The 56,140-nt window shown below is 60.8% G+C and carries 52 protein-coding genes and 1 pseudogene (2 of these 53 only partly in view); 16 read left to right on the forward strand and 37 right to left on the reverse strand.

The window, feature by feature from the left end:
• Window positions 1–1,463: the 3' portion of a peptidase U32 family protein gene (locus tag CFE47_RS03665; protein WP_286835539.1), read on the forward strand. It extends 517 nt beyond the left edge of the window; the window shows 1,463 of its 1,980 coding nt (coding positions 518–1,980); the start codon falls outside the window, past its left edge; the stop codon is at window positions 1,461–1,463.
• Window positions 1,464–1,538: 75 nt separating this feature from the next.
• Here the strand turns inward: CFE47_RS03665 and CFE47_RS03675 are convergent, their stop codons facing one another.
• Window positions 1,539–2,441, reverse strand: a complete 903-nt coding sequence (locus tag CFE47_RS03675) for a DMT family transporter (RefSeq protein ID WP_286835540.1) — start codon at window positions 2,439–2,441, stop codon at window positions 1,539–1,541.
• A gap of 109 nt (window positions 2,442–2,550) precedes the next feature.
• Between CFE47_RS03675 and CFE47_RS03680 the strand changes: the two genes are divergently transcribed.
• Window positions 2,551–2,994: an Lrp/AsnC family transcriptional regulator gene (locus CFE47_RS03680; RefSeq protein ID WP_185706198.1), complete on the forward strand. Its 444-nt coding sequence runs from the start codon at window positions 2,551–2,553 to the stop codon at window positions 2,992–2,994.
• 2 nt (window positions 2,995–2,996) lie between these two features.
• Here CFE47_RS03680 and CFE47_RS03685 read toward each other — a convergent pair whose 3' ends face one another.
• Both CFE47_RS03685 and CFE47_RS03690 read right to left on the reverse strand, forming a co-directional pair.
• Window positions 2,997–4,070, reverse strand: a complete 1,074-nt coding sequence (locus CFE47_RS03685) for an NAD(P)-dependent alcohol dehydrogenase (RefSeq protein ID WP_286835541.1) — start codon at window positions 4,068–4,070, stop codon at window positions 2,997–2,999.
• 115 nt (window positions 4,071–4,185) lie between these two features.
• The gene (locus CFE47_RS03690; RefSeq protein ID WP_286835542.1) at window positions 4,186–5,034 is read right to left on the reverse strand and encodes a LysR family transcriptional regulator; all 849 of its coding nucleotides are present in this window, start codon (window positions 5,032–5,034) and stop codon (window positions 4,186–4,188) included.
• Window positions 5,035–5,149: 115 nt separating this feature from the next.
• Between CFE47_RS03690 and CFE47_RS03695 the strand changes: the two genes are divergently transcribed.
• Both CFE47_RS03695 and CFE47_RS03700 read left to right on the forward strand, forming a co-directional pair.
• Window positions 5,150–5,854, forward strand: a complete 705-nt coding sequence (locus CFE47_RS03695; protein WP_286835543.1) for a haloacid dehalogenase type II — start codon at window positions 5,150–5,152, stop codon at window positions 5,852–5,854.
• Between the two features lie 3 nt (window positions 5,855–5,857).
• Window positions 5,858–6,022 carry a hypothetical protein gene (locus CFE47_RS03700; RefSeq protein WP_286835544.1) on the forward strand — a complete coding sequence of 55 codons (165 nt, stop codon included), beginning with the start codon at window positions 5,858–5,860 and terminating at the stop codon, window positions 6,020–6,022.
• Window positions 6,023–6,126: 104 nt separating this feature from the next.
• Here the strand turns inward: CFE47_RS03700 and CFE47_RS03705 are convergent, their stop codons facing one another.
• Window positions 6,127–7,125: a M14 family metallopeptidase gene (locus CFE47_RS03705; protein ID WP_286835545.1), complete on the reverse strand. Its 999-nt coding sequence runs from the start codon at window positions 7,123–7,125 to the stop codon at window positions 6,127–6,129.
• Between the two features lie 201 nt (window positions 7,126–7,326).
• On the opposite strand from CFE47_RS03705, the pseudogene CFE47_RS03710 reads away from it, so the two are divergent.
• A pseudogene (locus CFE47_RS03710) lies at window positions 7,327–7,755 on the forward strand (TetR family transcriptional regulator C-terminal domain-containing protein); the annotation flags it as partial.
• Here CFE47_RS03710 and CFE47_RS03715 read toward each other — a convergent pair.
• From CFE47_RS03715 to CFE47_RS03745, 7 genes are all read right to left on the reverse strand, one after another.
• Window positions 7,711–8,709 (reverse strand): DMT family transporter, encoded by a 999-nt coding sequence (locus CFE47_RS03715; protein ID WP_286835546.1) that lies wholly within the window; start codon window positions 8,707–8,709, stop codon window positions 7,711–7,713. The pseudogene CFE47_RS03710 and the gene CFE47_RS03715 sit on opposite strands and share 45 nt — an antisense overlap.
• Entirely contained in the window at window positions 8,706–9,404 is a 699-nt protein-coding gene (locus CFE47_RS03720; protein WP_185706212.1) for an ABC transporter permease, read from the reverse strand. The genes CFE47_RS03715 and CFE47_RS03720 overlap by 4 nt, the downstream gene beginning before the upstream one ends.
• A 22-nt stretch (window positions 9,405–9,426) precedes the next feature.
• A complete protein-coding gene (locus CFE47_RS03725; protein ID WP_185706214.1) occupies window positions 9,427–10,131 on the reverse strand; it encodes an ABC transporter permease in 705 nt (234 codons plus the stop codon).
• Complete coding sequence (locus CFE47_RS03730; protein WP_286835547.1) at window positions 10,131–10,985, reverse strand: transporter substrate-binding domain-containing protein; 855 nt, start codon at window positions 10,983–10,985, stop codon at window positions 10,131–10,133. The genes CFE47_RS03725 and CFE47_RS03730 overlap by 1 nt, the downstream gene beginning before the upstream one ends.
• A 25-nt stretch (window positions 10,986–11,010) precedes the next feature.
• Window positions 11,011–13,005: an aminotransferase class I/II-fold pyridoxal phosphate-dependent enzyme gene (locus tag CFE47_RS03735; RefSeq protein ID WP_286835548.1), complete on the reverse strand. Its 1,995-nt coding sequence runs from the start codon at window positions 13,003–13,005 to the stop codon at window positions 11,011–11,013.
• A gap of 138 nt (window positions 13,006–13,143) precedes the next feature.
• Window positions 13,144–13,953 carry a CDP-diacylglycerol diphosphatase gene (locus tag CFE47_RS03740; RefSeq protein WP_353744887.1) on the reverse strand — a complete coding sequence of 270 codons (810 nt, stop codon included), beginning with the start codon at window positions 13,951–13,953 and terminating at the stop codon, window positions 13,144–13,146.
• A gap of 13 nt (window positions 13,954–13,966) precedes the next feature.
• Window positions 13,967–14,950, reverse strand: a complete 984-nt coding sequence (locus CFE47_RS03745) for an aldo/keto reductase (RefSeq protein ID WP_185706222.1) — start codon at window positions 14,948–14,950, stop codon at window positions 13,967–13,969.
• Between the two features lie 113 nt (window positions 14,951–15,063).
• Here CFE47_RS03745 and CFE47_RS03750 point away from each other — a divergent pair, with 113 nt between their 5' ends.
• The gene (locus CFE47_RS03750; RefSeq protein ID WP_286835550.1) at window positions 15,064–15,990 is read left to right on the forward strand and encodes a LysR family transcriptional regulator; all 927 of its coding nucleotides are present in this window, start codon (window positions 15,064–15,066) and stop codon (window positions 15,988–15,990) included.
• A 56-nt stretch (window positions 15,991–16,046) separates the two neighbouring features.
• Entirely contained in the window at window positions 16,047–17,387 is a 1,341-nt protein-coding gene (locus CFE47_RS03755; protein WP_286835551.1) for a cation:proton antiporter, read from the forward strand.
• 9 nt (window positions 17,388–17,396) lie between these two features.
• Here the strand turns inward: CFE47_RS03755 and CFE47_RS03760 are convergent, their stop codons facing one another.
• From CFE47_RS03760 to CFE47_RS03770, 3 genes are all read right to left on the reverse strand, one after another.
• Window positions 17,397–17,609: a hypothetical protein gene (locus CFE47_RS03760; RefSeq protein WP_286835552.1), complete on the reverse strand. Its 213-nt coding sequence runs from the start codon at window positions 17,607–17,609 to the stop codon at window positions 17,397–17,399.
• Between the two features lie 286 nt (window positions 17,610–17,895).
• Entirely contained in the window at window positions 17,896–18,030 is a 135-nt protein-coding gene (locus CFE47_RS03765; RefSeq protein ID WP_286835553.1) for a hypothetical protein, read from the reverse strand.
• Window positions 18,031–18,040: 10 nt separating this feature from the next.
• Complete coding sequence (locus tag CFE47_RS03770) at window positions 18,041–18,586, reverse strand: hypothetical protein (protein ID WP_185706234.1); 546 nt, start codon at window positions 18,584–18,586, stop codon at window positions 18,041–18,043.
• Between the two features lie 385 nt (window positions 18,587–18,971).
• Here CFE47_RS03770 and CFE47_RS03775 point away from each other — a divergent pair, with 385 nt between their 5' ends.
• Together CFE47_RS03775 and CFE47_RS03780 are read left to right on the forward strand one after the other, a co-directional pair.
• Window positions 18,972–20,381: a circularly permuted type 2 ATP-grasp protein gene (locus CFE47_RS03775; protein ID WP_286835554.1), complete on the forward strand. Its 1,410-nt coding sequence runs from the start codon at window positions 18,972–18,974 to the stop codon at window positions 20,379–20,381.
• A gap of 2 nt (window positions 20,382–20,383) precedes the next feature.
• On the forward strand, window positions 20,384–21,334 hold the full coding sequence (locus CFE47_RS03780) for an alpha-E domain-containing protein (protein WP_185706238.1): 951 nt from the start codon (window positions 20,384–20,386) through the stop codon (window positions 21,332–21,334).
• A 51-nt stretch (window positions 21,335–21,385) separates the two neighbouring features.
• On the opposite strand, the gene msrA is transcribed toward CFE47_RS03780, so the two are convergent.
• The 3 genes from msrA to msrB all read right to left on the reverse strand — a co-directional run bounded on the left by msrA (window position 21,386) and on the right by msrB (window position 24,465).
• Window positions 21,386–22,081, reverse strand: coding sequence for a peptide-methionine (S)-S-oxide reductase MsrA (gene msrA / locus CFE47_RS03785; protein WP_286835555.1), 696 nt, complete (start codon window positions 22,079–22,081; stop codon window positions 21,386–21,388).
• Window positions 22,082–22,225: 144 nt separating this feature from the next.
• Window positions 22,226–23,929 (reverse strand): cytochrome c biogenesis protein DipZ, encoded by a 1,704-nt coding sequence (locus CFE47_RS03790; protein ID WP_286835556.1) that lies wholly within the window; start codon window positions 23,927–23,929, stop codon window positions 22,226–22,228.
• A 35-nt stretch (window positions 23,930–23,964) separates the two neighbouring features.
• Window positions 23,965–24,465 carry a peptide-methionine (R)-S-oxide reductase MsrB gene (gene msrB / locus CFE47_RS03795; RefSeq protein WP_286835557.1) on the reverse strand — a complete coding sequence of 167 codons (501 nt, stop codon included), beginning with the start codon at window positions 24,463–24,465 and terminating at the stop codon, window positions 23,965–23,967.
• A 163-nt stretch (window positions 24,466–24,628) separates the two neighbouring features.
• On the opposite strand from msrB, the gene CFE47_RS03800 reads away from it, so the two are divergent.
• On the forward strand, window positions 24,629–25,339 hold the full coding sequence (locus CFE47_RS03800; RefSeq protein ID WP_286835558.1) for a response regulator transcription factor: 711 nt from the start codon (window positions 24,629–24,631) through the stop codon (window positions 25,337–25,339).
• Window positions 25,336–26,802: a sensor histidine kinase gene (locus CFE47_RS03805; protein ID WP_286835559.1), complete on the forward strand. Its 1,467-nt coding sequence runs from the start codon at window positions 25,336–25,338 to the stop codon at window positions 26,800–26,802. Before CFE47_RS03800 ends, CFE47_RS03805 begins: the two co-directional genes overlap by 4 nt.
• Here CFE47_RS03805 and CFE47_RS03810 read toward each other — a convergent pair.
• The 3 genes from CFE47_RS03810 to CFE47_RS03820 all read right to left on the reverse strand — a co-directional run bounded on the left by CFE47_RS03810 (window position 26,759) and on the right by CFE47_RS03820 (window position 31,813).
• Window positions 26,759–27,706 carry an alpha/beta fold hydrolase gene (locus tag CFE47_RS03810; protein ID WP_286835560.1) on the reverse strand — a complete coding sequence of 316 codons (948 nt, stop codon included), beginning with the start codon at window positions 27,704–27,706 and terminating at the stop codon, window positions 26,759–26,761. The genes CFE47_RS03805 and CFE47_RS03810 overlap by 44 nt on opposite strands.
• Before the next feature lie 205 nt (window positions 27,707–27,911).
• A complete protein-coding gene (locus CFE47_RS03815) occupies window positions 27,912–30,167 on the reverse strand; it encodes an ATP-dependent DNA helicase (protein WP_286835561.1) in 2,256 nt (751 codons plus the stop codon).
• Window positions 30,164–31,813 carry a VRR-NUC domain-containing protein gene (locus CFE47_RS03820; protein WP_286835562.1) on the reverse strand — a complete coding sequence of 550 codons (1,650 nt, stop codon included), beginning with the start codon at window positions 31,811–31,813 and terminating at the stop codon, window positions 30,164–30,166. The genes CFE47_RS03815 and CFE47_RS03820 overlap by 4 nt, the downstream gene beginning before the upstream one ends.
• A 187-nt stretch (window positions 31,814–32,000) precedes the next feature.
• On the opposite strand from CFE47_RS03820, the gene CFE47_RS03825 reads away from it, so the two are divergent.
• On the forward strand, window positions 32,001–32,225 hold the full coding sequence (locus tag CFE47_RS03825; protein WP_185706260.1) for a YgdI/YgdR family lipoprotein: 225 nt from the start codon (window positions 32,001–32,003) through the stop codon (window positions 32,223–32,225).
• 140 nt (window positions 32,226–32,365) lie between these two features.
• Here CFE47_RS03825 and CFE47_RS03830 read toward each other — a convergent pair whose 3' ends face one another.
• A complete protein-coding gene (locus tag CFE47_RS03830; protein ID WP_176998315.1) occupies window positions 32,366–32,530 on the reverse strand; it encodes a hypothetical protein in 165 nt (54 codons plus the stop codon).
• Between the two features lie 193 nt (window positions 32,531–32,723).
• On the opposite strand from CFE47_RS03830, the gene CFE47_RS03835 reads away from it, so the two are divergent.
• Window positions 32,724–32,990, forward strand: coding sequence for a hypothetical protein (locus tag CFE47_RS03835; RefSeq protein WP_286835563.1), 267 nt, complete (start codon window positions 32,724–32,726; stop codon window positions 32,988–32,990).
• 4 nt (window positions 32,991–32,994) lie between these two features.
• Here CFE47_RS03835 and CFE47_RS03840 read toward each other — a convergent pair whose 3' ends face one another.
• The 8 genes from CFE47_RS03840 to CFE47_RS03875 all read right to left on the reverse strand — a co-directional run bounded on the left by CFE47_RS03840 (window position 32,995) and on the right by CFE47_RS03875 (window position 43,621).
• The gene (locus tag CFE47_RS03840; protein ID WP_286835564.1) at window positions 32,995–34,425 is read right to left on the reverse strand and encodes a polyurethane esterase; all 1,431 of its coding nucleotides are present in this window, start codon (window positions 34,423–34,425) and stop codon (window positions 32,995–32,997) included.
• A 68-nt stretch (window positions 34,426–34,493) separates the two neighbouring features.
• A complete protein-coding gene (locus CFE47_RS03845) occupies window positions 34,494–35,831 on the reverse strand; it encodes a TolC family outer membrane protein (RefSeq protein ID WP_286835565.1) in 1,338 nt (445 codons plus the stop codon).
• Between the two features lie 2 nt (window positions 35,832–35,833).
• Window positions 35,834–37,126, reverse strand: a complete 1,293-nt coding sequence (locus tag CFE47_RS03850) for an HlyD family type I secretion periplasmic adaptor subunit (RefSeq protein WP_286835566.1) — start codon at window positions 37,124–37,126, stop codon at window positions 35,834–35,836.
• Window positions 37,123–38,823 carry a type I secretion system permease/ATPase gene (locus tag CFE47_RS03855; protein ID WP_286835567.1) on the reverse strand — a complete coding sequence of 567 codons (1,701 nt, stop codon included), beginning with the start codon at window positions 38,821–38,823 and terminating at the stop codon, window positions 37,123–37,125. Before CFE47_RS03855 ends, CFE47_RS03850 begins: the two co-directional genes overlap by 4 nt.
• Window positions 38,824–38,925: 102 nt before the next feature.
• Window positions 38,926–39,294, reverse strand: coding sequence for an AprI/Inh family metalloprotease inhibitor (locus tag CFE47_RS03860; RefSeq protein WP_286835568.1), 369 nt, complete (start codon window positions 39,292–39,294; stop codon window positions 38,926–38,928).
• A 49-nt stretch (window positions 39,295–39,343) separates the two neighbouring features.
• Complete coding sequence (locus tag CFE47_RS03865) at window positions 39,344–40,777, reverse strand: serralysin family metalloprotease (RefSeq protein WP_286835569.1); 1,434 nt, start codon at window positions 40,775–40,777, stop codon at window positions 39,344–39,346.
• Between the two features lie 366 nt (window positions 40,778–41,143).
• Window positions 41,144–42,247 (reverse strand): DmpA family aminopeptidase, encoded by a 1,104-nt coding sequence (locus CFE47_RS03870; RefSeq protein ID WP_286835570.1) that lies wholly within the window; start codon window positions 42,245–42,247, stop codon window positions 41,144–41,146.
• Window positions 42,248–42,256: 9 nt separating this feature from the next.
• The gene (locus CFE47_RS03875) at window positions 42,257–43,621 is read right to left on the reverse strand and encodes an APC family permease (protein WP_286835571.1); all 1,365 of its coding nucleotides are present in this window, start codon (window positions 43,619–43,621) and stop codon (window positions 42,257–42,259) included.
• Window positions 43,622–43,822: 201 nt separating this feature from the next.
• Here CFE47_RS03875 and CFE47_RS03880 point away from each other — a divergent pair, with 201 nt between their 5' ends.
• A complete protein-coding gene (locus CFE47_RS03880) occupies window positions 43,823–44,608 on the forward strand; it encodes a helix-turn-helix transcriptional regulator (protein WP_286835572.1) in 786 nt (261 codons plus the stop codon).
• 44 nt (window positions 44,609–44,652) lie between these two features.
• Here the strand turns inward: CFE47_RS03880 and CFE47_RS03885 are convergent, their stop codons facing one another.
• From CFE47_RS03885 to CFE47_RS03900, 4 genes are read right to left on the reverse strand one after another with little or no spacing between them, the layout of a single operon-like run.
• Complete coding sequence (locus CFE47_RS03885; RefSeq protein ID WP_286835573.1) at window positions 44,653–45,732, reverse strand: polyamine ABC transporter substrate-binding protein; 1,080 nt, start codon at window positions 45,730–45,732, stop codon at window positions 44,653–44,655.
• A 60-nt stretch (window positions 45,733–45,792) separates the two neighbouring features.
• Complete coding sequence (locus tag CFE47_RS03890) at window positions 45,793–46,134, reverse strand: cupin domain-containing protein (RefSeq protein ID WP_286835574.1); 342 nt, start codon at window positions 46,132–46,134, stop codon at window positions 45,793–45,795.
• A 26-nt stretch (window positions 46,135–46,160) separates the two neighbouring features.
• On the reverse strand, window positions 46,161–47,567 hold the full coding sequence (locus CFE47_RS03895) for an NAD(P)/FAD-dependent oxidoreductase (RefSeq protein WP_286835575.1): 1,407 nt from the start codon (window positions 47,565–47,567) through the stop codon (window positions 46,161–46,163).
• A 49-nt stretch (window positions 47,568–47,616) separates the two neighbouring features.
• Window positions 47,617–48,426 carry a helix-turn-helix transcriptional regulator gene (locus tag CFE47_RS03900; protein WP_286835576.1) on the reverse strand — a complete coding sequence of 270 codons (810 nt, stop codon included), beginning with the start codon at window positions 48,424–48,426 and terminating at the stop codon, window positions 47,617–47,619.
• 258 nt (window positions 48,427–48,684) lie between these two features.
• Between CFE47_RS03900 and CFE47_RS03905 the strand changes: the two genes are divergently transcribed.
• Window positions 48,685–48,957, forward strand: a complete 273-nt coding sequence (locus CFE47_RS03905; protein ID WP_185706290.1) for a DUF1652 domain-containing protein — start codon at window positions 48,685–48,687, stop codon at window positions 48,955–48,957.
• A 123-nt stretch (window positions 48,958–49,080) separates the two neighbouring features.
• Here CFE47_RS03905 and CFE47_RS03910 read toward each other — a convergent pair whose 3' ends face one another.
• Window positions 49,081–51,528, reverse strand: coding sequence for a UvrD-helicase domain-containing protein (locus CFE47_RS03910; RefSeq protein WP_286835577.1), 2,448 nt, complete (start codon window positions 51,526–51,528; stop codon window positions 49,081–49,083).
• Between the two features lie 219 nt (window positions 51,529–51,747).
• On the opposite strand from CFE47_RS03910, the gene CFE47_RS03915 reads away from it, so the two are divergent.
• Window positions 51,748–52,443: a pirin family protein gene (locus CFE47_RS03915; RefSeq protein ID WP_286835578.1), complete on the forward strand. Its 696-nt coding sequence runs from the start codon at window positions 51,748–51,750 to the stop codon at window positions 52,441–52,443.
• A 105-nt stretch (window positions 52,444–52,548) separates the two neighbouring features.
• Here the strand turns inward: CFE47_RS03915 and pgm are convergent, their stop codons facing one another.
• From pgm to CFE47_RS03930, 3 genes are all read right to left on the reverse strand, one after another.
• Window positions 52,549–54,192: a phosphoglucomutase (alpha-D-glucose-1,6-bisphosphate-dependent) gene (gene pgm / locus CFE47_RS03920; protein WP_286835579.1), complete on the reverse strand. Its 1,644-nt coding sequence runs from the start codon at window positions 54,190–54,192 to the stop codon at window positions 52,549–52,551.
• Window positions 54,193–54,295: 103 nt separating this feature from the next.
• Window positions 54,296–55,702: an aminotransferase-like domain-containing protein gene (locus CFE47_RS03925; RefSeq protein ID WP_286835695.1), complete on the reverse strand. Its 1,407-nt coding sequence runs from the start codon at window positions 55,700–55,702 to the stop codon at window positions 54,296–54,298.
• A protein-coding gene (locus CFE47_RS03930; protein WP_286835580.1) for a hypothetical protein crosses the window boundary here: on the reverse strand, window positions 55,699–56,140 show its 3' portion. It continues 971 nt past the right edge of the window; 442 of the gene's 1,413 nt are visible here — the last part of the coding sequence; the start codon falls outside the window, past its right edge — the gene reads right to left on this strand; its stop codon occupies window positions 55,699–55,701. The genes CFE47_RS03925 and CFE47_RS03930 overlap by 4 nt, the downstream gene beginning before the upstream one ends.

Raw genomic sequence — 56,140 nt, forward strand, 5'->3', positions numbered from 1 at the left:
CCGGGCAGTGCAATATCTCCCACGCGCAGAACGGCCGCAGCGCCAACCGTGGCGATTGCTCTCAGGCTTGCCGCCTGCCGTACACCTTGAAAGATGACCAGGGCCGCGTCGTGGCCTTTGAAAAGCACCTGCTGTCGATGAAAGACAACAACCAGAGCGCCAACATCCGCGCACTGGTCGAAGCCGGCGTGCGTTCGTTCAAGATCGAAGGCCGCTACAAGGACATGGGCTATGTGAAGAACATCACCGCCTATTACCGCCAGCGCCTCGACGACGTGCTTGAAGACCGTCCGGACCTGGCCCGTGCGTCCAGCGGCCGTACCGCGCACTTCTTCCTGCCGGACCCGGAAAAAACCTTCCACCGTGGCAGCACCGACTACTTCGTTACCGACCGCAAGGTCGACATCGGCGCCTTCGACACGCCGACCTTCACCGGCTTGCCGGTGGGTGTGGTGGAAAAAGCCGGCAAACGCGACTTGCAGGTGGTCACCCATGAGCCGCTGTCCAATGGCGACGGCCTCAATGTGCTGGTCAAGCGTGAGGTGGTGGGTTTCCGCGCCAACATTGCCGAGCCCAAGGGCGAATTCGAAGAAGACGGCGAGAAGCGCTACCGCTACCGCGTCGAGCCGAATGAAATGCCGGCTGGCCTGCATCAACTGCGCCCCAACCATCCGCTGAACCGCAACCTGGACCATAACTGGCAACAGGCGCTGCTCAAGACTTCGTCTGAGCGCCGTATCGGTTTGACCTGGGCCGCTCGTTTGCGTGAGCAGGCGTTGGAAGTCACCGCGACCAGCGAAGAAGGCATCAGCGCCAGCGTTACCCTGCCCGGTCCGTTCGGCGTGGCCAACAAGCCGGAACAGGCGCTGGACACCCTGCGCGACCTGCTCGGCCAGTTGGGCACCACCGAATACCACGCCACCGACATCCAGCTGGATGCACCGCAGGCGTTCTTCATCCCCAACTCGCAGCTCAAGGCGTTGCGCCGCGAAGTGATCGAAGCGCTGACGGCCGCCCGTGTGGCCGCGCATCCGCGTGGTGGCCGTAAAGCCGAAACCACGCCCGCGCCGGTCTACCCGGAAGCGCACCTGTCGTTCCTGGCTAACGTCTACAACCAAAAGGCCCGTGACTTCTATCACCGTCACGGTGTGAAGCTGATTGACGCCGCCTTCGAAGCCCATGAAGAAACCGGCGAAGTGCCGGTGATGATCACCAAGCACTGCCTGCGCTTCTCGTTCAACCTGTGCCCTAAACAGGCCAAGGGTGTCACGGGCGTGAAGACCAAGGTTGCGCCCATGCAGTTGATCCATGGCGACGAGGTGCTGACCTTGAAGTTCGACTGCAAACCCTGCGAAATGCACGTGGTGGGCAAGATCAAGGGGCACATCCTCGGCCTGCCTCAGCCCGGCAGCGGCGTAGCTCACTTCAACCCGGAAAACATCATTTTCCAGGGCACCCACTGACCCCAAACTGTAGGCGCGAGCGTGCTCGCGAAAAACCGGAGAGCGGCGCGTTCAACCTGACGCGCTGCGTTATCGTTAACGATCTTCGCGAGCAAGCTCGCTCCTACGGGGCGACCACCACCAGCCGCGCTGCAACCCGGCAGCTGCCAGCAGAATCGCCGCTACACCTAGCCATTGCAGCCAGCCCAGGCGATGCCCGAAGGCGAACCAGTCGACGAAAATCGCTGCAATCGGGTAGATAAACGACAGCGCGCCGGTCAAGGCCGTCGGCAGTTTCTGAATCGCGCCGTACAGCAACACGTACATCAAACCGGTGTGCACCACGCCAAGCGTCATCAGCGCTGCCCAGCCGTTGGGGGCCGTTGAAACGCTGCTCCAAGGCACCAACGGAGCCAGCAGAACGGCGCCGGTTGCCACCTGGATCAACGCCATCAAATGCGGCGGCACGGCCTTCAATCGCTTGATGATCAGCGCCGCAATCGCATACAAAAACGCCGCGCCCAACGCCAATGCGATACCCGCCAGATAATCCCCGCCACTCTGTTGCTCGCCATGAGCGGTGACAATCGCCAGCATCCCGAGGAAGGCCACGCTCAGCCACGCCAACTTCTGCACCGTGATCTTTTCACCCAGAAACAGGGCCGCCAACATCACCAGCATGAACGGCTGGACGTTGTACACCGCCGTGCTGATAGCGATGGACGCATGGGAGTAGGATTCGAACAACAGCAGCCAGTTACCGACGATGGCGACGCCGCTGAGCATCGCCAGCCCGACCTTGGCCCAACTCAGCAGGTCCAGGCGCAGGTAACCGAGCAACGCGCACACCAACAGCAGCGTCAGCCCACCGATCACGCAGCGCCAGAACACCACTTCGATCACCGACACGCCCGACACCAGTACAAACCAGCCGATGGTGCCCGAGATCAGCATGGCGGCGACCATTTCCCATGTACCGCGACGGATAGATGTGTCCACGATTGATGCTCCTCAAGTGAGGCTCAATTATGGCAATCTGCTCGGCAGCCGCTCCAGCGACTAAAAAAGGCAAAATCTGAAGATGACCTTTTCTTATTAGGCAGACATCATGATTGACACCATCGACCAGCAACTGATCGCGGCTTTGATGGACGACTCGCGCCTGTCACTCAAGGCACTGGCGGGGATTACCGGGTTGTCTTCGCCCAGCGTCGGCGAACGTTTGAGGCGCCTGGAAGAACGCGGCGTGCTGACCCACTACACCGTCGACATCGACCCCAAGCACTTCGGCTATCTGCTGCAAGCCATCGTGCGCATCCGCCCCCTGCCCGGCAAATTGCAGGAGGTGGAACGGCAAATCCAGGCTATTCCGGAGTTCACCGAGTGCGATAAGGTCACCGGCGACGACTGTTTTATCGCGCGCCTGCACGTACGCACCATGGAACAGCTCGACACCTTGCTCGACCGGCTCAACGCCTACGCCGAAACCAATACGGCCATCGTCAAGAAAACCCCAGTCAAACGCCGACTCCCCCCTTTGGCTGGCGTGTAACGTTACGGCGTAATGGCGACCTTCATCACGCCGTCGCGCTGGTGGGCGAACAGCTCGTAGGCCGCCTCAATGTCATCGAGCTTGAAGCGGTGGGTCACCAACGGCGAAAGGTCGACCCCACCGCTGGCTACCACCGCCATCAGGCGGCGCATGCGTTCCTTGCCGCCGGGGCACAAGGTGGACACGATGCTGTAGTCGCCGAGGCCAGCGCCAAAGGCGTCGTACGGAATGCGCAGATCGCTGGAATAAACCCCCAGGCTTGAGACCCGCCCGCCCGGGCGCAATACGCGTAGCGCTGATTCAAACGTCCCTTGGGTCCCCAGCGCCTCGATCGCCACATCCACACCACGGCCGTCCGTCAGCGCCATGATCTGCTCGACGACATCGCCTTTGTGGAAGTCGACGATATCGGTCGCGCCGAGGCGCTTGGCAACGTTCATGCGTTCACTGACACCATCGACGCCGATAATCTTCGATGCACCCTTCAGCCGCGCACCCGCCACGGCACACAAGCCAATCGGCCCCAACGCGAACACCACCACCGTATCGCCAATATTCACGTCGCCCCGTTCGGCGCCGGAAAACCCGGTGGACATGATGTCGGGGCACATCAGCACCTGCTCATCGCTCAGACCATCTGGAATCGGGCACAGGTTCGCCAGCGCATCCGGCACCAATACGTATTCGGCCTGGCAGCCGTCGATGGTATTGCCGAACTTCCAACCGCCCGCCGCGCGAAAACCGTGGCGGGTGTCAGGACCGTCCTGGGAGCCGCAGCCGCACAGGCAGGCATAGCTTTGCCCGCTGGGGGTAATCGCCCCCGCTATCACGCGTTGCCCTTCGACAAACCCGCGTACCTGGGAGCCGAGCCGTTCGATCACGCCGACCGGCTCGTGGCCCACCGTCAGCCCTTTGGCCACGGGATATTCGCCGCGCAGGATATGCACGTCGGTGCCACAGATGGTGGTGGTGGTGATGCGCACCAGCGCATCGAGGGGGCCGACCTCGGGAATCGGCTTGTCATCCAGGACGATGCGGTTTTTTTCAACGAAGACTGCTGCTCTCATGGTTGCCATGTGACGACGCTCCTGCGTTGGGCGGCTGGATAGAACCCTCAGACTGCATCCAGTTGGCGCGACAAACGTTGATCGTAGTCAACCCACCGTGGCATGCGATGACCGGGTGTCGATCTTATGCCGCCGACAGCCCAATCTCTGCGCGCAGGCATTCAATCAAGTCGCGGTGGGTGGCACTGAGCGGCTGCGCACCGCTGATCAGCGCCAGTTCCGAAGGCGGCACGGGCGGTAGTTCATGACAGATACGGTGGCTGGGCAACACGGCGCTCATGGGCAGGATGCTGATGCCCAGGCCCGACGCGACGGCGGCCTGGATGCCCGTCAGGCTGTGACTGCCGAATGCCACGCGCCAGCTGCGTCGCGCTTTGTCCAAGGTACGAATGGCCCGCTGGCGGTATATGCACCCTTGAGGAAACAACGCCAGCGGCAGGGTTTCAACCTGCAGGTCCTGGCCCTTGCCACACACCCACACCAACGTCTCCGGCCAATGGGCATGGCACTCGCCGCTGCCGGCTTCTCGCTTGACCAGGGCGATATCGATGTCCCCCTTGTCGAGTTGCCGACGCAGCTCGGTGCTCATGCCACTCACCGTTTCGAGCCGCGCTTGCGGGCGGGCGCGGACGAAGCCGGAAAGTATCGAGGCCATGCGCGTCGCATCGAAGTCCTCGGGTACGCCCAGGCGCACCTGCACCAGGCGGGTGTCGGTGTTCAAGGCATCACGGGCCTCGCGGGACAGGCTTAACAGGCGCCGAGCGTACTGGGTCAACAACTCACCCTGTTCGGTGGGGCTGACATGCTGGCCGGAACGGTCGCGCACCAGCAGCACTTGGCCGACGCTGTCTTCCAGCTTGCGAATCTGCTGGCTGACGGTGGACTGGGTACGGTGCACCCGCTCGGCGGCGCGGGTAAAGCTGCCTTCATCCACCACGCAGACCAGGGTGTGCAGTAACTCAAGATCAAACATGGTGAGGACTCTCATATCGAAAAATCAACTGTGATACAGAGGTTAATTTAATTTCCAACTGACAGCCAGGCTTCCTATGCTGGATTACATCCTCCATGACCCGACAGGTGACCCCATGCCGCTCGAACATTCCCCTCGCCCGCTGTGGCTGACCTTTGACTGCTACGGCACTCTGATCCAGTGGGATGAAGGCCTGCGTGCCGCCATCGACCGCATCCTGGATGAAAAAGGCGAGCACCAGGTCGATCGGGAAACCTTGATCAGCGTCTACGATCATCACGAACACGCCCTGGAGCAAACGCCGCCGCATCGCAACTTTCGCACCCTGGCAGGTTTGAGCTTGCAACAGGCCTTACAAGAGCTGGGGCTAACGGCCAACGAGCACGACGGCGCACTGCTCACTGACAGCATCAGTGCCATGCCGCCGTTTCCCGAAGTGGTGGGCACGCTGGGGCAGCTCAAGGCATTGGGTTACAAACTGTGCATCGTCTCCAACACCGACGATGATGTGATCAGCGGCAATGTTGCGCAACTGGGCGGCTATATCGACCGGGTCATCACCGCCCAACAGGCCGGCGCCTACAAGCCCGATCGTCGCTTGTTCGACCATGCTCATCAGCAACTGGGGGTAAGCCTGGACCAAGTGGTGCACATCTGCGCCAGCCCCCACCTTGACCACGCGGCGGCACGGGATATGGGTTTTCGCTGCGTGTGGATCGACCGAGGCACAGGCCGCCAATTGCTGGCCGACTACACCCCGGATGCGATCCTGCCGACCCTCGATGGCGTGCCTGGACTGTTCAAGTCCTTGGGGTGGTGAGCCATGGCGCATACCTTTACACCCACTTCCTCCAGCCCACGGGCCGGGCGTTTCGATCTCGACAGTCGCGCTGTCATCGATGCACGTGTCGAGCTGGCTGCCTGCCTGCAACTGGCGGCGACCCGGCCAGTGCGCGGGCGCATCTGGACAGCGGGATGCGCCGCCTGAAAAAGCTGGGGTCGCATTTCGATACCTGACTCCCACTCATCCAAATGTGGGAGCTGGCTTGCCTGCGATAGCGGTGTGACTGACTGGCACACCGCCTTCGCACACTATGGATCCAGCGGGCCGCCGTTGTAGCCCTCGGATAACCGTGTTCCGGTGAATTTCGCCACCACCGAACCCTGCGCCACCAGGCGCTCGCGGTGGCCGGTGACCATCCGGCCGGTTTGCGCGGCATGCAAGATCACTTCGGAGTGGTGATCGCCCGGGCGACCGATTATCCGCGCGAAACGCTGCCCTTCCTCAACGTAATCCCCCAGGCCGATTTCAAACACCAGCACGCCGGCACAGGGCGCAAGGATAGTTTCCATGCAGCCCATGTCCACCACGTCGCCCTGCCATTCGGCGATGTCGGCCACTTCGTCGATCACCCCATTGATGCACAGCCACGCCCACAGGCCATCGGCATCTTGCTTGGCCAACGCATCGCTGACGTCCGCTTGCCCGCGCAATTCAATGGTAGCCGTCAGGCGTGGTGAGCCGTGGTTGTTGACCGTTTCTTCAAAAGAGCCGTCGCCGCCTTCGTCCCACACGATGACTACCTCGGCTTGCAACGCCGCCGCCAGCGCCAACCCCTGCTCCGGCCAGAAACGGCGGTGGATGTAGAGATACGGCAGCGCTTCGTCGTCAGTGTGCAGGTCCAGCATCAAATCGGCATCAAGGGCCAGTTGCGCCAGGCTTTTTTGCCATTGAGCGAAGTTGCTGGCCGGGCGCTGCTGGGCCAGGGATTGGTCGAAGCCACGGTTGAAGTTCTGCCCGGTGGCCTCATGAAAGCGCCCTAACAAGCGGCCCTGACGAAACTGCCCGATGCCAAACGGATTGGCTTGCGGCACCACCGTGACGGTGCCGCGCAGTCGCCCTTGGTCTTGGCAAGCCTGCAAACGCGGCAACAACTGATGCAGCACCAGCATCCCGGCGATTTCATCGGCATGCACACCTGCTTGCAGGTGCACGCGGGGCCCGCTGCCGTCCCCGTCAAACCGCCAGGCGCCGATATGCAGACGGTTACCGGCGTCGCCGCTCACCTGCCACGAAAGGTCTTTTGCCATGCCTTGCCCTCCTCTGATCAATTAATCGGTAGAGATTGAACAGCTGTTCAACTAACCTGATGATTCCGGTCTTCCATCAAAGGCGATCCCGTGACTGTCGACCCTCCCAAACTGCGCCGTGCCGGCCCCGACGAACGCCGCGACTTGCTGGTCGCTGCCACCCTCACCTGCCTGGCTCGCGACGGCCACGCGGGCATTTCCGTGCGACGCATTGCGGCCGAAGCCGGAGTGTCCGTGGGCTTGCTCAATCATCATTTCGGCAGCATCGACGCGCTGATTGCCGAGACCTACCACAAGCTGGCCAACGAGCTGACCAGCGCCCTATGGGAACAGGTCGAGCACGCCGAAGGCGCCGCCGCGCGCCTGGATGCGTTCCTCAGTGCGTCGTTTTCGCCACGGGTGATGGACCCCGACCTGCTCGGCGTGTGGGTAGTGTTCTGGAGCCTGATCCGCCACTCGCCCCACGTTAACCAGTCCCACGAAAACAGTTACCACGCCTACCTGGCGCTGATCCAACAGCTGCTGGACGACTTGGCCCGCAGCGAAAACCTGGTGATCCACGACAGCCGTTTGGCGGCCATCGGCTTATCGGCGATGCTCGACGGACTCTGGCTTGAGGGGTGTCTCAACCCCGGCACCTTCAGTCCCGCCAACGGGCTGCACATCTGCCGCTGCTGGGTACAGGGGCTGCGTCACGGAGCATTCGGCGCCGACCACGTCCTGTGACACCGGATGCCGCGCACTGAGCATGGCCAGGGTGCCACTGACGGCGATCAGCACCGCGCCAATGATCAGTGAGCTGTCCATCACGGTGCCCCACACCAGGCTGGACAGGATGAACGCCCAAATAAGCCCGGTGTATTCGAACGGCGCGAGCAAGGTGGCGGTGGCACGCCGGAAACTCGCAAACAGTAGAAACTGCCCAATACCGCCGACCATGCCCGCCGCCAACATCCCCAGCCAGGCCGGCGTCGGTGCCGGGGTGTGGGTCCAGGGCAAAGTCACCGCCATGCAGATGACGAACACCACGTTGGTGATCAGCATCTGTTCCAGCACCGAAGTCGCCGGGTCGACCTGGCGCAGCTGGATATAGGTAAACGCCCAGCACAGCGCCGCCGCCAGGGTCAGGGCGATGGGCACCGGGTCGAGCATATTGCTCGGGCGACACGCGATGACTACCCCAACAAAGCCGATGACCAGCGAAATCCACTGGCCACGGCTGGCGCGCTCCTTGAGGATCAGCGCCGCGAGCAACGTCACCATGATCGGCGCAGAGAAATACAACGTGGTCATTTCCGCCAGGGTCAGGTCCTTGGCGGCGGTGTAATACAGCAGCCACGCCAGCAACGACAGCAGCCCACGAATGACTAGCAACCGGCGGCTGACCGACGTCCAGGCACGGCGCAACAACCCCATGCGCCCAGCAATCACGCAGGCCGCGACCACCACCAGACTGCGCCAGAACAAAATGGTGAACACCGAATAATCGGCCACCAGCCACTTGATCACCGCGTCCTGCAACGCCAGGAACAAATAGGCCAGGGAGCACAGGGCAATCCCTTGCAGCGAGCGGTCCTGGTTCATCCGGCCGACCTGCGCAGCGGCGTTCCGCGCCGTTCGGCGATGGCATACACGCCTTCGATCAAAAAGGTCAGGCACAGGTAGACACCCGCAACCAACAACAATGGCTGGTAAATCTGCAACGTCTGGGCACGCACCACGTTGGCTGCGCCCAGCAGGTCAACCACGGCAATCGTCGATGCCAGTGCGGTGGACTTGAGCAGCATCACCGTTTCCCCGGCCAGTGTTGGCAATAACAGGCGCATTGCCCGTGGCAGGCGCACCCGCAGCAACGCCTGGCGCGGTGTCATGCCAAACGCCGAGGCGGCTTCCATCTCACCCTTGGGCACCGCCAGCAGGCCGCCGCGAATCACCTCCCCCACGTACGCGCCCACCGACAGCACCAGGGCAAACACGATGTACCAGTAGCCGTCACGCAAATACGGCCATAAGAAGCTGCTGCGGATCATCGGGAACTGCGCAAACAAGCTGCCCAACCCGTAATAGAAAATGTAGATCTGGATCAGCAACGGCGTGCCCCGTAGCACACTGGTGTATGCCAGTGCGCTGCGGGCCAGCCATTTACGCCGCGACAACCGCGCCAACGCCACCAGAACCGCCAGGGCAAAACCCAACACCGCCGAAATCACCAGCAGCGACAAGGTGGTCTGCAAGCCCTTGGCGATCAGGCCCGCGTAATAGCTTATCCATTCAGGCATCCACTGAGGCATAGGTCCCCCCTCACTCGACAACCGGCATCCAGCGACGAATACGCCGCTCCAGACGCCCGGACAGGTAGTTGGAAGCCAGCGTCACCAGGTAATACAAGGCGGCGGCCGTGAGGTAGAACAACAGGTATTGCCGGGTCGAGCCCGCCGCCTGTTTAGCGGTGTACAGCAGCTCGTTGGTGCCGACCACACTGATCAGCGCGCTGTCCTTGATCAGGTTGATCCACAGGTTGGACATGCCCGCCAAGGCGTAAGGCGCCATGATCGGCAACGTCACTCGGCGGAACAGGCCAAACCCGCTCAAGCCGAAGGCCCGTGCTGCCTCGATCTGGCCGTGGGGAATCGCCAGGATCGCCGCGCGGAAAATCTCCGACGCGTAGGCGCCCTGCACCAACCCCAGCACCAGGATCGCCACCAGCGGCCCGCTGATATTGACCTGCTCAAAGCCCAGCCACAGCATCAGCGCGTTGAGGCCCATGGACCCTGCGTAATACAGCAGCAGGATCAACAGCAGTTCCGGCACCGCACGAAACACCGTGGTGTAGCCGCGCATCAACAACCCGATCGGGCGCGGTGCACTGAGCTTGGCACAGGCCACCACCAGGCCGATCAACAAGCCGACCACAAACGACCCGGCGGAGATCTGCAGGGTCATCCATAACCCTTTGAGCAACGCGTTGCCCCACCCTTGTTCGCCGAAGCTGAGTAGCTCGAACATCATTCGCTCTTCTGGGCGATTTGCTGGTACGGGCTGTCACAGGTCTTGCTCACAAACGCCGGAGTATCGCTGCGCTTGCATGGGCTGACCGACAGGCCGAAGTAGTGTTGCGACAGGTCGTCGTAGTCCTTGCTGACCAGTAATTCACCAATCGCTTTGTCCAGGCGGGCCTTGAGCGCGGTGTCTTCCTTGCGCAGCCCCGCGCCAACGCCACGGCCGATGATCGGGTCGTAGGGCACGCTGGCGATATGCGCCAGGCCGGCGGCTTCCGGGGTCTTGACCATCATGGCGATGGCGGTGTCGTCGGCCATCATGTAATCGATTCGTCCGGCAATCAGGTCCGCGTTGGCTGATTCCTGAGTGTCGTAGTACTTAAGGTCGGCGATGTTTTCGTAGTACTTCTTCAAGTAGTTGGCGCTGACGGTGGAGATCTGCACGCCAATCAGCTTGCCCTTGAGGCCCGCCGGCGAGATCTCCACTTCGCTGCCCTTCGGCCCGGCGACGCCCAGCAGAGAGTCGTAATAGGCGCGGCTGAACGCGATCTGTTTTTCGCGCTCATCGGTCACCGACATTGACGAGAAGATCACGTCGATCTTCTTTGCCAGCAACGAAGGGATGATGCCGTCCCACGCCACTTCCTTGATCTGGCATTCGGCTTTCATGCCTTCGCACAGCTTGTGGATCAGGTCCACTTCGAAACCGGACCACTGGCCGTTGCCGCCTTTCACGGTGAACGGTGGGTAGGGTTCGGCCGCGACCGCAAACACGATGGGTTTCTCTGCCGCCAGGGTAAAACCTGCGGCCAACATCAACACTGCACTGCTCAACCACGTTGCCATGCGTTTGGATTTCATGATTTTGCCCCGTCTTTTTATGGAGTTAGCGAGTTTGATGCGCGTTGACGAACTGTCGGCAACGCTCACTGCGTGGGTCGATAAACACCGCATCCGGCGAGCCGGTTTCTTCGATCATGCCTTGGTGCAAGAACGCCACTTTCGACGACACATCCCGGGCGAACGCCATTTCATGGGTGACCAGGATCATGGTGCGGCCCTCTTCGGCCAGGGAGCGGATCACCCGCAGTACCTCGCCCACCAGTTCAGGGTCGAGGGCCGAGGTGGGTTCGTCGAACAGCATGACTTTGGGACGCATGGCCAACGCGCGGGCAATCGCCACGCGCTGTTGCTGGCCACCGGAAAGGAACGCAGGAAACTCATTGCGCTTGGCGGCCAGGCCTACGCGGTCGAGCAAGGCTTCGGCGCGTTCGGTGGCCTCGGCGCGGCTTTCGCGTAGCACCTGGGTCGGCGCTTCGATCAGGTTTTCCAGGACTGTGCGGTGCGGCCACAGGTTGAAGTTCTGGAACACCATGCCCAGCGTTGAGCGAATGCGCACCAGCTGTTTGGCATCGGCCACCAGCGGCGCGCCGGGGCGGCCATAGTTGAGTTTGATGCTCTCGCCGTCCACGTGGATGCTGCCCTGGTCGGGCACTTCGAGCATGTTGATGCAGCGCAGCAATGTGCTCTTGCCCGAGCCGCTGGCGCCGATCAGCGAGATAACCTCACCTTCGTGAGCCGTGAGGGATATGCCCTTGAGCACTTCGATATTGCCGAAGCGCTTATGCAGGTCGATGACCTCGATCATCTTCTTGGCTTGCGCCGGTTGCACTACTTCGATTCTGGGCGCAGCCGCGATACGCGGCTCGCCCGCCAGCTTGGCGACAAACTGCGCGATGCGCTGGCAGGCTTCAGCCAGGCGCTCTTCGCCGAGCGTAAAGGACAAACGCACAAAGCCCTGCGCCGGTTCGCCAAACGCAGCGGCGTCAAGCACTGACACGCCGGCTTCACGGAACAACCGCCAGGCAAAATCCAGGGAACTCAAACCGGTGTCGCGCACATCTACCAGCACAAACATGCCCGCTTGCGGCGCCTGCACCTTGATCCCCGGGCACGCGGCCAGGCCAGCCACCACCAGGTCACGCCGGCGCCGGTAGATCTCACGCATGCCAGAGGTCACTTCATCATGGGCCAGCACCGCGGCAGTGGCCGCTTCCATCACAAAGCCCGGCAGCCCGTACAGCATGCTCAGCACCAGGGTTTCGGCGTGGGCGACCATCTGCGGGTTGGCGATGATCCAACCGATGCGCCAGCCGGTCATGGCGTGGGACTTGGACAAACTGCCAATCACCACGCAGCGCTCGGCCATGCCCGGCAAGGCGGCGAGGCTGTGGTACTCACCATCGAACACCAGGCTTTCGTACACCTCATCCACCACCACCCAGAGGTCGTGGGTGATGGCCAAGTCGGCGATAGCCTGCAACTCGTCGCGGTTCAGTACCACGCCGGTGGGGTTGTTGGGGTTAGAGAAGAAAATCGCCCGAGTACGCGGGGTAATCGCGGCGGCGAGCGCCTGTGGATCGAGCCTGAAGCCCGATTCCGGCGAACACCGCACGCGCACCAACGTCGCGCCGCTGGCCTTGAGTGTGGCTTCGTAGGTGACGTACATCGGGTCAAGCACCAGCACTTCATCACCTGCCTGCAACAGGCACAGGGAAGTCACGAACAATGCGTTCTGCGCACCGGCGACGCTGATGACGTTTTCGGCGCTCAACGGGCGCGCCAATGTCTGGCTGTAACGTGCGGCAATCGCCTCGCGCAGGGCCGGGCGGCCGGGAATTTCGGTGTAGTGGGTGTCGCCTTCGCGTAGCGCGCCGATGGCGGCATCGGTGATAAAAGAGGGCGTGGCGAAATCCGGATCGCCGACGCTGAGGATGATGATGTCTTCGCCCTGGCTGGCGGCGTGGAACGCGGCGTGGTGGATGTCCCAGGCGGCTACGCCCTGCCCTGCAATTCGTTCGACGAAGGGGGAAAACCGCATGCCAGAGCCTCTCGTTCAAGAAGAAAAAGCGCGAACCCGTTTGTTGGGAAACGGGTGGATGCGGTCAACATAGTTCAAACTGAACAGTCGTTCAATGGGTAAGTTTGGGCCCGTGTCGTTTATCGTCCAAAGAGGTCGTTAAGCGCCTTGTTGCGGTTTCATCAAGCCACACTTGACGTCCTGCAGTTCCTCGGTCGAGCCCAGATTCCATTCCCTCAACGCCAAGTGGGTGGCGAGCAGCACAAAGCCGCCGTCGCCCAGCGGGGTCATCAGCAAACTGTAGCCGCGCATGGAATCGCCTTGTGCATCCACGTAGTCACGCAGCAGCGCCAGCGGGTCCTGCGTGTCTGCGTCTTGCGTCGACAGTCTGCGCGCCGTGTAGGTGTGCCCGTGCAACTGGGCAGGCAACACCTGCCAGTGCTCGTCGAGGTGTGCGCCTGACTGATTGAGCGCGGCAAACACCTCCGGACGCAGGCAGGCGATGTGCACGTGCAACTGGTTCTGCGAACGCCCATATCGGGAGTTGATCGCCACTGAGACAAAGCGGTCAGGCACGGGGGTGGACAGGCCGGCGGACAACACGCTGCGGTACTTCCAGGCCAATGCAACGTAATGCGGCAGCCATGGTTTTCCCAGGGCCGGGTCTTCAATGCCGGTGACTTTGTCGGTGGGAATCAACAGGTCCTGCAGCGGGCCGTTGCGGTCCTTGAGCAGCGTAAAGCCACGGTCCAGGTCCACGGCCAGGCAAGGGGCTGGATTGTGCTGCTGTTGCTGGTCGGGGACGCACTGCTGGCTGACGATCTGCCACAGGACGTCGGGGTTGCCTCGCCACTGCAAGGCTGCAAGCATCAACCCGCCACAGAGCAAACCACCCGCTAGGGTGAAAACAGTACCGCGCCTCATGCATGAACCTCGATGTACAGGGATGATGGTGTGAGCTGCCGACATCCCTGTCGCAGGGTTAACGCTCGGGTGGCGCCAGGAACTCGGGGCCAACTGGGTCTTTGATCGTAGCGGCCAGAATACGGTCGATATGTGTCAGGTGATCGGGCGATAACCGCCAGCCAAACACCTCTTCAAAGCCCCGTAACTGCTCGGGCCGCCGCGCGCCCCACAGGGCGATGGTCGGGCCTTGGTCGAGTACCCAGCGCAAGGCCAGGGCAAGCACCGATTTACCGTGGTACTCACGGGCATACACGTCCAGCGCAGCAACGGCCGCCAGGTACTGCTCGAAACACGGCGGCTTGAATTTCGGGTCCAGCGTGCGCACATCGTCACCGGCAAACCGAGTGGCGGCATGCATGCTGCCGCTGAGCAGCCCTCGGCACAAGGGGCCATAGGCCAATACCACCAGGGAATGCAGCTTGGCGTACGGCAGAATGTCGCTGTCGATGGCCCGTTCGAACAGGTTGTACGGCGGCTGCACGGTGGCCAACGCGGTGTACTGGCTGAAACGATCCATTTGCGCGGTGGAATAGTTGCTCACCCCGACCGCGAGGATCTTGCCTTCGGCACGCAGGCGCTCCAACTCTTCGGCGGTTTCTTGCTGGGCCACCAAGGGGTCGGGCCAATGCACCTGGTACAGGTCGATGTAGTCGGTTTCCAGGCGTTTGAGCGAGCCCTCGACCTCTTTGCGAATGCGCTGGGCCGTGGCGTTGCGTTGCACAGTCCCCGTGTCCCACTGCAACCCGGCCTTGGTGGAAATCACGGCCGAGTGACGCACGCCACGCAAGGCTTTGCCGATCAGTTCTTCGGACAGGCCAAAACCATACACCGGCGCGGTGTCGATCAGGTTGATGCCGATGGCCAGCGCATGGCGGATGGTCCGGCTGGACAGCTCGTCATCCGCGCCGCCCCACAAATGTCCGCCCATGGACCAGGTACCCAGTGCGATTCGCGAAACCGCCTTTTCGATACCCGCAATCCGGATGGTCTCGACGTACATGAAAAAACACCCCTGCCCACGATAAAGCTTAGAAAAGCAATTACTCTAGATCATCCAAGGTTGAATAGGGCTCAACGCTGCATGCAACCGAATGCCTACAAAAGAGACTTGATATGCCTGTTTTCAACCGTTCCGAGCTGGCTGATCTAAACGTGTTCATGGCTATCATCCGGCGCCGCAGCTTCCGCCATGCTGCCCATGAATTGGGCGTGACCACCTCGGCGTTAAGCCACACCATGCGCAACCTGGAAACGCGCCTGGGCGTGAAACTGCTCTACCGCAGCAGTCGCGCCGTGGAACCGACCGATGCCGGCACCTTGCTGGCGGAAAAACTCAGCCAAGGCTTCGCCACCATCAAGGATGGACTCGACACCTTGGAGCTATACCGCGAGGCACCCATTGGCCGTTTGCGGCTTAACGTGCCGCGCGATGCGGCGGTATTGTTGCTGGCACCGATCCTGGGCGATTTCTGCGCTGCCTACCCGCAACTGCGCCTGGACCTGATCGTGCAGGACCAGATGGTCGACATCATCGCCGAAGGCTACGACGCCGGTATTCGCTACGGGGCCACGGTGCCGCAGGACATGGTTGCCGTGCCACTTACCGGCGCGCTGCGCTGGATTACCGTCGCCTCCCCCGCCTACCTTGCGCGCCGAGGCATCCCCCAAGCACCCAAAGACCTGCAGCAACACTCGTGCATCCGCATGTACCTGGGCGACAAGACCGCCTACAAGTGGGAGTTGGGCAACGGCCCGCGCCAACAACGCATCGACGTGCCCGGCCACTTCAGTGCGGCGGATACCGAAACCATCGTCAATGCGGCGTTGCAGGGTGTGGGGGTTGCGTATTGCCTGTCCAACCGCGTGGAACAGGAACTCAAGGACGGCCGACTGGTGGCGGTGTTGCCTGACTGGGCATGTATCGGCGAGCCGTTGTGCATGTATTACCCCAGCCGCCGGCAATCGCAACCGGGGTTGCGCCAATTGATGGACATGATCCGCATGAAAACCATCGGCACGCAGTTGATGGAATCACATTGAACCTGCATCGCGCCCGCGCCCTCAAACCTGCATAGACAGCGGCCTGGATCCCCACGATGACTTTCGTTCTATGGCTGGCCGTACTCGGCGCCGTGCTGCTCACCCTCGCGCTCACCTCCTCTTACCTGCGCTGGATGCCCGTTACAACGTCGGCTGTGTGCCTGCTGCTGGGCGTGGGCATCGGCCCTTTGGGCGTGGACCTGTTGCAGTTGGACATCAAGGATTCCGCACGCTGGATGGAACACTTGACCGAGGTCGCCGTGCTGTTTTCGCTGTTTGTCAGCGGCTTGAAACTGCGTCTGCCCCTCAGGCACCGTACCTGGCGCATCGCCTTCGGCATGGCCGGGCCGGTGATGCTGCTGAGCATTCTGGGCCTGTGCCTTGCGTTGCATTATGTATTCGCGTTGTCGTGGGGGGTGTCGCTGCTGGTGGGTGCCATTCTGGCGCCGACTGATCCGGTATTGGCAGGACTGGTACAGGTCAACAACGCACAGGACTATGACGCGCTGCGGTTTGGCCTGTCCGGTGAAGCAGGCTTGAACGACGGTACCGCCTTCCCCTTTGTGATTTTTGCCTTGTTGTTCATGCAGCATGGCGGCTTCGACGGCAACTGGCTCGGCGGTTGGGTGCTGAAAAACCTGCTGTGGGCGGTCCCGGCCGGGCTGCTGATCGGGTATTGGATGGGCCGGGGCATCGGCCGTATCACCTTGTGGATGCGCATCACCAATGCTGACAGCACCCTGTCACCCAATGACTACCTGACACTCGCCTTGATTGCGCTGGCGTATGTCACGGCCGAAGCACTCGGTGGTTATGGCTTCTTGTCAGTGTTCGCTGCCGGCCTGGGCTTGCGCCAGGCTGAATTCAAGTCTACGGGCAATTCGCAAATTCCTTCCGAACACCTTGCGCTGCCGGTGGTGGGTCACCTTGAAGTCGCACCGGACAAAGCCTTGCAGGGCGATACCACACAGTTGGCCGACACACAGATCGCCGCCGGCGTGATGATGGGCGACATGCTTTCATTTGGCGGGTTGGTGGAGCGCTCGATGGAGGTGTTTCTGGTGACGCTGCTCGGGGTGGTGCTGGCCAGCCATTGGGACTGGCGAGCCGTGTGGGTGGGCGTTCTGTTGTTTTGCGTGATCCGCCCTTTGAGCGTGCTTGCAATGCCCTGGGGCCGCTTGCTGGATCGACAGCAACGCGGCCTGGTGGGCTGGTTTGGCATTCGCGGCATCGGCAGCATCTACTACCTGTTCTATGCGCTCAACCACGGGTTGGTCGGCACCAGCAGCGCCGTGGCGGTGAACCTGACGCTGTCGGTGATTGCGCTGAGCATCGTCGTACATGGCCTGAGTACACAGCCGATGCTGGCGTGGTATGAACGGCGAGCCCAAGCGTGACAGCCTCTTCTAACCGCCTTGGGTGTCAATGTCGGCATCCGTTTCGGTCTTGACCTCAGGCTCCGGCTCGAAGTCGGGGCTGTAGTCGTTTTCTCGAGCCTTGGGGTCGCTGGCCGGCTTTGGGTCTTTCGGTGCATCGGCGGCAGTACCTGGAGCCGGTCTACTGCCATCGATGGCCGGGTCATTGCGTTCGGTGGTTTGGGGGTCGTCTGTTGTGCTCATGTGTCACCTCTTGGCAGTTCCTGAAAAACACACCCTGCGTCTAAGTAAGGTCTTGTGCAGAACAGTGAAGTTCCAATTATTCAGAAACCCGGGTTGCCCATCTGGATAAAACAATGCGTAGCGTTATCGAAGATCTCACCCGTGGCGCATGTCAACTTCACGCCCTGGCCTCGAATCGGCAAGTGGAAAAAGTCCACGGCAAACGCATCATTCTCGACATTACGCCCTTAAACGGGACGCCATCCAGTTCGGTAAGCACCATCAACTATGTTCCGCGCCACTTCAATTAAGGGGTCGACTCGTCTGGAGGCGGATCACCCTCGATAAGCGGCACCTCTGCATCATCCATCAACGACCCTGGGTCTTCATTGCCGGGATCGTTGAGTTCTTCGTCTCCTTCGTCCTCTCGCGGTTCTGACATGACAACCTCCTCATGAACCCGGATTGTCCACCTGGATATAAAACGCGTACGCCCCCAGCAACAGCCAAAACACCATGAACAGCCACGGCGCACGCATTGAGAATAGCAGCGACTTGCGATAGCCCTTGTGGGACGACTCGGTCTCACAGAACAACGGCGAGTCATCGTAGGCCAGCCCCATCACCGGCTCACTGCGCAGTAGTTCGCTTTGCTTGTAGTGCCAGTGGTCGATGATCTCGTACGCCGCGCGGATGCCGGGCCAGGCGTTCAGCGAGCTGAGGATGCCCAGCAGCACCAGGAACACCGGCACCACCATCGTGAACAGCTTGCCCCACTCCGGGTTCAAGTTACCCATGCCAGACACAAAGGCGATCACCAGGAAGGATTGCGCCGTGAGGTAGGCGTCGGTGCGGTTGGCCAGGATGGTGGTTTCGTATTGGATCTCACGGCGGTAGAAGTCGAGGCGGTCCTTGGGCGAGCCGAAGATCTTCGCATTATGTTCGCTGTGGTCGGTCAGGGCCGCCTCAGGGGTTTGGGGCGAGATGATTCTGGGCACGGCAGTGCTCCACGCTAGGTCGAGTCTACTTAGAAGAATCGGCACAGCGTGAAGTTCAGATAGTTTTCGCACCAATACGGAGCATTGTAGTGAGCAGGCTTGCCCCGCGCTGGGCTGCGCAGCGGCCCCAAAAAACCGGAGTGCTACGCACTCCAGCGCGGGGCAAGCCCGCTCACTACACAAATGGAGGTTTCGGCACAGGCATTGCTTAATGCATTCATCACTGCCCGCACACAGGAGCATTCGTTACCCCCCGACCCAGAGCCGACCCCATAAGAAAGTAAGGACCAGGCCCGTTGGCACCCTCTGCCACGGCCTTATAAAAATGCGTTTTTTGAAACGGCAGTGCCACCCAAGCGTCCCTCGGCACTGACAAGGTACTGGAATGGCTCGATCTTTCTTTGATGAAATGAATGACGCAAACGGCGTGTGCCGTGCGCACTACCAGGATTTCTCCCGCTGGCTGGCGAATACGCCGCCGGAACTGCTGGCCCAACGGCGTCGCGAGGCCGATTTGCTGTTCCACCGCGCAGGAATCACCTTCACCCTCTACGGCGACGAACAGGACACCGAGCGCCTGATCCCCTTCGATATCATCCCCCGCAGCATCCCCGCCAGTGAGTGGAGCGTGATCGAACGCGGCTGCATCCAGCGCGTGAATGCGCTGAACATGTTTCTCGCCGATATCTACCACGACCAACGCATCATCAAGGCCGGGATCATTCCGGCAGATCAGGTCTTGGGCAACGAGGGCTATCAAAAGGCCATGGTCGGCCTCGACCTGCACCGCGACATCTACTCGCATATTTCCGGCGTGGACCTGGTACGCGATGGCGACGGCACCTACTACGTGCTTGAAGACAACCTGCGCACCCCCAGCGGCGTGAGCTACATGCTCGAAGACCGCAAAATGATGATGCGACTGTTCCCCGAGGTCTTTGCCAAACAGCGCATTGCGCCGGTGGACCACTACCCCAACCTGCTGCTCAAGACGCTTAAAAGCTCCAGCCGCCTGGACAATCCCAACGTGGTGGTGCTGACCCCTGGCCGCTTCAACAGCGCATTCTTCGAACATGCCTTCCTCGCTCGCGAAATGGGTGTGGAGCTGGTAGAGGGCGCCGACCTGTTCGTGCAAGACCTCAAGGTGTTCATGCGCACCACCGATGGGCCCAAGCCGGTGGACGTGATTTACCGGCGCATCGACGACGCCTTTCTCGACCCCAAGGCCTTCAACCCAGAGTCGATGCTCGGCGTGCCGGGCTTGGTCGCGGCTTACTGCGCGGGCAACGTGGTGCTGGCCAACGCCATCGGCACCGGCGTGGCCGACGACAAATCCATCTACCCCTATGTGCCGGAAATGATCCGCTTCTACCTGGACGAAGAACCGGTGCTGCAAAACGTACCGACCTTCCAGTGCCGCAAGCCTGATGAGCTGTCCCACGTACTGGCCCATCTGCCGGAACTGGTGGTCAAGGAAACCCAGGGCTCCGGGGGCTACGGCATGCTGGTGGGCCCTGCGTCAACGGCTGCCGAGATCGAGGACTTCCGCCAACGCATCAAGGCCCGTCCCCATGCGTATATCGCCCAGCCGACGTTGAGCCTGTCCACCTGCCCCACCTTTGTCGAAAACGGCATCGCCCCCCGGCATATCGACCTGCGGCCCTTTGTGCTGTCGGGCAAGGAAACCAGGCTGGTGCCTGGCGGCCTGACCCGCGTCGCGTTGAAGGAAGGCTCGCTGATCGTCAACTCGTCGCAGGGCGGCGGAACCAAGGACACCTGGGTGGTGGAGGGCTGAGTATGTTGAGTAGAACCGCCGCAGATCTGTACTGGATGTCCCGTTACCTGGAGCGCGCCGAAAACCTGGCACGCATGCTCGAAGTCAGCTACTCGCTATCGCTGATGCCTCAGGCCGGGCGTAGTGATGGGCTGGACGAACTGGCAATGTCGCTGCTCAGCAGCGGCACCCTGGACAGCTACCTGGAACGCCATAAGCAACTGGACGCTGAACGCATGCTGCACTTCTTCGCCCTCGACGAAGAAAACCCGGCCAGCATCTACAACTGCCTGCGCGCCGCCCGGGGCAATGCCCACGCGGTGCGCGGACGAATTACCGCCGACATGTGGGAAAACCTCAACGCCACGTGGCTGGAAATGCGCAGCATCGCCGCCGGCGGCCTGGCGCGGCATGGCATCAGTCACTTCTGCGATTGGGTCAAGCAGCGTTCACACCTGTTCCGCGGCGCGACCTCCGGCACCATCATGCGCAATGACGCCTACCGGTTTATCCGCCTGGGCACCTTCGTCGAGCGCGCAGACAACACGCTGCGCCTGCTGGATGCGCGCTACGAGATGTTTGGCGAGGAGTCGGAAGAAGTCAGCGACTTGTCGGCACGCGGTTACTACCAGTGGAGCGCCCTGCTCCGTGCGCTGTCGTCGTTCGAGGCGTATACCGAGCTGTACCCCAATGCATTGAACGCACGTTCGGTGTCCGAGCTGCTGCTGTTGCGCAGCGATGTGCCGCGCTCGTTGCATGCGTGTATCGAGGAGCTGAGCCATATCCTGTCGGACCTCCCCGGCAGTTATGGCCGCGCAGCGCAACGCCTGGCCGCCGAATTCGAGGCGCGGCTTCGGTACACGGGGATTGATGAGATTCTTGAGGACGGCTTGCACAGCCGGCTGACGGACTTCATCGACACGGTACGTGAGCTCGCGCGGGCGATACACAGCTCTTACCTGGAAGTGATTTAAGCCACACAGAGGCCCAACAATGTGGGAGCGGCTTGCCCGCTCCCACATGGGTTATTGGTGTTTCACCAGCACCGGTTCGGCGCGGTATTGATCGGGGAACAATTTTTTAAGCTGTGCCACTTTCGGCAGGTCATTGATCACGATGTACGGATAGGACGGGTTCTCGGTGAGGAAGTCCTGATGGTAAGACTCCGCCGGGTAGAACGACTTGCCCATTTCGATCTGGGTCACGATGGGTTTATCGAACGATTTGGCGGCGTCCAACTGGGCTATATAGGCCTGGGCGACTTTTTGCTGTTCGGCATTCTGCGCAAAGATCGCCGAGCGGTACTGGGTGCCGGTGTCCGGGCCTTGACGGTTGAGTTCGGTGGGGTTGTGGGCGACTGAGAAGTAGATCTGCAACAGCTTGCCGTAGCTGATCTTGCTCGGGTCGTAGGTGACGGAAACCGACTCGGCGTGGCCGGTATCGCCTTCGCTGACGGATTCGTATTGGGCCGTGTTCGCCGCGCCACCGTCATAGCCGGAGACGGCGTTTTTCACGCCTTGCACGTGTTGGAACACGCCTTGGACGCCCCAGAAGCAACCGCCGGCGAACACTGCGGTTTGCAGGTTGCCCGGAGTGGCGGGCAGGTCCAGCGCCGGGGGAGCGATGACCACGGCGTCATCGGACGGGCCGAAGGAGAAGGCGTGGGCTTGGCCAATAAACGCGGTCAACGCAAGCACGGGTAGGTATTTCGAAATTTTCATAGATCTCACTCCAAAACACGGTCAACTGTGGGAGCGGGCTTGCTCGCGAATGCGGTGTATCAGTCACCTGATGTGCTTGCAGATCCACCGTATTCGCGAGCAAGCCCGCTCCCACACTGATTGGGTTATCAATTCAGAAATGGGTTAGCCAAAAGTAAAGGCGTAGGCCGCCACGTTGGGGTCGAGGAATTCGATGGTGAACGTGCGGTCCTGCACGGCACCCGACTGGCGCACCAGCTGATACAAGCGCTGCTCAGTCACGGTGCCACTGCCATCCGGTGCCACATCCGTACCGTGGGCGTCGCCCGGTGCCTGGCCGTCAATCGTTACCTTGAAACGCACCGGCTTGCCGTCTGCGCCAGGCCCCAGCACCAGGTGCAGGTCACGCGCATGAAAGCGGTACACGATGCGCCCACCGGCCTGGTCGAGGGTGACTTGCTGGCCGCCCACATTCCATTGGCCCTCCAGGGTCCAGTTGTTCAGGGCCAAGGGGCCGCTCTTGACGAAGTTCTCGGCGCGCTGGGAGCCCAGGTAGGTTTCCGGCGACTGCACCTCGTTCATGTCCGGTGCCTGTTGCACGCCCTTGGCGTCCGCTTCGATCAACCCGCCCGCCACATTTTTAGCCCCAGCCTCACGCAACAATTGCTGGATAACGCGCTCGGACTCGGCGTAGTCGCCTTCGCCAAAATGGTGATAACGAATCTGGCCCTTGGCGTCGGCAAAGTAATGGGCCGGCCAGTATTGGTTGTTGAACGCGCGCCAGATCTTGTAGTTGTTGTCGATGGCCACCGGGTAGGTGATCCCAAGATCCTTCATGGCCTTGGTGACGTTGTTCACGTCCCGTTCAAAGGCAAATTCCGGCGCGTGCACGCCAATCACTACCAGGCCCTGGTCACGGTACTTCTCGGCCCAGGCCTTGACGTAAGGCAGCGTGCGCAGGCAGTTGATGCAGGAGTAGGTCCAGAAATCCACCAGCACGACCTTGCCCTTGAGCGCCTCGGTAGTCAGTGGCGGGCTGTTGAGCCATTGCACGGCACCGTCCAGCGGCGGCAACGCCCCTTCGATCGGCAGCGTGTCACTGCCATGGTTGGCGGCCATCATCATCGCCCCACCCTGCTGGGCCGGCTTGGCGCTCAGGCGATCCACCAGGCTTTGCTCCAGGCCGCCGGTCGAGGCCGTCGACAGCCGCGACAACACGCCGGTGTCCAGGCCCAAGGCGATTGCCGCCACACCGGCCAGCATCAACGCACCCAGGCCACGGCGCAGCCATTCACCGGCGCCGAGGGATTTTTTCATCACGCCAAAGACTTTACCGCCGACCAACAGCGCCAGAGCCAGGGAGGTGGCAGCCCCGGCGGCGTACGCCAGCAGGAGCAAGGTAGTACCGATGCTGGCGCCCTGCAGCGCGGCACCGGTCAACACCAGCCCCAGGATGGGCCCGGCGCACGGTGCCCACAGCAACCCGGTGGCCACGCCGATGAGGAACGATGCGCCCGGACGCGGCTTGGCGTCGGCCCCGGCGGCTTGCGACAGGCGACTGCCGGCGGCCACCAGCGGACGGGTCAGGCGTTCCGACAGTTGTGGAAACAATAGCGTTAAGCCGAACAGGGCAACGCACAGCAACGCGAGCCAGCGCCCGTATTGATTGACTTGCACCACCCAACCGCCGCCCACCGCCGCCAGCGTGGCTACCAGGGCGAACGTCACCGCCATCCCCGCTAACAGCGGCAAGCCACTGCGCAAAAACGGCTGCCCGGTGCGAGCGAAGACAAAAGGCAGAACAGGCAGGATGCACGGGCTGACGATTGTCAGCACGCCGCCCAGATACGCGAGAACCAGGAGCCACATGGGATCGAACCTTATACGAATGAAAAGACATCGGCTTATGCCGCCGTAAACGTCATGGCCGCGCCATTCATGCAATAGCGTAGGCCGGTGGGCTGCGGGCCGTCGTCAAACACGTGCCCTTGGTGACCGCCACAACGGCGGCAGTGGATTTCCTTGCGCACCACGCCGTAGGAGGTGTCGGTGTGGCTGGCGACGGCGTTGTCCAACGGCTGCCAGAAACTCGGCCAACCGGTGTGGCTGTTGAACTTGGTGCTTGAGGAAAACAGCGGTAACGCACACCCGGCGCAGGCAAACAAGCCGGCGCGGTGTTCGTCATTCAGCGTGCTGGTGTAGGGCCGTTCGGTGCCCTCCTCGCGCAGGATTGCGTATTGCTCGGCGGTCAACAGGCTGCGCCATTCGGCGTCGGTGTGGTTGACCTCGAAGGTTTCAGCGGCGTCGGCGTCGCTGACCAGGTCGAGCTGCTTGAGCAGGCCACCGGCCAGGACCGCGACACCCAGGCCACCACCGGCCAGCAATAGTTGTCGACGTGAGTACATGTGTTTCTCCTCGATGCTTGACCGCTCACTACAACCGCAGCAATGGCGCCATCCTGAGCCCTGTACGGTCGCGGAATCCTCACGCAGAGTTAAACAATTCGTGATAACTACACTGTTGCAAAACCCGCACAATGCGCGAACCACAAGCGAAGGTTTCTCTTACATGGATCAGCCCAAACGAGTCCTGGTGGTCGAGGACGACGCCCACATTGCCGACCTGATCTGCCTGCACCTGCGCGACGAACACTTCGAGGTGGTGCACAGCGCCGACGGCAGCGAAGGCCTGCGCCTGCTGGAGCAAGGCGGTTGGGACGCGCTGATCCTTGACCTGATGCTGCCCGGCGTCGACGGCCTGGAAATCTGCCGCCATGCCCGCGCCATGGCGCGCTACACGCCCATCATCATTACCAGCGCCCGCTCCAGCGAAATGCACCGCATCCTCGGCCTGGAACTGGGGGCCGACGATTACCTGGCCAAACCCTTCTCCATGCCGGAGCTGGTGGCGCGGGTCAAAGCGCTGCTGCGCCGGGTAGACGCCATGGCACGCAACCTGAAAATGGACGCCGGCAGCCTTGAACTCGGCCAGCTGTTCATCAACCCGCTAACCCGCGACGCCACGCTGCAAGGTCAACGCCTGGACCTCACCCCACGTGAATTCGACCTGCTGTACTTCTTCGCACGCCAGCCGGGCAAAGTGTTCTCGCGCATGGACCTGCTCAACGCGGTGTGGGGCTACAGCCATGAAGGTTATGAACACACGGTAAACACCCATATCAACCGCCTGCGCGCCAAGGTTGAAGCCGACCCGGCCAACCCGGCGCGCATCCTCACGGTATGGGGCCGTGGCTACAAGTTTGCCGAGAGTTCGCCATGAAGCTGACCCTCACCCAACGCCTGTCGGTAGTGTTTGCCGTGTTGCTGGTGATTTGCAGCGGCACCTCGGCCTGGCTGCAAGTGCGCTCCAACCGCATGCACGAGTTGGAGGTGGTACAAGGCCTGTCCCGCGATCTGGCTGCGCATATAGCCCGCGATACTCAGTTGATGGATGCCGATGGCCTCAAGCCTGATGCCGTGCGCAACCTGTTCAGCCAACTAATGCTGGTGAACCCGAGTGTCGAGGTGTACCTGCTCGACATCGATGGCCGTGTGGTCGGCAATGCCGCGCCTAGCGGGCACTTGCTGCGCGATCACGTAGACCTGGCACCGATCCGGCGTTTTCTCAGCGGCGCCATGCTGCCGATCCTCGGCGATGACCCGCGCAGCGTCGATGGGCGCAAGGTCTTCAGCGCCGCGCCGCTCAAGGCCGGCGGCCAGCAAACCGGTTTCCTGTATGTGGTGCTGCTGGGCGAAGCCCATGATGCCTATGACGCGAAGGACGCCACCGGCATGGCGCTGAAAATCGCGCTGTGGTCTATCGGCCTGGTCGCCCTGCTCTGCCTGATGGCCGGCCTCATCGCCTTTGCCTGGATCACCCGCCCGCTGCGCCAGCTCACCGACAAGGTCGGCCAGTTCGACATCAACGGCGCGCCCAAACCTGCTCAAACCGTTACTCCAGAGCTGGACAGCAGCGACGAGATCGCCGTGCTCGACCACGCCTTCGTGCAGATGGAAAACCGCCTGGGCGAACAATGGCGGGCCATCACCCATCAGGACCAGGAACGTCGGGAAATGGTGGCCAATATTTCCCATGACCTGCGCACGCCATTGGCGTCTATGCATGGTTATCTGGAAACGCTCTCGCTCAAGGATGCCAGCCTGAGCCCTGAAGAGCGGCGCCGCTACCTGGGCATCGCCCTGGACCAGAGCCGTAAGGTGGGTGGTTTGGCACAGTCGCTGCTGGAGCTGGTGCGATTGGAACACGGTTTTGTGCAACCGGTGATCGAAGGGTTTTCATTGCCGGACTTGGTGCAGGATGTGTTTCAGAAGTTCGAACTGACCGCTGAGGCCCGCACCATTAGCCTCATCGCCATCCTGCCACCACTGGTGCCGACGGTGTACGCCGACCTGGGGTTGATCGAGCGCGTACTGACCAACCTGCTGGACAACGCCTTGCGCCATACGCCGGTGAATGGCGAGGTTGAAGTCATCCTGTCGGCCGCTGCGGATGGCGTCACCGTCACCGTAAGTGACAGCGGCCCCGGCATCGATGCCGAGTTGCGTGAGGGCGTGTTCCTGCGCGCCTTCACCATCGGCGGTGCGCGCCGGGATGGCGGGTTGGGCCTGCGAATCGTGCATCGCATCCTGCAATTGCACGGGCGCAGTATTCAGTTGGTTGATCGACCGGGACACGGAGCTACGTTTTCGTTCTCTCTAGAAAGTCGAGCAGGAGCGCGTTGACCTGCGCGCCTTGCTCGTTCTGGATCCAGTGACCGCAGTTGGACAAGACATGTTGTTCCAGGTTGGGCACAGAGTCGGGCATGCGCTTGAGGGTGTGGGCTTCAAACACACCCACCGGGTCGCGGTCGCCAATCAGGAACAACGTGGGTTGCAATACCTGCTTGCCGGCAAGAAAATCGGTGCGTTGCCAATTGCGCTCGAAGTTTCGGTACCAGTTCAAAGGCCCGCGAAAACCGTGTTCGACAAAGGTCTGCACGTAGACATCCAGGTCCTGCTGGTTGCACCAATCAGGCAACTCACCCGGTGCGCTGACACCTTCAAGCAAGGCAGCGCTGGCTGGCTTGTGCTGCAGGAACACATCCTGATCCTGCATGAACAGCCGTAGCGTGCGCTCGATGTCGGCATTCAGCTCTTGCTCGGCCACGCCCGGTTTCTGGAAGTACAAAATGTAATTGAAACGATCAGCGTATAACTCACGCATGATTTCAATCACCGGTCGCCGCGCTCTTCCGGCGAACGGTACCGACAGGGTGACCAATGAGGTGACACGCTCAGGTTCCAACAAGGCCAGGTGCCAGGCCACTACCGCGCCCCAGTCATGCCCGACCATTGTCACCTGGCGATGGCCCAGCAGGTCCATGGCGGCCTGGATGTCTGCGCAAAGCGTCAGCAGGTCGTAATCAGCTACGTCTGGCGGCGAGCTGGAACGACCGTAGCCGCGCATCTCAGGAGCAAATACCCGGTAGCCGGCTTGGGCTAATGCGGGGATTTGTTCGCGCCACGAATGCCAGCATTCAGGGAAGCCGTGTAGTAGCCAAATGGGTGGGCCGGTTTCGGGGCCAGCCGTGTGTACGCTCAACGAAATATCGTTTATCAGCAGTTGTCCCTGTGCAAGTTCGTCCATCGGGCACCTCGTTTTTGGCGACATGTTTGCAGCATGAATGCCTTCTTTCCAATGCACTACGATGATTACGCCGCGAAATACCTGCGTATCAGGGTGACCGGAAATGAGCGTTTCAAGGACGCAAGTTGCTGCACTGAACTGCACAGTTGGTTTTCTTGCCACCGCGCCGTCGAGCTCGAAGAATCGTTGCGCCGAACGATAACCATCAGTTGAACGCCCACCACTGCGGCAACAACCGCCGCACTTGCGGCTCCCCAAACCGGTCATCAATCAACATGACCACCCCACGATCGTGCTGGCCGCGAATTACCCGCCCTGCCGCCTGCACGACCTTTTGAATGCCGGGGTACAGATACGTGTAGTCGTACCCCGCGCCAAAAATAGCGCCCATTCTGGCCTTCATGTGCTCATTGACCGGGTTCAGTTGCGGCAACCCCAGCGTGGCAATGAAGGCCCCAATCAAGCGACTGCCCGGCAAGTCGATCCCCTCGCCAAACGCTCCGCCCAACACAGCAAACCCCACGCCCTGGCTGTGTTGAGTGAACTGATCGAGGAATGCCTGACGCTCGGCTTCGGCCATGCCGCGTGATTGCTGCCACAGCGGGATGTGTGGGTGTTTTTCGGCAAGCAACTGCGCCACTTGTTGCAAGTAATCGAAGCTTGAAAAGAACGCCAGGTAATTGCCCGGTTGTTGAGCGAACTGCTGGGTGATCAGCTCGACGATAGGCGCAAGCGACGCACTGCGATGGGCAAAACGCGTGGATATTTCGTCGACAATGCGCACGCGCAACTGCTCGGCCTTGAACGGCGATTCCACATCGATCCACGCCGTGTCCGCTGGCAACCCCAGCAGGTCGGCGTAGTAGTGGCGTGGGCTTAGTGTTGCGGAAAACAACACGCTGCTGCGGGCGGCGGTCAAGCGTGGGCGGATGAATTCGGCGGGGACCACGTTGCGCAGGCACAGGGTCGAGTTGCTGCGTTTGCCGCTGAGTTGGCGTTTGCTGATATCGAAGATGAAGTGTTCGTTGAATAGCTCAGCGACTTTGGCGAACTGCAGTGCATCAAAGTAAAAGGTTTGCAGGTCACCGCTCAATGCTTCGGGGTGATCGTTGAAGTACTCGCCCATCGCGCTGGTGCACAGGCTCAGGGCTTGCAGCAGTTTTTCCGGCCGGGCGACGTAGGCCTGATACGGCGCAACCTGGTCTTTGTGCAGCGCGTTCCATTCACGGTTCAGGCGCTGCAGCGGCTTCTTCAATGCCTCTGGCGCGGTGTCACGCAGGGTCTTGAGGTGGTACTGGTCGAGGCTGGCGCTGTACATCGAACGGGCGCGTTCCACCAGGTTATGGGCTTCGTCCACCAGCACGGCAGCGCGCCATTGATTGAGCTGGGCCAGGCCGAACAGCATGGCACCGAAGTCGAAATAGTAGTTGTAGTCGGCGACTACCAGGTCGGCCCAGCGGGCCATTTCCTGGCTCAGGTAATACGGGCAGACGTCGTGGGCCAAGGCCACCTCCCGTAGATTGCGCTGGTCCAGCAGGCGCACCTGGGACGCCGCGATGCGCGCGGCGGGCAGACGGTCGTAGAAGCCCTTGGCCAATGGGCAGGAATCACCGTGGCAGGCTTTGTCCAGGTGTTCGCAGGCTTTGTCCCGGGCCACCAGTTCTAATACCCGCAACGACAGGTCTTGATTATTGGCGTACAGCACCTGGGCCGCATCCAGGGCGAGCTTGCGACCGGGGGTCTTGGCGGTGAGGAAGAACACCTTGTCCAGTTGCTGGGGCGCCAAGGCCTTGAGCAACGGGAAGATCGTGCCGATGGTTTTACCAATGCCCGTGGGGGCTTGGGCCATCAGGCAGCGGCCGGTGCTGACGGCCTTGTACACCGACTCGGCAAGGGCGCGCTGGCCCGCACGGAAATCGGCATGAGGAAAGGCCAGTGTCTGTGCGGCACTGTTACGCGCTTCGCGGTGCTGCATCTCCCGTTGGGCCCAGCCGAGGAACAGCATGCATTGCTTGTTGAAGAACGCTTCCAGCTCAATGGCCTGGAAGTGTTGGCTTAGCAACGTTTCGCCTTCGCCGACGATATCGAAATACACCAACGCCAGGTTGATCTCTGCAAGGCCGAGCTTCTGGCACATCAACCAGCCATACACCTTGACCTGGGCCCAGTGCAGTTGCCGGTGATTGGCAGGTTGGGCGTCCAAGTCGCCGCGATAGGTTTTCACTTCTTCCAGGCGATTGGCATCCGGGTCGTAGCCGTCCGCCCTGCCCCGCACCTTGAGTTGCTGGTACTCGCCTTCCAGCGCCACTTCGTTCTGGTAATGCTGGCTGCGGCGCGAGGCCACGGTACGATGACCGGCAATGCCTTCCTGGGCACTGGGCGACGGGGTAAAGCGCAGGTCAAGGTCGCCAACCTTGGCGGTGAACTCACACAGCGCCCGCACGGCCACGCTGTAGCTCAAGCCGTTTGCTCCGCCCAGCGTACGTAACAGACCGTGACCGGCATCTGATACTCACCGCAGAACTCCAGCCAGCGCAGTTGGTTGTCTTGCAGACGGTCGCCGGGGCCCTTCACTTCGATCATGCGGTAGGTCTTTTGCGCCGGCCAGAACTGGATCAGGTCTGGCATGCCGGCGCGGTTGGCGCGGATGTCCAGCAGCAAGCGTTCGAACCAGTAGCGCAGGTGTTCGGCGGGCAAACATTCCAAGGCCTGGTCCAGCAGTTCTTCACTGAGCAGGTTCCAGAACACGAACGGCGACTGTATGCCCCATTTGTCCAGGTAACGCTGGCGGACAGTGGCCTTGTAGCGTTCATCCTGCAGTTGCTCGAAGCACGCGGCGAACAACGGCGCACGGCGCTGATGGAAGTCTTCACTGTGCAGGTCCGCCGGGCCACGCTGGAATGGGTGGAAAAACGAACCCGGCAACGGCGCGAAAATCACCTCCCAGCACAGCAGGCCGAATAGCGAGTTGATCAGGCCGTTTTCCACGTAATGCACCGGCCCGTCCGGCTCACTCAAGTGCGCCTGCACGCAGTACTCCACCGACATCAAAGGGTCCGGCAGCGCAAGGTCCAGATCTAAGCGGGTAACGGGGCGGGGCTTGACCTTGGGCAGCGCCGGCTCGCCGAGTTTTCGACGCAGTCGCGGCAAGACCCGCAGCAGGTGCTGCTGCTCGGCGGCACTTTGCGGCGCGTGTTGCGCCTCGCTCGCCAGCGCCATGGCCTGGACGAAATCCTCTTGGCGCTCCAGTACGCGGATCAGCCGTGAACGTGCGCCGGGGTATGCACAGGTGCGGTAGATCTGCTGCGCCTGGTCTAATTCGGCGATGCGCTCGCAATACTGCCCCACCTGGAACAACAGCTTGGCGCGGCGTTTTTCCAACCAAGGGTTGTCGGTGCTGAGTGTTGCGATGTCGGCCAGTACGGGCTCCAACGCTTCGCCGGCCTCAAAGGCCTGCTGGCACTGGTGCAGGAATAGAAAGCCGTGCACGTCATCACGGCTGCGCAAGCCACGGGATTCGGCGCAGAACTCGACTTTTTCGTAGGTGTAGATGCCCAGGTCGGCCAGTACGAACTCGGACCAATCCTGATGCAGGTTGCCGAAAAACATCAGCCGCAAACGGTCGCACAGCTCCATCACGCTGAGGCTGTAGAGCGTATCGGCGAGCTCGGGACACCAACCAGAGAAGCTGCGGCTTTCGGTGAACTGCGCCGCCAAGCCTTCAAACCAATCGGTTTTGTTGCCCTTGGGCTGCTCGATCCAGGGCTTGAACGCACTGAAAACCTCTGCTTTTTGCAGCAAGCCGAACAGCTCTTCAAACGCCAGCGGGGATTGGTCCAGCACCCAACCCAATTCCAACAGCGGCCCTGCGGCGGCATGCGTACAGCCGATCTCCCGATAATTGAGCTTGCCCGCACGAAAGTGCACACCTTTGCGCATCACCATGCGCACCAACAACGCCTGGGAAGCTTGCGGCAAGCTGTCAAATTGCTGAATGAAATGTGCTTCGTCTGCATCAAGCAAATCGGCATAGCGTTGCCCCAGCCAATGCGCCACCTGGCGGAAGTTATGCAGGTAATAGAGCGGGTCGTCGAGGGGATTGGCCATGGCGCACGGTGATCAAATACTGGTTATGCATACAGAGTGCCGCCACCTAGCCCGTGTTGCAATCGGTAATAGATAAATGGCGCACGCAACTTTTTGTATAAAAGTGATCAGATGGGGAAGTCGATGGCGTAAAATTTGTGACCCCGCAGCTCTGGCGCGGGATTTTTCAAGGTTAAAGGTATAGGTAATGAACATGAAGAATTTGGGTCTGCCACTGGTTGCACTCACTTTTCTGTTTTTGAGCGGTTGCGCAACGCAAACCGTGGTGACACTGCAAAACGGCACACAGTATTTGACCAAGGATTTGCCCAAGACCAACAGCGCCGACGGCTTCTACGAATTCACCGACATCGCCGGCAAGCGGGTACGCGTAAAGGCCGCCGATGTGGCCACCGTCATCAAGGAAAAGTAAGCCCTGTAGTGAGCGGGCTTGCCCCGCGCTGGGGGGCGAAGCCGCCCTAAACAAAACACCGCGTTCTGCCTGACAGACCGCGGTGTTTTTTGTTGGGGCCGCTTCGCCCCCCAGCGCGGGGCAAGCCCGCTCACTACAATTCAATACCGGTAGTACGGGTGGTAATACGGGTGATAGTAGGGATGGTAGTAATACGAGTGGTAGTACGGCCGGTAGCAGCACGGCCCCGGATAGGCCGGGTACACCGCACACCCACCCAACCCCAGCAGTACCACGGCGCACAGTAACAATCGAAGCCGGGACATGTTCAGTTCCTCCCACGTAGCGCGCGAAAACAACTCGCAGGTACGCCTTTAACGTGTGAGCCCCCAGCATTCCGTCGCCGCCGTCAGTACTGGCCACGTGAAGATTTATTCACCGAAGGATTCCCCATCGACCCTGCGTTTAACCGGTAAGCCGCCTTCATCTTCGAACGCGGCAGAACGGAGAACCACCGCCATGGCACGCCTGTCCCCAGCGGTACGCGCGCTGTTACTCATTCCCTTGACCCTGGCTGCCCTGGCGAGTGCGCCGGTGTTTGCCGACACCATCATCATCCGCCAGCCTCCGCGGGTGATCGTGGTGCAACCGCCTGCGCCGCCGATCTATTACGGCCACTGGGGCTACGGTCCTCGGCCTTACTACTATTATCCGCATCACTATTACGGTTATGGCTACCCTCACCGGCCGTACGGGGGCGGCTGGCGGGGGCAGCATTGGCGTTGAGGCGTCAGCTGATCACCACACCGTCGGCCCATAATCCGCCATGGCCGACCCCCACCAGCGTGACCGAGTCGGCGCCAAACATGAGTACCGTGTCTGCGCCGACCACTTTGGCGTGGTCACGCAGGTCGGTGCTGCCGTCTGCATCCTTGAACACCAGTTTGTCGGTGGGCTGGTAGCCAATGATGCGGTCGTTGCCAAAGTGACCACTGAACAGGAAGGTGTTGTGGCCACTGTTGTCGCGGATCGTGTCATTGCCCTTGCCGCCCTCGATAAAGTCCGCGCCCTTACCCCCCTGGATCAGGTCGTTGCCGTCGCTGCCGATGATGAAGGTGTTGCCTGTGTGGGGCTCGGCGTTGCGATTCAGGTCCTGCACCCAGGTGTTGGCGCGTGCCGGGTCGGACAGGTTGGCCACGATCACCGTGGAGTCGCGGCTCATTTGCTCGTAGAAACCGGATTCAACGATGCGCGTCAGGCCGTCGCCGTAACCGGTGGGTAAATGGGAGATCCAGGTCGGCAGGTTGGCGATGGAAAACGGCAGCACATTCCACAGCGTCGAGGCGTAGTGGTCGTTGAAGCTGACGATATTGTCGGTGGTCGATTCATGGGGTTTGTCGTGTACGCCCAAGGACGACAGGTTGAAGGATGAACCGTCCAGCGCGCGGAATACCGGGTCGTTTTCATAACCGATGTTAAGCACTTTGTCGCCGGTGCTCTGGGTCGGCGAGGCATAGGCGACGTAGTTGGCATCCTTGTAGAACCCTGACCATTGATCAGTGCTTAAATCGGCCATGCTGTTGACCGCCAGGCCGCCCAGGCTATGGCCGCTGACCACTATGTCCTTGCCACTGAGGCCGTGGTTACTGGCGTAATCGGCGACGCTTTTAAGCAGGCCACCAAAGGCATCGCCCGTGTAGTTCTTTGCGTAATCCTTGGGCCCCAGTGCCGCCAGCAGGTCGCTGACCAGGTCGCCGATGGAGTCGCTGATCAGGCTCTCCCTCGGCCCGGAGGTGCCGCGAAAACCGATGCCGATCTCCAGCAGTTTCCCCGCGTCATCGTACTTGCCCAGCACCTCCACTTGCGCGGTGGTGTAGCCGGCCTTTTCGCCGAAAAACGTGCCCCGTGCATCAACCTTGCCGCCATACCCCAAGGCGCTGGCGCTGATGGGCGTCCAACCGGCTTTTTGGACAGCCTCCAGGGCGGCTTTTTCCGAATCCGGGTTCCAGGGAATGCCCGGTATCACGCCTTGGGAATCCGTGCTGCCCAGCAGCGCCCCCACCAACGTCGCCGGTAAACCCAGCCCCAGGCCATTGTGTTGGTAGCCCACGGCAAAACCGTTATCCAGGTTGTGATAGCTGTACAACGTGATTGCCATGGCATCGGCAAACAACGCTTTGGAGCCCTCGCTGCCGAGGTTTTTATAGTCAAAGATTCCCATGGTAGTGCCTCTCTGATCGTTCCCACGCTCTGCGTGGGAATGCTGCCCAGGACGCTCTGCGTCCGTAATTATCGTTGCGCTGCCCCAAACGCCTCATCCACCTTGGCCAAATCGGTGTCGCGCAGGTTGCCGGCGTAGTAGTGCAATTTGGTCCAGGCCATCAGGTAGTCATAACGCGCCTGCGCCAGGTCGCGGCGGGTGCTGTAGAGCTGCTGCTCTGCGTTAAGCGCATCCAGGTTCACGCGCTCGCCACCCAGGATGCTTTGCCGGGTCGACACCACCAGCGCTTCGGCGGAGGTCAATGCCTTTTGATAAGCGCGCAACTTGCTCACCCCCGACAGACAGGCGCTGAACTGGCGGCGTAATTCGATCAAGGTTTCGCGCGTCTTGCCCTCCAACTCATATTCGGCCTGTTCCATGGCGCGGCTGGCCTGGCGGGTGGAGGCCGAGATGCCACCACCGGCGTACAGCGGCAGGCTGACTTCCACGCCGATGGTGTTGGTGTCGTAGCGTTGGTTGTAGGTGTTGCCGCTGTCGGACTCCTGCTGGCGCGAGCTGGCATACGCCGTGACCTTGGGCAAATGCCCGGCGCGGTTGCGTTCCACCTCAAAGCGCGCCACTTCCAGGGCTTGGCGTTGGGAGGCCAGTGTCGGGTTGTTGCTGATCGCCAGCTCATGCCAGGTGTCGTAATTGGCCGGGGTCAAGGTGAACGCGGCGAAGCCTTGGTTCAGCGGCGCCAAGTCATGGATGTCGACACTTGGCACGCCGATCAAGGCGCCCAACTCCCTCAACGAGGCGTCCTGTTCATCCAGTGCCTGGATCTCCTCGGCCGTGGCCAGTTCATAGCGCGACTCCGCTTCGAGAATATCGGTGCGGGTGCCCTCGCCCTGTTGGAACAGGTGCTGGTTCTGCTGGAACTGTTGTTCGAAGGCCTTCTTTTTGGCGCGGGCGATGTCGATCTGGTCCTGGGCGAACAACGCCTGGGTGTAGTAGGTCAGCACGCGCACCAGCAACGCCTGGCTCTTGTCGCGAAAGCTTTCATCGGCAAACAGTGCCTGGGCCACGCCCTTGCGGTAGTTGGCATAGGCCTCGTAGTCGAACAGCGGCTGTTGCAGACTGAAGGTTGAGCCGTAGCTGTTGTAGTTGCGGTCGTCGTGGTAACTGCCACCGCGCCCATCGGGCAACGTCGCCTGGGAGTTGTTGCGGCCTTTGTTGTAGTTGTACGACAGCTTGGGCAGCAGCCCGGCACGCCCGATAGCGCGGTTTTCCAGGCCAGCGTCGCGCTCCTTGATGGCACCGAGGAATACCGGATCGTTACGCAGCGCTTGTTCGTACACATCAAACGGGCCCATGGCGGCCTGGGCGTTGGCGCAGGTCAGGAGCAAGGCAATAAACACCGCTTTCATGTTCATTCCTCGGTCAACGCGGAGCCGGCACGATCCAGCAGCGGCTTGAACAAGTAGTTGAGCAACGAGCGCTCACCGGTGCGCACAAACATCTCGGCGGGCATGCCGGGTTTGATCACCAGGCCTTGGAGTTTTTCCAGTGCGGCCTCGCTGACGGTGGTGCGCAGTACGTAATACGGCGCGCCGGTTTTTTCATCGAGCATCTGGTCGGCGGAAATCAGGCTGACATGCCCCGGTACCCGTGGCGTGCGGCTCTGGTTGAACGCCGTGAACAGAATGTCCACCGGCAACTGGGTGCCGACCTTGTCCACCAAATGCACCGGCAGGTGCCCTTCCACTTCCAGGCGCGTGCCCTGGGGCACGATCTCCAGCAACGTTTCGCCGGCACGCACCACCGCGCCCTCGGTGTGCACGCTGAGGTTGACCGCTATGCCGTCCGCCGGGGCGATGATCTCGCTGTGTTGCAAATCAAAACCGGCGGAGGTCAGTTGCTGCTCCAGGGTCAGGCTGCGCAATTGCGCATCGGCCAACTGGCTGCGCACTTCCTTTTGATACTCCTCGCTGTGTTGCTGCAACTTGAGCCGCGACTCCAGAATGCCCTGCTCTACCCGGCCACTTTCGCCGGTGTTCTGTGCCAGGTCCTGTTGCACCTGGGACAGCTGGCGCTGGTACTCCATCAGCCGGTTACGCGGGATGTAGCCGTTGTCGGCCAAGGGTTGCAGGTTGCCGAGTTGATCGCGCAGGGACCGGGCCTGGGCCGTCAGGTCGCTGCGGGCACGGCGCATGCCGCCGAGTTGCGCGGTGGCACCGTCGATATTGGCGCGAATCCCGGCCTGCTCGCGGGCAAAGGCCTCGCGGCGGCTGCTGAACAGTTGGCGCTGGCCTTCCAGCACCGACGCCAGCGCGGGATCGGGATTGGCGCTGAGCTCGACCGGAAATGTAATGCCGGTGCGGTTGTCACGCTCGCTCTGCCAGCGCGCCACGCTGGCCCAGGCCATGCGGTACTGCGCCTGCAGCGATTGCACATCAGCCTGATGCTGGGTTTGGTCGAGGCGAAACAGCGCCTGGCCTTGCGTGACGGTTTCGCCCTCCTTCACCAGGATGCGGCTGACCACGCCAGGGCTCAGGGTTTGCACCGCCTTGCGCTTGCCCGAGACCACCACCGTACCTTGCACCGGAATGCCCTGGTCCAACGGTGCCAAACTAGCCCACAGGAAAAAACCGCCAGCACCAACCACCGTCAGCAACCAGCCCATGCGCGCAAAAAAACGCGCGTCGTGTTGTTCGTGAGTCATGCTGGCATCCTTGCTTGGGGCGGTTGTTCGCGCTGCCCGGACAACGCCCGCAGCACCTCCTGGCTCGGTCCGTAGGCCTGTAGATGGCCTTCGTTCAGGACCATCAACTTGTCGGCCTGGGCCAATGCCGCCGAGCGATGGGTAACCAGTACCACCGTGCTGCCCTGGGCTTTCATCTGCACAATGGCGCTGGCCAATGCGGCTTCACCGACGGTGTCGAGGTTGGAGTTGGGCTCGTCCAGCACAATCAGGCGCGGTCCGCCGTACAGCGCACGGGCCAGGGCCACCCGTTGTTTCTGCCCGCCGGACAGGCCCGCGCCGTTATCGCCCAGGACGGTGTCGTAGCCGTAGGGTAGCCGCAGGATCAACTCGTGCACACCGGCTTGTTGCGCGGCCTTCACCACCAGGTCCGGGTCCGCCTCGCGAAAGCGCGCAATGTTGTCGGCGATGCTGCCACTGAACAATTCGATGTCCTGGGGCAGGTAGCCGATGTGCGGGCCGAGGTCGTCGCGTTCCCAGCGATGAATATCCGCACCGTCCAGGCGCACGGTGCCGGACAACACCGGCCATACGCCTACCAACACGCGGGACAGGGTCGACTTGCCGGAGCCCGACGCACCGAGTACGCCCAGCACTTCGCCAGCGCCGAGGTTGAAACTGACATGGTGCAAGGTCGCCACTCGCCGCCCCGGCGGGCCCGCACTGACCTGTTCGAAGCTGACCTGGCCCTTAGGTGCCGGTAATTTCATCTGTTCGGCTTCCGGCGGGAATTCGCGCAGCAAAGCGTCCAGCCGCTGGTAGGCCAGTTTTGCCGAACTCCACTGCTTCCACACCGCAATCAACTGGTCGATGGGGCTCAATACACGGCCCATCAGGATGGAACCGGCAATCATCATCCCGGCCGTCATATCGCCCTTGATCACCAGCAACGCACCCAGCCCCAGCACCAAGGATTGCAAGCACAGGCGCAGGGATTTGCTCAGGGCGGTGATCACCGAACCGGTGTCGCTGGCCTGGTTCTGCAACCCGAGAAACTGCGAGTGCACGGCAAACCAGCGTTTGCGCAACGCACCGAGCATGCCCATCGCCTGGATGGTCTCGGCGTTGTGCAAGTGGCTGGTGGCCAGTTGCGTGGATTGTTGGGAATAACCGCTAGCTTCACCCAGGGGCTTTTTGGTCAGGTATTCGTTGAGGCACGCCAAGCCGATCAGCAAAACGGCCCCGGTGGTGGCAAGCACACCCAGCCACACGTTGAACAGGAAGATCACCAGCAAATAGATGGGAAACCACGGCGCATCAAAAAACGCGAACAGCGCAGGCCCGGTGATGAATTGGCGAATATGAGTCAGGTCGCCCAGGGATTGCCCGGCGTGCCCCTGGCCGCGCTGCAAGTTGCGCTCGAACGCGGCTTTGTAGACGCGCAAGTTGAAGCGCCGCTCCAACTGGCTGCCGATGCGGATCACGATAAAACTGCGGATTACTTCCAGGGTGCCAATAAACGCAAAAAAGCCAACGACCATCAACGTCAACATCACCAGCGTTGTTTCATTCTGGGAGGACAGTACGCGGTCATAGACTTGCAGCATGTAAATAGAGGGCACCAGCATCAACAGGTTAATCAGCGCGGTAAAACAACCGACACTGATCAAGATGCTCTTGTATTCACCCAGCGCTTTGAATAACGGCGGCCTGGCCATAGTGTTCGATCTTCCTTGAACCAAATCACACGCAATAGTTGCCCGCGCCCCTGGTAAGGGACGGTCAACTAATACATCGGGTTATAGCGTTATAACGGGCAACTAAGGTGCGCGTTGCAATACCACTGCATCACCGGACGGTGTGCGCCCCTGGTAGTCACCGTTTTTCTGGCGACTCAAGTGCGTAATGCCAGTGCCTTCGGCATTCATCAGCCAGATGCCGTCCGGGGTCGGCGACCAGCTCAGGGGTTTGTCCCCCAGCCATTGTTCGGCGCAGGCCACATCGCCGCCGAGGGCATTGGCCTGCTCCAACAGATCGAGGGCGCAGACTTGCCCCTGCTGGTGCAATTGCCAATGCCCCGCCAATTGAGCGCTGGTGGGTAAAACAAGACTGCTGGCCATAACGTGGGCTCCTGCCGACACGAACATCACCTGCGATACGCCGGCGATCAAGTTGAAAAAACGTTGCATCTTCAAGCTCCTTCCCAGAAGCGCGGCGCCGAAACGCCGCGCTTTTGCATCACGCCACGATGTCGCTGACCGCTGCCTGGCCGACGGTGGTGACGAGGAAGTCCGCCACGCCGTGCCCGGAGAAGTCTACCGCCAAGGTGCCCAGGTTGGTGCCTGCGGTGTAGGTCAGTACAGCATCGCCAGCATGCCCGGTGAAGGCATTGACGAAGGTCAGGCCCGCGCCCTTGGTGATGCCGGACAGGTCGATCTTGTCCGAGCCCGAGGTGAAGTCAAAGATCTTGTCCGACGCCCCTGGCGCGGAGTCGGAACTGGCACCGTACACGAAGGTGTCGTTGCCTGCGCCGCCCCACAGTTGGTCCGCACCGCCGCCGCCGTAGATGATGTCGTTGCCGGCACCGCCCTTGATTACGTTAGCCGCGTTGTTGCCGATGATCAGGTCGTTGCCCGAACCGCCAAAGGCGTTCTCGACCGTCACACCCTTGGCGATGGACACGTTGCCTACCAGGCCGCCCACGTCGGAGAACGACGCCTCATTGAGGTTGATCTTCTGGTTTTGGGTAAAGCCGGAGAAGTCCAGGGTGTCATTGCCACCGCCGTCCCACACCGAGAACACCAGCTTGTCGGCATTGGAGGTGGCGCTGTAGAAATCACGCCCGGTGTTGGAGTTGAAACCGTAGGTGGTGTCGCCAGCACGGGTGTTGTAATTGGCGCCGTAGAGCTTCTGGATCGCCGCGATGTCGTCGATCAGCGGGCCGGAGGCGTAGGCTTCGACTCCGCCCTTGCTGAAGTTCTGGTTGGTGTTGCTCTCGCTCCAGTAGCTCATGACGCTGTAGCCGCGCGTGTCCTGTCCATAGGTCGCGTCGCTGTAGGTCGGGTTGCCGTTCCCGGCGTTGTAGTCGCCAGGGTGAGCCAGCCCCAGGGTGTGGCCGATTTCGTGGGTGAGGGTTTGCCGGCCATAGTTGTTCAGGTCCGGGGTTTTGTTCGGCGTGTAGCTGCTGTTGGTCAGGTACCACGACGTGCCGTCGTAGCCCGCACCGGTACCGGGCAGGTAGGCGAAAGCCGCCGCGCCGTCCTGGCCACCGCTGTAGTTGCCGAAGGTCATGTGGGCATCACCGCCGCTGGCCTTTTCGGTAAAGGTGACGTTGGCCACATCCGCCCAGGATTGCATGGCCAGCGCGGCCTGCGCTTTCTGTTGTGCGCTGAACTGGCTGAAGCCCGAGATGCCATGTTTGTTCAGGGTGCTGGACGACGCCGAGGTCAGGAAGGTGTAGGTCAGGTCGATCTTGCCGTTGCCATCAAAGTCCCGGTAGGCGGCACCGTCGCGCAGCAGCTGGGTAGCTGCCTGGTCGACGGAGTAGGACGGTTTGCCATTGATCGTGAGATTGCCGCCACGGTCATACAAATGGCTAAAGCTATCGATTTGCGAGTAAGCAGTGCTGGCTTGCGCCGCCGACACAATAGCCTGGTCTTTTACTTTTGACATAAACGTACTTCCTTGTTTGCAAGTGCATCAGTCTTTGATCGATAGGAACCCCGCGGGCGAGATCGTCCTATCACTCGCCTCTTTTGAAGGCGTAAGAAAACTGACACAACTTGAAATCTTTCGTCTACATCTTTTCCGGCGCAAAAAACTGAGTCGAGTACTAACTAAGCAGAGCGCAGTCCGTGTTTATTGGGTGTACGAGATTTTGTCCGACAAAAAACAAGCGGTACTTATTTAAATATTAAATAACGTTAACGCCGCTCAACTTGAGCGGCGCGCCTTATTAATGGATCCAATATATTGCCACGGTGCCATTGGCAACATTAAACAGCCACTACTTACAGTAATAGTTAGCGTTGTCCCCTATTACCGGGACACGTTCCATCCACACGCGTGCAATGCCTCCAGCATCACTTCACCTTTCAGGCCAGGTACGCGCACACCGTCATCGGTGAGCATGTCCTCGCCTGCCAGGATCGCGTTGATGATCGCCTCTTCCACCGCTTCCGCCGCCGCAGTGAACAGCGGGGAAATGTGGTCGTTATTGACCATCTGCAAGGCACTGCTGAACGGCAGCCCCTTGCGCCCGTAATCCGCCGGCGGCAAGTCCTGGTTGCCAGTGGCGAAGGCCAGGAACAGGTCGCCGCTGGAGTCCTCGGTGCCGCCGCCCGTGCGGGCGATGCCGATGGACGCGCGTTGCGCCAGCCGCTTGCATTGATGCGGCAGCAACGGCGCGTCCGTGGCGATGATCACTACGATAGAGCCCATGCCCGGCGTACCGCGCTCGGCGAACGGCGAGGGAATGTCCATCAGTTGGCGGCCCACCGGGTAGCCATCCACTCGCAACTCCTGGCGCTTGCCATGGTTGGCCTGCACCAGCACGCCGACGGTCCAGCCGCCCTGCTCTGCCGAAAGGCGCCGCGACGCCGTGCCGATTCCCCCTTTGAACTCGTGGCAGATCATCCCGGTGCCGCCGCCCACAGCGCCCTCTTGCACCGGGCCGGATTCGGCACTGCCCAAGGCTTCGCGCACATGCTCCGGCCCCACGTGCTGGCCCCAGATATCGTTGAGCAAGCCATCGTAGGTTTCCATGACCACTGGCATGCACCAATACACCGACGGGTCCGCCAGGCGCTCGCGCTCCAGGGCAATCAGGGTGTCGCGCACAATGCCGATGCTGTGGGTGTTGGTGATGGCCAGCGGGGTGGTCAAAAGCCCCGCCTCGTTGATCCACTCAAGGCCGGTGGCATCGCCGTTGCCATTAAGTACGTGGTAGCCGGCAAAGCACGGCTGCTGCCGCGCCTCACCGGCACGCGGCTGGATCACGCTGACGCCGGTACGCACTTGCTTGCCGTCGATACGGGTCTTGAGCGTGCTGTGACCGACCCGTACGCCCGGCACATCGGTGATGGCGTTCAATTCCCCGGGCGTGCCCAGCCCCAACGTGATGCCCAATTGACGTGCGCGCATAACCACTCCTTACAATTTCTGGAAGACCGGACTGAACCGGCCGCTGATGCAATACAAAATCACCGACAGGGCCAGCAAGCCGATGATGATCATGATGTCCCTGATCGAGGCTGCCGCCACCAGGGTCACCAGCAAATAACCCGCGCCCAATACTGCGACCAACGCCGGCAGCGGCCACAACGGCATGCGATACGGGTGCTCACGGTCGCGCAGCAGCACGCGGCTCATCAACGCGCTTGACGCCACCACCAGGTACACCAGCATGATCAGCAATACGCTGAACGAGGTCAGGTCGGCGAGGTTGGAGCTGAAACTCAGCAGCGCCGAAGGGATCGCCAGGAACAGCGTAGCCAACCACGGTGAATCCCAACGCGGGTGAATACGGGTGAAGATTTTATTAATGCTCGGCGTCCACAGCGCATCGCGGCCGCTGCTGAACACCACACGGCCGATCTGGATCACGATGGCGACGATGGCGTTGAATACCGACAGAAAGATCCCCGCACTGACCAGGCGCGACAGGGTTTCATTGCCATGGCTGGTCAGCAGGTAACCAATGGGGTCCGGGCTGGCGATCATCTCGCTCAGGGACGGCGCGCCGATCAACAGCGCGGTGATCGGCACCAATTCGATGATCACCACCAACCCCAGCGACCACAGCACGGCCTTGTGCACGCCTTTGCCGCCGCATTTCATGTCCTCAGCCAGCAGCACCGCCGGGCCATAGCCATTGTAGGAAAACAAACCGATACCCACCGCACCAATCACCAGAGCCCACGGCGCCGCGTGCAGCACACCGTTTTCGACGATCTGCGGCTCGAACAGCACACTGGCCGATTGCATCGGGTTACCAAAGCCCAGGTACACGATCACCAGCAACGCCGCCACTTCCAGCAGCAGGCAGGTGCCGGTGATCCAGGCATTCAGCTTGATATTGAGGATGCCCAGGGCGTAGCTGCACACCACGATGACCAGGGCGACGGTTTGTGAGTCGAATTTTGTGCCGAGGGCGTTGTTCAAGTAAGTCGCCGCCCCCGTGGCCAGCACCGGCGGGATAAACAGCAGCATCACCAGTACTGTCAGAAAGGTCGCATAACCAGCCATGCCGCCAAATACACGCTTGGCGTATACGTATTCACCGCCAGCGCTGTTGTGGGCGCGGCCCAGTTCGGCGTAGCAAAACGCGAACATCAGCGCCAGCAAGCCCGCCATGACAAACGCCAGGAACACGCCGCTGCCGGCCTGCTGGATGGCAAACGGTGCGATGACGAACACGGAACTGGCTGGGGTCACCGCCGAAACGGTAATGGCCACTACATCGAAGACGCTCAGGGTGGGTTTCAATACGCCGTCGGGCGCGGGGGAAGCACTCATATCGTTATCCTCTGTCGTTGTTCTTGGTGTGAGGCAGAAACGAAAAAAGGGGGTTTTGCCGGGATATATTTCCCGTTGAATGATGCCGACGTTAACGAACGGGGGCTTGTCAGCCAATTCCCCTATTGGCGTACTCCCCCTTGACGGCACTCGGCAAAAGCCGAAGGCTTGGGCGATCTTTTGCTGGCGGGAGCCTGACACATGAGCCTGTTTCGGGAAGTCGGCATGCACGCAGGCCTGGGCCGCACCGTGGCGCACATCGGCACCGAGCACTTCTGGAAACAGCTGGTGTTGTTGCTGCACCAGAGCTTGGCGTTCGATAACGCCCTGGCGATTTACTATCCGCTGGAGGGCCCGCCCCAGGCCCTGGAAGAATACGATGCCCAGCCCAGTAGCAAACCGGCATCGATGCTGGTGTACCTCAATGGTTTGTATTTGCTCGACCCGTTTTTCCAGGCGTGCCGTGAGGGTTATTTGAGTGGCGTTTACCGCCTGGAGGAAGTGGCACCGGACCATTTTCGCCAGAGTGAGTACTACCTCAACTACTTCCACGACAACGTGCTGGAAGACGAGATGCAGTTCATCCTGCAACTACCGGGTGCGGGCACGCTGTCGTTGTCGCTGGGCATGCAGCGCAGGTTCACTGCCGAAGAAACCGGCTTGATGACGATGGTGGGTACGTGGGTAGTGCCGCTGATGCAACAGCATTGGCAGCAAAGCACGCAGCGTGTGCCGGCCATGGACACGCAGATACGCGATGCATTAAGTCATTTTGGCTGCGGTGTGCTGTCGGAACGTGAACTGGAAGTGGCGCGCCTGGTGTTGCGCGGGTTCTCGTCCAAGGCCATGGCCGAGCGTTTGAACATCTCGCCGGACACCGTGAAAGTGCATCGGCGGCATCTGTACGCGAAACTGGATATCTCGTCGCAACCGGAGCTGTTTTCGTTGTTTATCCAGTCGCTGGGGCACGACCTCGAAAACCCCTGAGACAGGACTCACTCGGTCAAAAATGTGGGAGCGGTGCGTCGTGCTTATTTACCGGTACGGATGGTGTTCCACACCCGCGTGCGAATCCGGTCAACGTTCAATGGCATCGCTTCCAGCGCAAACAACTTGCCCATCATTTCCGGGCTTGGGTAGACCTTGGTGTCCGCCTTGATCGCCGGGTCCACCAGGCTGTCCGCCGCGCTGTTGCCGTTGGCGTAATGCACGTAGTTGGTAATGCTGGCCATCACTTCGGGACGCAGCAGGTAGTTCATAAAGGCGTAGCCAGCTTTTTCATCCGGAGCATCGGCGGGCATGGCAACCATGTCAAACCAGATGGCCGCGCCTTCCTTGGGAATGTTGTAGCCGATGTTCACGCCGTTCTTAGCTTCCTTAGCTCGGCTTTCGGCCTGCAGGATGTCGCCGGAGAAGCCGACCGCCACGCAGATATCGCCGTTGGCCAGGTCAGCGGTGTATTTCGAAGAGTGGAAGTACGCCACGTACGGCCGCACTTTCATCAGCAGGTCTTCCGCTTTTTTGTAGTCTTCGGCCTTCTTGCTGTGATGCGGCAGCCCTAAGTAGTTGAGCGCAGCCGGCAGCAGTTCCGGGCCGTTGTCGAGGATCGCCACACCGCATTTTTGCAGCTTGGCCATGTTCTCGGGCTTGAAGATCAAGTCCCAGGAGTCCACGGGTGCGTTGTCACCCAGCACCGCCTTGACCTTGTCGATGTTGTAGCCAATACCGGTGCTGCCCCACAGATACGGGAAACCATGAGCGTTACCCGGGTCGTTGTTTTCCAGGGCCTTTAACAGCACGGGGTTGAGGTTTTTCCAGTTCGGCAACTGACTCTTGTCGAGTTTTTTCAACGCACCGCCCTGAATCTGCCGAGCCATAAAATGGTTGGACGGGAACACCACGTCGTAGCCGGATTTACCGGTCATCAACTTGCCGTCCAGGGTTTCATTGCTGTCGTACACGTCGTAGGTGAAACCGATGCCGGTTTCTGTCTGGAAGTTCTTGGTGGTGTCCGGAGCAATGTAGTCCGACCAGTTGTAGATCTTCACCGTCTCGGCGGCCTGGCTGATAGAGGCCACCAACATCAAGGGCAACAGGGCAATGGCTTTCATGGTTCGATTTCCTGGCGGTTTTAGGGCTGTTTTTATGGCAGGCGATCAAGGATCAAAGCGTTACAGAATCAATACGTAGGTCTTGCGCACGGTTTCCTGGATATCCCAGATTCCGGTGCTGTTGGCCGGCAACATCAGTGCATCGCCGGCTTCTATGTGAACGATTTCACCGCTGTCGGGGGTGAAGGTGCAGCGGCCCTGGATAAAGTGGCAAAACTCCTGGGATTTGATCTGCCGACGCCAGCGGCCCGGGGTGCATTCCCAGATGCCGGTTTCGACGCCGTCGGTGCGCTCAACGCTCAAGGTCGAGGCCACGGCGATAGGCTCGCCCAAGGGCACTGCCACCGGGGACGAGTCCGGCAGGTAGGCGTTCAGCGTGTCTTTGAATTGAGTGATGCTCATGGGTTTTCCCGTGTGAGTGAAACAACTTAGTGCATGAACCCTTCCATGAACCCGGCCACGCCTGTCGCCAACTTGCGGCGCCAAGGGGCGGTGTTGGGATTGGCCAACACCTGGTCTTCGTGGACGAAACTGCGAATGATCGCGTTGTAGCCCAACCAGCGGCACGGCTCGGGCTCCCAGGGCTTAAGTGCGTCCAGGCCGCGCTCATGGATAACCCAGGGTTGCTGGGTCAGCGCTGTGTCGCGCCCCAGGATCAAGTCGGCCAGGGTGCGACCACCCAGGTTGGTGGCGCCCACGCCCTCCCCGCCATAACCACCCGACAACGCAATGCCGGTCTTGTGGTCGCACAGCATGTGCGGCCGAAACTGGCGCGACATACCGAGGTTGCCGCCCCAGGAATGGGTAATCTTCACGTTTCTGAGCTGTGGGAAGAGTTCGCCGAACAGGTAGCGACGCAGCTCCACTTCACTGTCAGTCAAATCAAAGTTGTGACGCAGCTTGCCGGCGAATTGATAGCCGCCACGGGCGCCGAACACCAAGCGGTTGTCCGTGGTGCGCTGGCCGTACGTCACCTGACGGCTGCTCTCGCCAAATGCCTGGCCGTGGCTGAGGCCGATTTGGTCCCACGTACTGGCGGGCAATGGCTCGGTGGCCACGATCAGGCTTTGCACTGGCAATTGGTAACGGCCCAGTGGCGGCAAGGTGTTGGCGTACCCCTCGACGGCTGGCACCACCCAGGCGGCGCGCACGCTGGCCTTTGCGGTGCGTACACGACCGGACTGCCAATGGGTGGCCGGGGTGTTTTCGTAGATCCTGACCCCCATGCCCTCCACCACCCGCGCCAGACCGCGTACCAGCTTGGCCGGGTTGATGGTGGCGACATGGGGCGCATAGATACCGCCATAGGGCTTGGCGATGCGGATTTGTTTGGCCAGTTGCTCCGGGGTCAGCCAACGGTAATCGGCTTCGGTAAGGCCTTGCTCGTAGAGCTTGTCCAGGTAGCTGCGCAGGCTGCCTTCCTGCTCCGGGTAACGCGCGGCACAGTACAGCGCGCCGCCCTTGCGGTAGTCGCAGTCGATGCCCTCACGGGTGAGCACTTGCGCCACTTCATCGGGAATACCGTGCAACAGGTCAAACGAGGCGCGCCGTTGCTCGGGGTCAAGGCCTGCCAACAGGCGATCCTCTCCCAGCAGGTTGCCCATCAGCCAGCCACCGTTGCGCCCCGACGCGCCGAAACCGGCGGTTTGCGCTTCGATGATCGCGATGTTCAGCTCAGGGGCTTGGCGCTTCAGGTAGTACGCAGTCCACAGCCCGGTGTAGCCGGCGCCGATAATGACCACGTTGACGTCCAGGTCGTGCTCCAGCGATGGCCGCGCCACGAGCGGGTCGTCCAACTGGTCCATCCATAAACTGATAGTGCGCCATGCTGGCATGCCCGGTTCCCCACCCTCGTTACGATAGGGTGGATCCTAGGGCGCGGTGTCAGGGGCTGTCTTGCGCGCGTGCACGCAAAGAAATTTGTTTGACGTAAGCCTTGGGCGATTGGCCTGTGTGTTGGCGGAACGCGCTGTAGAACGCCGACAACGAATTGAAACCGGCAGCAAACGCCAGGTCATCGACCTTGATCGGCGGCGCGGCCTTGTCCAGTGCGGCCAGCAAATGCTGAAGACGGGCCTGGTTGACGTAACGGTAGAAGCTTTGCCCCAGCACCTGGTTCAGCAGGTAGGAAATCTGATTGCGGCTGTAGCCACACTCCTTGGATACCCGTTGCAAGTCCAGCTCAGGGTCCAGATACGGCTGCTTGCGCTCGAAGTACTGCTGCAAGTCATTGGCCATATGCCCGAGTTGCTGGGGCGACAACCCAAGGCGGCTGACCGTCGGACGCATCGCTTGGGCCGGCGGTTCATGCACCAGCGAGGCGTATTCATTGACCCGCCAGATCAGCCCATCGCGCACGGTAATCGCTTCACTGGTGCGAAACGACACCAGGCCGTGGCCACCCCGCAAGGTGATGCGGTACTGGATAAACGCGGTGTCGCCGTCGGCGCGGATGCGGTCGGTGTGCTCAATCGCTTCGTCGGCTTCGCGGGGCATGCTGGCTTGCAGGTATTCACGCAACTCGGCGTGGCCGATGACACGGTTCTGGAAGAAGTCGTGGTACTGGATGTCCGGGTGGTAGTAGGACATTACGCCGTCCAAATCCCGGTGCCGCCAGCACAGATGGTGGCGAAGGACCAGGTCACCCGTGGCTTGGGTGTGCAGGTTGTCATCGTCTAGGGCGATGTTTGGCATGGATGGCTCTGGGGCGGGTAAACCATGGAGATTGCCGAATTTTACAGGCTTCGACAATGGCCAATCGACAGTTCCGGATAATGGCCCTTTGCCCAATCCATCGGTAGGACATGACCTACATCATAGTTATGGAAAACAACCGCCGAACGGAGCGAAAAAACTCACCTTGGGCCTGCCCACGAGTGCTATTTTTTATTCCTTCGACGCCACGACCAGTGAAGGTCATGGCCCCCTGACGCGAGCTAAAGGAAGCGCTCAATGAACAAGGTGGGCAAGATGAATAAAGTGACGTTCCCGAATGCGTGCCAACTGATGCGCTGGCACTTTCATCCGATGGGCTTCGAGGGCAGCATGGACGCGCCCGGCAGCATGGTCGCCCGCCTGTTCGACCGCGCCAGCGGCGAAACGCTGATCGCCATTGCCGGCATCCCTTGCGCCACGGTGATGAATGCGGCAGATGTGGAGCGGATTATCGAGGCGGTGGAGGATGAACTGGAGGCGTTTGTGCCACCCGTGTCATTGCGGGCCTGACGCCCGTTTTTCAGACGAAGGCGGTGTGTCAGTCTGTGCAGATGCTGGCTGACCCACCGCTTTCGCAGGCTAGCCAGCTCCCACATTTGGATGTGTGCCAGGCTTGGGAGCTGCGTTCAGCTGCTAATTGCGTTGATCGTCGAAGAAGGCCTTCTTGCCATCCACCCGTTCTGACGCCTTCGGCACATTCACTGCCTGGCCTTCTGGCTTCTCCACATACCAATAGCAATGGCTCACTGCACGGGTAATGCCCACATAGGCCAGGCGTAATACTTCGTCTTTTTGCGCAGAGTCATACGGCTCACTGTCACCTTCCTTGCCCAGACCCGCCATTCGATATACCTGGTTCTTATAGGGGGATCGGGTGACGTGCTGGCAATCCCCAAACAGGAATACCGCATCTGCCTGCAGGCCCTTGGCACTGTGATAGGTCAGCTGTTTCAGCCTGCGAGAGGCGGGCGGCAAGCTAGAATCCACATTAAGTACAGACTGAATATGCTCTTTTATCAATAACTTATCGCTACTTTTTCGATACAGCATCAACACGCTTTCGCCCTGTTGATAGTGCTTGAGCAATTGCCGCCCCAGGGCCGCCTCATCCCGCTCCAGCACCGCGACCGGCACCAGTGTCTTGGGCGCACCACTGGCCTTGGCTTTTTTACCGGGGATCGCCGGTGCTGCGCGCACAATGTGCTCGGCGGCATCGATGATGTGTTGATGGCTGCGGTAGTTCTCACTCAGCATCACGCGGGTGGTGCTTGGCGATGGGAATTCCTTGTTGAACTCCATGAAGTATTTGGGCGAACTGCCACGCCAGCCGTAAATCGACTGCCAGTCATCGCCTACGCACAGCAGTGACGAATGCTGGGCACCGCGCCCTACATGCATGGCAGGGCCGCGGCTGCGAATCTCGCGCAGGCTGGCGCGCAACCAGGAAACGATCTGCGGGGAAACGTCCTGGAACTCGTCGATCATCAGGTGCGACAACGGCCGCAGCAACGGATCACTGAGCAGCTTGAGGTTTTCCGGGGTGTTCTCGCCGAACAGCGAGAACATGCGGTTGTACGTCATGATCGGCGGCGACTGGTCCAGCAGGTGGTCTTCCAGGGCCTTCCAGAAAATGCTCAGGGCTTCAAAGAACAAGCGGTCCGGGTCATCTTTGGCGAAGCTCATCTGGCCCACTGCCGTGGGCACGTCCAGGCCGAGGTTTTCGATAAACCCGGCGGCGGTCACAAAACTGTCCAGCAACGGCGCCGATGCCAGTTCGCCCTTGACCTTGTAATCAAAGCCAGGCCCGGCAGCGGCATCGCCGGCCAGACTGCTCAAAAGCCTCTTTGAAGACTCATAACTATCTATCCAGATCAAAGGTTTACGACAGAAAGCTTGAAACAGGGTGCGTTTTACTGCCCACTCAGCGCGCACTGAAAGTTTCGAGTTCGGCCGGCTGACCTGGGCGTTTTCCCGCGAGTCGAAGCCCAGCACCACCCAGGCATCCAGCTCGGGAATGTAGCCATGGCAGTGGAACTGCGCGCCGTTGATCTCCACTGGCTGACGGTTAGGCTCTATGCCCTTGATCGGCCAGGCCCCTGCACGGAACCACAGGTCTTCGATCACGTCGCAGAGCTCTTCATCGCGCTTGGCCGCCAGTTCGGTCACCGCCACACGCTTCTGCACATCTGGGTGATCGCGCTCCAGCTCCTTGAGTTGCAGGCCATGGCGGGCCAACGGTGCGATCAATTCGCGAAAGCGCGCGTGCTGGCCATGCAGGCGGTGGTAGCAGGCATTCATGTGCTGGCGTTGAGCTTCATTGATGCGCAGGTCGAACGGGTTGCTGTCGGCATCCTCAAAGCCCGCCCCCAGGTTCTCGAACGCTTGCAAGCGCTCAAAGCCCGGCAGGCTGCGCACCATCGGCAGGATACGCGAGTGAAAGGTGCGCACCACTGCCTGGGCCTCCTTGATACCAAGGGGTTGGCCCCACACGCTCAGAATTTCCATGAGCTTGTTGATGAAGTCCTTACGCGACTCCCGAGTGAAGGTGACCACGGTCATCGAACTCAGCTCGAAGCCCAGGTAATGGGTCAGCAGCAAAATACGCAGTACCAGCGAAGTGGATTTGCCCGCGCCCGCACCGGCAATCACTGAGGTAGACGGCGTATCGCTGAAAATCATCTTCCATTGCGCCGCACTGGGCTGGGCGTGGGCCGGCAGCAAGCGCGCCACGTCGGCCTTGATGCGCTTCTTCAATTCGGCAGTGAGCGGCAGTCGCCAATCATCGAACAGACTGTCGTCTACCCCAGGCGCACGGTGCTCGTCCGGGCGGAAGTCGCGGATCAACAGGACTTGGCGCCCTTCTTCGATGCCATCGGCCTTACCTTCGCGGTAGCCGTATTCCACGCCTGCCTCGTGACCGCTACGAAAACCATCGGCCTGGCCATGCAGCCAGGAAAACCGATGCTGGGCGCGTAGACGGGTCAAGCCATGGCCAAACAGGCGTGCGGCGAGGCGTTTGAGCAAGGGCATTTCCGCGAGTGGACGCAGTTCGGGAGGCAGATCAGGCTGTTGTTGCGGCACGCGGACTCCTGCGGTGTGCTTGGCGTTAACGAGTGGGCCATGGTCGCCGGAATCGGCGCCGAGTTCCAGCCAATTGCTTACCTGTCATGCAGTTAGCCGTTGAAGTGAAAGTCAAAACGCCAGCAATCAATCTAATCTACCGATAGGAATCAGGCATTTTTTACGCTTTTTATCGATCATCGGCTGGCGGATCATAGTCGGCATCAACAGGAGACGATCATGCTTGAACTTCGACCTTTCAACTCCCTGGGCGGCGCCCATCATGGCTGGCTTGACGCTCATCACCATTTTTCGTTTGCCGAATACCATGATCCCAAGCGCATGCATTGGGGCAACCTGCGGGTGTGGAACGATGACATCATCGCGCCGGGCACCGGCTTCCCACAGCACCCGCATCGCGACATGGAAATCATCACTTACGTGCGCGAAGGCGCCATCAGCCATGCCGATAACCTGGGCAACAAAGGCCGCACCGAAGCTGGCGATGTGCAGGTGATGAGTGCAGGCACCGGGATTGCCCACAGCGAATACAACCTGGAAGCCACGCCGACCAAGATCTTTCAGATCTGGATCATTCCCAACGAAGGCGGCCTGCCGCCGTCGTGGGGCGCCAAGCCGTTTCCGAAAGACGGTCGCGAAGGTTTTGTGACCCTGGCCAGTGGCAAGGCCGGTGACAGCGAGAGTCTGCGCATCCGTGCCGATGCACGGTTGGTGGCGGCGACGCTCATAGCCGGGGAAAGTGCGGAGTATCGATTGGACAGCGGACGCCGTGCGTATCTGGTGCCGGCAACGGGTGTGATTGAGATCAATGGCTTGCGGGCGCAAGCTCGGGATGGTGTAGCGGTTGAAGATGAGCAAGTGTTACGGGTTACGGCGATTGAGGACAGCGAGATCGTCTTGGTGGACCTGGCCTGAATGTGGGAGCGGGCTTGCTCGCGAAGGCGGTGTATCAGAAACACATTCAGTTACTGACACTCCGCCTTCGCGAGCAAGCCCGCTCCCACCTTTGGTTTTGCTGTGTTACTGGGAGATCGCGCCGTCTACCAGCACCTGGGCCTCTTCCACCAATTGCTTGAGGTGATCCTCGCCAATAAAGCTCTCGGCGTAGATCTTGTAGATGTCCTCGGTACCCGACGGTCGTGCCGCAAACCAGCCGTTTTCGGTCATCACTTTCAAGCCGCCAATTGCCTGGTTGTTGCCCGGCGCGTGGCTAAGAATTTGCTGGATGCTTTCCCCGGCCAGTTGAGTGGACGTCACCTGCTCCGGCGACAACTTGCCCAACAGCGCTTTCTGCGCCGGCGTGGCCTTGGCGTCGACACGAATAGCGAACGGCTCGCCCAGGGCGTCGGTCAGGCCACGGTAGATCTGGCTCGGGTCCTGGCCTTTGCGCGAGGTCATTTCCGCCGCCAGCAGCGCCGGGATCAGGCCGTCCTTGTCAGTGCTCCACACGGTGCCGTCTTTGCGCAGGAACGAGGCACCGGCGCTTTCTTCGCCGCCAAAGCCCAGCGAACCTTCGAACAAGCCATCGGCGAACCATTTGAAGCCTACCGGCACTTCGTACAGACGACGGCCAATGCGTGCAGCAACGCGGTCGATCAAGCCACTGCTGACCACGGTCTTGCCCACGGCCGCGTCGGCGCGCCAATCCGGGCGGTTCTGGAACAGGTAGTCGATGGACACCGCGAGGTAGTTGTTCGGCGCCAACAGGCCGCCAGACGGTGTGACGATGCCGTGACGGTCGTGGTCTGGGTCGCAGGCGAAAGCAACGTCAAAACGTTCCTTGAGACCGATCAGGCCTTGCATGGCGTAGCTGGACGACGGGTCCATGCGGATCTGGCCGTCCCAGTCGACACTCATGAAACGGAAGGTCGAATCGACTTCGGTGTTGACCACGTCCAGGTTCAGACGGTAATGCTCGGCAATCGCCGACCAGTAACGCACCCCTGCTCCGCCCAACGGATCCACGCCCAGGCGCAGGTCGGCGCTGCGGATGGCGTCCATGTCGATCACATTGATCAGGTCGGCCACGTAGCTGTTGAGGTAGTCATGGCGATGAGTGGTGTCGGCCTTGAGTGCCTGGGCGTGGGTGACGCGCTTGACCCCGGCGAGCTTATTGGCCAGCAGCTCGTTGGCCTTGGCTTCGATCCACTTGGTGACGTGGGTATCGGCCGGCCCGCCGTTCGGCGGGTTGTACTTGTAGCCGCCGCTCTGTGGCGGGTTGTGGGACGGCGTGATCACGATGCCGTCAGCCAAGCCACTGGTGCGGCCACGGTTGTAGCAAATGATGGCGTGGGAAATCGCCGGGGTCGGCGTGTATTCATCACCTTCAGCCAACATCACATGCACGCCGTTGGCGGCCAGCACTTCCAGCGCACTGGCACCGGCAGGCGTCGACAGCGCATGAGTATCCAGGCCAACAAACAGCGGGCCATTGATACCTTGCGCTTCGCGGTACAGGCAAATGGCCTGGCTGATGGCGAGCACATGCCATTCATTGAAACTCAGCTCGAACGAACTGCCACGGTGCCCCGAGGTACCGAAGGCCACGCGCTGGGTAGAGATTGCTGCATCAGGCTGGCCGGTGTAATAGGCCGTGACCAGTCGCGGGATATCCACCAGCAACTGGGCTGGCGCCGGTTTGCCCGCAAAAGGACTGATTGTCATGCAAAAACCTCGGAAAGAAGGATTAGGAAAAATGCCAGTTTACTGAGAGTTCGACTACTGCGCGACGTTATAAATCCTACGACCGAAAGAGAAACTTCACCCGCTAACCTATCTGAGCCTGGCGCAGTGCTTCGCTTAGCGTAACCAGGGTGTCGTCCAGGTTGGGTTGCCCATGAAACGTGTGGCTCAAACGTAGGTGCTGCTGGTGCAGGCCGCTGAGACTGAACAGCTCGCCAGGTGCCACCACCACATGTTGAGCGAGCAAGCGCTGGAATACCTGACGCATATCGACTGTCCGGGTGGAACCCAGCCAGAACGTAGCGCCGGCAAGTGGCATTCGGTAGGTCAACTGGCCCGCCAGGTGTAGCTCAAGGCGCTCAGCCATTTGCTCGGCTTGCTGACGCAACTGCTGGCGCAAGGTGCGCAGGTGCTGGTCCATGCGCCCGCTTTGGTACAACCGGGCAATAGCGCGCTGGCGGATCGACGATAACCGGAAGGAACGCAGTAAAAACTGGCGCTGCAATTCGCGGCTCATTCGCCGCGACAGCAGATAACCGTAGGGGGCTTCCGAACCCAGGATTTTCTCGAACGTGGAAAACACCATCAGCCGTTCGGGGTTCACCACGTCTCGCAACGGCGTATGTAGCGACTTGAAGTTCAACTCACCAAAGGTGTCGTTTTCCAACACCCAACAACCGTATTGATCCAGCAATCGCGCTACATCGAGTCGATCACCGGCCGACATGCCGAGCCCGGACGGCAAGCTGATTGTCGATGACAGCAGCACAAGGTGCACCGCTTCGACGTTCAGCAGGTGGTCGAGGGTGCCCAGGTCCAGGTTGCCATCCGCCAGCCAGGGCAGTTCGATGACACGCACCCCGGCATCCTGTAGTACACGCAGGATCAACCAGTCACAGGGCGACTCCACGATAACGGTGGTACCCCGCAGGCCCAGCACTTCGGTCAAGAGGTCCAGCACGCCACGCAAATCAGCGCCAATGTAGACATCGTCCGCGTGCCAGCAACGCGTAGGTGAGGAGGTATACCGCGCCGCCAATGCATCCCGAAGCTCCCAGACACCACAAGGTTGGGACCAGGGCTGCAGATGTCGCGGGTATTGGCGCACCAATTCCCGCTCCAGCTTTAACAGAGGGCCATCCAATGAGGCGAGGAGTGTCGGCTCATCACCGCTGAGCACCACCACGCTGGGTCGTCGAGCAGCGGCATACACACGATCAAGCAGATCCCCGCCTGTCCATGTCGGCGGCTGTGTCGGAATCGGCCAAGCGTAGTAACCCGACTTGGCCACCGAGTAGACCCTGCCCTCCTTCTCCAGTAGCGAATATGCATATTGGATCGTTGAGATCGATACGCTCAAACGCGTGGCCAACTGCCGCAGCGATGGCAGTTTTACCCGCGCATCGGTGCTGACCTCGCCGATCAGGCTGATGATGTAGCGATAGACCGCCTGGTAGGCAAAATCTGCCTGCCGCTCGCCGCGCAGGATCATCGACCGGACAATTGACAAGGCTGCCCATCAGGCCGCCTGGCCGCAAGGACATCAACCGCCTGCCCTTCTGGCCGCTTACGGTACAGGTGCTGCAACAAGGCCATCGGTAAACCGCTGGTGTCCGTGACCCACTGTTGCAGCATGTCGGCAGAGGGCTTGCCTTGTAGGACCTTGTGCAGTTCCGGCAGCGCCACCAGCATGCCCGGATGGCACTGACGCAGATAGCTTTCCAGGCGTTCGCCATGGTGGATAAACGGCGAATAGAGCATGCAGGTCAGTTGAGTTCCATCCAGGCCGAAGAATTGCTGTGCAAGGGTGTTCGAGGTATCACGTCCCTCGCGGGTTGTCGCCTGAGCCAAGAGCCGCTCGGGCAGCTCTCGGCGGCGTGTGTTCCGGGCCGCCTGCTGGATAAAGCCCTTCACACCCTCCTCATAATTA

Source organism: Pseudomonas sp. PGPPP1, from assembly GCF_002255865.1.
Lineage (GTDB): Bacteria > Pseudomonadota > Gammaproteobacteria > Pseudomonadales > Pseudomonadaceae > Aquipseudomonas > Aquipseudomonas cremoris.

Excerpts from the sequence above, each read along its gene's own strand:
- CFE47_RS03705 (WP_286835545.1), bottom strand. The coding sequence starts at position 7,125 with ATGGCAAAAGACCTTTCGTGGCAGGTGAGCGGCGACGCCGGTAACCGT.
- CFE47_RS03895 (WP_286835575.1), bottom strand. The coding sequence starts at position 47,567 with ATGCCAGCATGGCGCACTATCAGTTTATGGATGGACCAGTTGGACGAC.
- CFE47_RS03780 (WP_185706238.1), top strand. The coding sequence starts at position 20,384 with ATGTTGAGTAGAACCGCCGCAGATCTGTACTGGATGTCCCGTTACCTG.
- CFE47_RS03835 (WP_286835563.1), top strand. The coding sequence starts at position 32,724 with ATGGCACGCCTGTCCCCAGCGGTACGCGCGCTGTTACTCATTCCCTTG.
- msrA (WP_286835555.1), bottom strand. The coding sequence starts at position 22,081 with ATGAAAATTTCGAAATACCTACCCGTGCTTGCGTTGACCGCGTTTATT.
- CFE47_RS03900 (WP_286835576.1), bottom strand. The coding sequence starts at position 48,426 with ATGCCAAACATCGCCCTAGACGATGACAACCTGCACACCCAAGCCACG.
- CFE47_RS03765 (WP_286835553.1), bottom strand. The coding sequence starts at position 18,030 with ATGTCAGAACCGCGAGAGGACGAAGGAGACGAAGAACTCAACGATCCC.
- CFE47_RS03845 (WP_286835565.1), bottom strand. The coding sequence starts at position 35,831 with ATGAAAGCGGTGTTTATTGCCTTGCTCCTGACCTGCGCCAACGCCCAG.
- msrB (WP_286835557.1), bottom strand. The coding sequence starts at position 24,465 with ATGTACTCACGTCGACAACTATTGCTGGCCGGTGGTGGCCTGGGTGTC.
- CFE47_RS03880 (WP_286835572.1), top strand. The coding sequence starts at position 43,823 with ATGAGCCTGTTTCGGGAAGTCGGCATGCACGCAGGCCTGGGCCGCACC.
- CFE47_RS03925 (WP_286835695.1), bottom strand. The coding sequence starts at position 55,702 with ATGATCCTGCGCGGCGAGCGGCAGGCAGATTTTGCCTACCAGGCGGTC.
- CFE47_RS03885 (WP_286835573.1), bottom strand. The coding sequence starts at position 45,732 with ATGAAAGCCATTGCCCTGTTGCCCTTGATGTTGGTGGCCTCTATCAGC.
- CFE47_RS03750 (WP_286835550.1), top strand. The coding sequence starts at position 15,064 with ATGCCTGTTTTCAACCGTTCCGAGCTGGCTGATCTAAACGTGTTCATG.
- CFE47_RS03865 (WP_286835569.1), bottom strand. The coding sequence starts at position 40,777 with ATGTCAAAAGTAAAAGACCAGGCTATTGTGTCGGCGGCGCAAGCCAGC.
- CFE47_RS03775 (WP_286835554.1), top strand. The coding sequence starts at position 18,972 with ATGGCTCGATCTTTCTTTGATGAAATGAATGACGCAAACGGCGTGTGC.
- CFE47_RS03790 (WP_286835556.1), bottom strand. The coding sequence starts at position 23,929 with ATGTGGCTCCTGGTTCTCGCGTATCTGGGCGGCGTGCTGACAATCGTC.
- CFE47_RS03840 (WP_286835564.1), bottom strand. The coding sequence starts at position 34,425 with ATGGGAATCTTTGACTATAAAAACCTCGGCAGCGAGGGCTCCAAAGCG.
- CFE47_RS03850 (WP_286835566.1), bottom strand. The coding sequence starts at position 37,126 with ATGACTCACGAACAACACGACGCGCGTTTTTTTGCGCGCATGGGCTGG.
- CFE47_RS03905 (WP_185706290.1), top strand. The coding sequence starts at position 48,685 with ATGAACAAGGTGGGCAAGATGAATAAAGTGACGTTCCCGAATGCGTGC.
- CFE47_RS03870 (WP_286835570.1), bottom strand. The coding sequence starts at position 42,247 with ATGCGCGCACGTCAATTGGGCATCACGTTGGGGCTGGGCACGCCCGGG.
- CFE47_RS03680 (WP_185706198.1), top strand. The coding sequence starts at position 2,551 with ATGATTGACACCATCGACCAGCAACTGATCGCGGCTTTGATGGACGAC.
- CFE47_RS03760 (WP_286835552.1), bottom strand. The coding sequence starts at position 17,609 with ATGAGCACAACAGACGACCCCCAAACCACCGAACGCAATGACCCGGCC.
- CFE47_RS03820 (WP_286835562.1), bottom strand. The coding sequence starts at position 31,813 with ATGGCCAATCCCCTCGACGACCCGCTCTATTACCTGCATAACTTCCGC.
- CFE47_RS03745 (WP_185706222.1), bottom strand. The coding sequence starts at position 14,950 with ATGTACGTCGAGACCATCCGGATTGCGGGTATCGAAAAGGCGGTTTCG.
- CFE47_RS03805 (WP_286835559.1), top strand. The coding sequence starts at position 25,336 with ATGAAGCTGACCCTCACCCAACGCCTGTCGGTAGTGTTTGCCGTGTTG.
- CFE47_RS03755 (WP_286835551.1), top strand. The coding sequence starts at position 16,047 with ATGACTTTCGTTCTATGGCTGGCCGTACTCGGCGCCGTGCTGCTCACC.
- CFE47_RS03720 (WP_185706212.1), bottom strand. The coding sequence starts at position 9,404 with ATGCCTGAATGGATAAGCTATTACGCGGGCCTGATCGCCAAGGGCTTG.
- CFE47_RS03735 (WP_286835548.1), bottom strand. The coding sequence starts at position 13,005 with ATGCGGTTTTCCCCCTTCGTCGAACGAATTGCAGGGCAGGGCGTAGCC.
- CFE47_RS03915 (WP_286835578.1), top strand. The coding sequence starts at position 51,748 with ATGCTTGAACTTCGACCTTTCAACTCCCTGGGCGGCGCCCATCATGGC.
- CFE47_RS03695 (WP_286835543.1), top strand. The coding sequence starts at position 5,150 with ATGCCGCTCGAACATTCCCCTCGCCCGCTGTGGCTGACCTTTGACTGC.
- CFE47_RS03690 (WP_286835542.1), bottom strand. The coding sequence starts at position 5,034 with ATGTTTGATCTTGAGTTACTGCACACCCTGGTCTGCGTGGTGGATGAA.
- CFE47_RS03825 (WP_185706260.1), top strand. The coding sequence starts at position 32,001 with ATGAACATGAAGAATTTGGGTCTGCCACTGGTTGCACTCACTTTTCTG.
- CFE47_RS03800 (WP_286835558.1), top strand. The coding sequence starts at position 24,629 with ATGGATCAGCCCAAACGAGTCCTGGTGGTCGAGGACGACGCCCACATT.
- CFE47_RS03725 (WP_185706214.1), bottom strand. The coding sequence starts at position 10,131 with ATGTTCGAGCTACTCAGCTTCGGCGAACAAGGGTGGGGCAACGCGTTG.
- CFE47_RS03830 (WP_176998315.1), bottom strand. The coding sequence starts at position 32,530 with ATGTCCCGGCTTCGATTGTTACTGTGCGCCGTGGTACTGCTGGGGTTG.
- CFE47_RS03810 (WP_286835560.1), bottom strand. The coding sequence starts at position 27,706 with ATGGACGAACTTGCACAGGGACAACTGCTGATAAACGATATTTCGTTG.
- CFE47_RS03890 (WP_286835574.1), bottom strand. The coding sequence starts at position 46,134 with ATGAGCATCACTCAATTCAAAGACACGCTGAACGCCTACCTGCCGGAC.
- CFE47_RS03855 (WP_286835567.1), bottom strand. The coding sequence starts at position 38,823 with ATGGCCAGGCCGCCGTTATTCAAAGCGCTGGGTGAATACAAGAGCATC.
- CFE47_RS03730 (WP_286835547.1), bottom strand. The coding sequence starts at position 10,985 with ATGAAATCCAAACGCATGGCAACGTGGTTGAGCAGTGCAGTGTTGATG.
- CFE47_RS03875 (WP_286835571.1), bottom strand. The coding sequence starts at position 43,621 with ATGAGTGCTTCCCCCGCGCCCGACGGCGTATTGAAACCCACCCTGAGC.
- pgm (WP_286835579.1), bottom strand. The coding sequence starts at position 54,192 with ATGACAATCAGTCCTTTTGCGGGCAAACCGGCGCCAGCCCAGTTGCTG.
- CFE47_RS03685 (WP_286835541.1), bottom strand. The coding sequence starts at position 4,070 with ATGGCAACCATGAGAGCAGCAGTCTTCGTTGAAAAAAACCGCATCGTC.
- CFE47_RS03715 (WP_286835546.1), bottom strand. The coding sequence starts at position 8,709 with ATGAACCAGGACCGCTCGCTGCAAGGGATTGCCCTGTGCTCCCTGGCC.
- CFE47_RS03700 (WP_286835544.1), top strand. The coding sequence starts at position 5,858 with ATGGCGCATACCTTTACACCCACTTCCTCCAGCCCACGGGCCGGGCGT.
- CFE47_RS03740 (WP_353744887.1), bottom strand. The coding sequence starts at position 13,953 with ATGTCGGCAGCTCACACCATCATCCCTGTACATCGAGGTTCATGCATG.
- CFE47_RS03860 (WP_286835568.1), bottom strand. The coding sequence starts at position 39,294 with ATGCAACGTTTTTTCAACTTGATCGCCGGCGTATCGCAGGTGATGTTC.